Annotated in this window: 47 protein-coding genes and 8 pseudogenes (2 of these 55 only partly in view); 20 read left to right on the plus strand and 35 right to left on the minus strand. The window is 62.5% G+C overall.

Annotated features, from left to right (window positions below):
* On the minus strand, positions 1–655 hold the 5' portion of the coding sequence (locus HB778_RS32235; RefSeq protein ID WP_183459776.1) for a proline iminopeptidase-family hydrolase. The gene continues 248 nt to the left of window position 1, outside the view; only the first 655 of its 903 coding nucleotides appear in the window; it begins with the start codon at positions 653–655; its stop codon lies beyond the left edge, outside the window.
* Positions 656–711: 56 nt separating this feature from the next.
* Positions 712–2,237 (minus strand): annotated as a pseudogene (locus tag HB778_RS43565) (leucyl aminopeptidase).
* Positions 2,238–2,480: 243 nt separating this feature from the next.
* On the opposite strand from HB778_RS43565, the gene HB778_RS32245 reads away from it, so the two are divergent.
* Entirely contained in the window at positions 2,481–3,383 is a 903-nt protein-coding gene (locus HB778_RS32245) for a LysR substrate-binding domain-containing protein (RefSeq protein WP_183459778.1), read from the plus strand.
* Between the two features lie 273 nt (positions 3,384–3,656).
* A complete protein-coding gene (locus HB778_RS32250; protein WP_096446205.1) occupies positions 3,657–5,114 on the plus strand; it encodes an NCS1 family nucleobase:cation symporter-1 in 1,458 nt (485 codons plus the stop codon).
* Positions 5,115–5,274: 160 nt separating this feature from the next.
* Here the strand turns inward: HB778_RS32250 and HB778_RS32255 are convergent.
* The 5 genes and pseudogenes from HB778_RS32255 to tpiA all read right to left on the minus strand — a co-directional run bounded on the left by HB778_RS32255 (position 5,275) and on the right by tpiA (position 10,459).
* Positions 5,275–5,815 (minus strand): annotated as a pseudogene (locus HB778_RS32255) (DUF1697 domain-containing protein).
* A 27-nt stretch (positions 5,816–5,842) separates the two neighbouring features.
* The gene (locus HB778_RS32260) at positions 5,843–7,480 is read right to left on the minus strand and encodes a CTP synthase (protein WP_095200178.1); all 1,638 of its coding nucleotides are present in this window, start codon (positions 7,478–7,480) and stop codon (positions 5,843–5,845) included.
* A gap of 215 nt (positions 7,481–7,695) precedes the next feature.
* Entirely contained in the window at positions 7,696–8,832 is a 1,137-nt protein-coding gene (locus tag HB778_RS32265; RefSeq protein ID WP_183465301.1) for a L,D-transpeptidase, read from the minus strand.
* Between the two features lie 212 nt (positions 8,833–9,044).
* Entirely contained in the window at positions 9,045–9,521 is a 477-nt protein-coding gene (secG, locus tag HB778_RS32270; protein ID WP_183459781.1) for a preprotein translocase subunit SecG, read from the minus strand.
* Positions 9,522–9,688: 167 nt separating this feature from the next.
* Complete coding sequence (tpiA, locus tag HB778_RS32275) at positions 9,689–10,459, minus strand: triose-phosphate isomerase (RefSeq protein ID WP_183459783.1); 771 nt, start codon at positions 10,457–10,459, stop codon at positions 9,689–9,691.
* Positions 10,460–10,602: 143 nt separating this feature from the next.
* Between tpiA and HB778_RS32280 the strand changes: the two genes are divergently transcribed.
* Genes HB778_RS32280 through HB778_RS32300 form a run of 5 tightly spaced genes read left to right on the plus strand, consistent with a single transcriptional unit; the run spans position 10,603 to position 16,008 of the window.
* Positions 10,603–12,495: a SurA N-terminal domain-containing protein gene (locus HB778_RS32280; protein ID WP_183459786.1), complete on the plus strand. Its 1,893-nt coding sequence runs from the start codon at positions 10,603–10,605 to the stop codon at positions 12,493–12,495.
* A complete protein-coding gene (trpD, locus tag HB778_RS32285; RefSeq protein ID WP_183459788.1) occupies positions 12,492–13,502 on the plus strand; it encodes an anthranilate phosphoribosyltransferase in 1,011 nt (336 codons plus the stop codon). The genes HB778_RS32280 and trpD overlap by 4 nt, the downstream gene beginning before the upstream one ends.
* Positions 13,503–13,505: 3 nt before the next feature.
* On the plus strand, positions 13,506–14,318 hold the full coding sequence (trpC, locus tag HB778_RS32290; RefSeq protein ID WP_183459790.1) for an indole-3-glycerol phosphate synthase TrpC: 813 nt from the start codon (positions 13,506–13,508) through the stop codon (positions 14,316–14,318).
* A gap of 2 nt (positions 14,319–14,320) precedes the next feature.
* Positions 14,321–14,803 (plus strand): cyclic pyranopterin monophosphate synthase MoaC, encoded by a 483-nt coding sequence (gene moaC, locus HB778_RS32295; protein ID WP_183459792.1) that lies wholly within the window; start codon positions 14,321–14,323, stop codon positions 14,801–14,803.
* Positions 14,803–16,008, plus strand: a complete 1,206-nt coding sequence (locus HB778_RS32300; protein ID WP_183459794.1) for a molybdopterin molybdotransferase MoeA — start codon at positions 14,803–14,805, stop codon at positions 16,006–16,008. The genes moaC and HB778_RS32300 overlap by 1 nt, the downstream gene beginning before the upstream one ends.
* A gap of 45 nt (positions 16,009–16,053) precedes the next feature.
* Here the strand turns inward: HB778_RS32300 and HB778_RS32305 are convergent, their stop codons facing one another.
* Positions 16,054–16,884: an alpha/beta hydrolase gene (locus tag HB778_RS32305; protein WP_183459796.1), complete on the minus strand. Its 831-nt coding sequence runs from the start codon at positions 16,882–16,884 to the stop codon at positions 16,054–16,056.
* A 38-nt stretch (positions 16,885–16,922) separates the two neighbouring features.
* Here HB778_RS32305 and HB778_RS32310 point away from each other — a divergent pair, with 38 nt between their 5' ends.
* The 3 genes from HB778_RS32310 (at position 16,923) to kynA (ending at position 19,647) form a co-directional block, all read left to right on the plus strand.
* Positions 16,923–17,126, plus strand: coding sequence for a hypothetical protein (locus tag HB778_RS32310; RefSeq protein WP_183459798.1), 204 nt, complete (start codon positions 16,923–16,925; stop codon positions 17,124–17,126).
* Positions 17,127–17,188: 62 nt separating this feature from the next.
* Positions 17,189–18,814: an AMP-binding protein gene (locus HB778_RS32315; protein ID WP_183459800.1), complete on the plus strand. Its 1,626-nt coding sequence runs from the start codon at positions 17,189–17,191 to the stop codon at positions 18,812–18,814.
* Positions 18,811–19,647, plus strand: coding sequence for a tryptophan 2,3-dioxygenase (gene kynA, locus HB778_RS32320; RefSeq protein WP_244661720.1), 837 nt, complete (start codon positions 18,811–18,813; stop codon positions 19,645–19,647). Before HB778_RS32315 ends, kynA begins: the two co-directional genes overlap by 4 nt.
* A 4-nt stretch (positions 19,648–19,651) precedes the next feature.
* Here the strand turns inward: kynA and kynU are convergent.
* A pseudogene (gene kynU / locus HB778_RS32325) lies at positions 19,652–20,898 on the minus strand (kynureninase).
* 166 nt (positions 20,899–21,064) lie between these two features.
* Between kynU and HB778_RS32330 the strand changes: the two are divergent.
* Positions 21,065–21,799 carry a GntR family transcriptional regulator gene (locus HB778_RS32330; RefSeq protein WP_183459802.1) on the plus strand — a complete coding sequence of 245 codons (735 nt, stop codon included), beginning with the start codon at positions 21,065–21,067 and terminating at the stop codon, positions 21,797–21,799.
* A 381-nt stretch (positions 21,800–22,180) separates the two neighbouring features.
* Positions 22,181–22,919, plus strand: a pseudogene (lexA, locus tag HB778_RS32335) (transcriptional repressor LexA).
* Here the strand turns inward: lexA and HB778_RS32340 are convergent.
* Positions 22,913–25,368: pseudogene (locus HB778_RS32340) on the minus strand (ComEC/Rec2 family competence protein). The pseudogenes lexA and HB778_RS32340 sit on opposite strands and share 7 nt — an antisense overlap.
* A gap of 102 nt (positions 25,369–25,470) precedes the next feature.
* Here HB778_RS32340 and gltX point away from each other — a divergent pair.
* Entirely contained in the window at positions 25,471–26,895 is a 1,425-nt protein-coding gene (gene gltX, locus HB778_RS32345; protein WP_183459804.1) for a glutamate--tRNA ligase, read from the plus strand.
* Positions 26,896–27,078: 183 nt separating this feature from the next.
* The gene (gene gltA, locus HB778_RS32350; protein ID WP_183459806.1) at positions 27,079–28,407 is read left to right on the plus strand and encodes a citrate synthase; all 1,329 of its coding nucleotides are present in this window, start codon (positions 27,079–27,081) and stop codon (positions 28,405–28,407) included.
* Between the two features lie 31 nt (positions 28,408–28,438).
* Here the strand turns inward: gltA and lpxB are convergent, their stop codons facing one another.
* From lpxB to HB778_RS32420, 14 genes are all read right to left on the minus strand, one after another.
* Positions 28,439–29,611 (minus strand): lipid-A-disaccharide synthase, encoded by a 1,173-nt coding sequence (lpxB, locus tag HB778_RS32355; RefSeq protein ID WP_183459808.1) that lies wholly within the window; start codon positions 29,609–29,611, stop codon positions 28,439–28,441.
* Positions 29,604–30,518, minus strand: coding sequence for an LpxI family protein (locus HB778_RS32360; protein WP_183459810.1), 915 nt, complete (start codon positions 30,516–30,518; stop codon positions 29,604–29,606). The genes lpxB and HB778_RS32360 overlap by 8 nt, the downstream gene beginning before the upstream one ends.
* On the minus strand, positions 30,490–31,323 hold the full coding sequence (gene lpxA, locus HB778_RS32365) for an acyl-ACP--UDP-N-acetylglucosamine O-acyltransferase (protein ID WP_183459812.1): 834 nt from the start codon (positions 31,321–31,323) through the stop codon (positions 30,490–30,492). The genes HB778_RS32360 and lpxA overlap by 29 nt, the downstream gene beginning before the upstream one ends.
* Positions 31,324–31,336: 13 nt before the next feature.
* Complete coding sequence (gene fabZ / locus HB778_RS32370; protein WP_095200163.1) at positions 31,337–31,804, minus strand: 3-hydroxyacyl-ACP dehydratase FabZ; 468 nt, start codon at positions 31,802–31,804, stop codon at positions 31,337–31,339.
* Positions 31,797–32,852: a UDP-3-O-(3-hydroxymyristoyl)glucosamine N-acyltransferase gene (gene lpxD, locus HB778_RS32375; RefSeq protein WP_183459814.1), complete on the minus strand. Its 1,056-nt coding sequence runs from the start codon at positions 32,850–32,852 to the stop codon at positions 31,797–31,799. Before lpxD ends, fabZ begins: the two co-directional genes overlap by 8 nt.
* Positions 32,853–32,928: 76 nt before the next feature.
* Positions 32,929–35,304, minus strand: a complete 2,376-nt coding sequence (gene bamA / locus HB778_RS32380) for an outer membrane protein assembly factor BamA (protein ID WP_183459816.1) — start codon at positions 35,302–35,304, stop codon at positions 32,929–32,931.
* A 217-nt stretch (positions 35,305–35,521) separates the two neighbouring features.
* Complete coding sequence (gene rseP, locus HB778_RS32385; protein WP_183459818.1) at positions 35,522–36,664, minus strand: RIP metalloprotease RseP; 1,143 nt, start codon at positions 36,662–36,664, stop codon at positions 35,522–35,524.
* Positions 36,665–36,761: 97 nt separating this feature from the next.
* Positions 36,762–37,577, minus strand: a complete 816-nt coding sequence (locus HB778_RS32390; RefSeq protein ID WP_183459820.1) for a phosphatidate cytidylyltransferase — start codon at positions 37,575–37,577, stop codon at positions 36,762–36,764.
* On the minus strand, positions 37,574–38,308 hold the full coding sequence (locus tag HB778_RS32395; protein ID WP_183459822.1) for an isoprenyl transferase: 735 nt from the start codon (positions 38,306–38,308) through the stop codon (positions 37,574–37,576). Before HB778_RS32395 ends, HB778_RS32390 begins: the two co-directional genes overlap by 4 nt.
* Positions 38,309–38,340: 32 nt before the next feature.
* A complete protein-coding gene (frr, locus tag HB778_RS32400; protein ID WP_095200157.1) occupies positions 38,341–38,895 on the minus strand; it encodes a ribosome recycling factor in 555 nt (184 codons plus the stop codon).
* 105 nt (positions 38,896–39,000) lie between these two features.
* Positions 39,001–39,723, minus strand: coding sequence for a UMP kinase (pyrH, locus tag HB778_RS32405; RefSeq protein ID WP_172352971.1), 723 nt, complete (start codon positions 39,721–39,723; stop codon positions 39,001–39,003).
* 144 nt (positions 39,724–39,867) lie between these two features.
* Complete coding sequence (locus HB778_RS32410; RefSeq protein ID WP_183459824.1) at positions 39,868–40,977, minus strand: aldo/keto reductase; 1,110 nt, start codon at positions 40,975–40,977, stop codon at positions 39,868–39,870.
* Between the two features lie 36 nt (positions 40,978–41,013).
* Positions 41,014–41,541, minus strand: coding sequence for a nuclear transport factor 2 family protein (locus tag HB778_RS32415; protein ID WP_183459826.1), 528 nt, complete (start codon positions 41,539–41,541; stop codon positions 41,014–41,016).
* A gap of 70 nt (positions 41,542–41,611) precedes the next feature.
* Positions 41,612–42,040, minus strand: a complete 429-nt coding sequence (locus tag HB778_RS32420; RefSeq protein WP_183459828.1) for a nuclear transport factor 2 family protein — start codon at positions 42,038–42,040, stop codon at positions 41,612–41,614.
* Between the two features lie 114 nt (positions 42,041–42,154).
* On the opposite strand from HB778_RS32420, the pseudogene HB778_RS32425 reads away from it, so the two are divergent.
* Positions 42,155–43,089, plus strand: a pseudogene (locus tag HB778_RS32425) (LysR family transcriptional regulator).
* A 13-nt stretch (positions 43,090–43,102) separates the two neighbouring features.
* Here HB778_RS32425 and tsf read toward each other — a convergent pair.
* The 5 genes and pseudogenes from tsf to HB778_RS32450 all read right to left on the minus strand — a co-directional run bounded on the left by tsf (position 43,103) and on the right by HB778_RS32450 (position 46,840).
* Positions 43,103–44,023: a translation elongation factor Ts gene (gene tsf, locus HB778_RS32430; protein ID WP_095200153.1), complete on the minus strand. Its 921-nt coding sequence runs from the start codon at positions 44,021–44,023 to the stop codon at positions 43,103–43,105.
* A 110-nt stretch (positions 44,024–44,133) separates the two neighbouring features.
* Positions 44,134–44,915, minus strand: a pseudogene (gene rpsB, locus HB778_RS32435) (30S ribosomal protein S2).
* Positions 44,916–45,092: 177 nt separating this feature from the next.
* Complete coding sequence (locus tag HB778_RS32440) at positions 45,093–45,704, minus strand: LysE family translocator (protein WP_183459830.1); 612 nt, start codon at positions 45,702–45,704, stop codon at positions 45,093–45,095.
* Positions 45,701–45,979 carry a DUF4031 domain-containing protein gene (locus tag HB778_RS32445; protein WP_027044556.1) on the minus strand — a complete coding sequence of 93 codons (279 nt, stop codon included), beginning with the start codon at positions 45,977–45,979 and terminating at the stop codon, positions 45,701–45,703. The genes HB778_RS32440 and HB778_RS32445 overlap by 4 nt, the downstream gene beginning before the upstream one ends.
* Before the next feature lie 30 nt (positions 45,980–46,009).
* Complete coding sequence (locus HB778_RS32450; protein WP_183459832.1) at positions 46,010–46,840, minus strand: cell envelope integrity EipB family protein; 831 nt, start codon at positions 46,838–46,840, stop codon at positions 46,010–46,012.
* Positions 46,841–46,977: 137 nt separating this feature from the next.
* Between HB778_RS32450 and HB778_RS32455 the strand changes: the two genes are divergently transcribed.
* The 4 genes from HB778_RS32455 (at position 46,978) to HB778_RS32470 (ending at position 49,989) form a co-directional block, all read left to right on the plus strand.
* Positions 46,978–47,442, plus strand: coding sequence for a RidA family protein (locus HB778_RS32455; RefSeq protein ID WP_183459834.1), 465 nt, complete (start codon positions 46,978–46,980; stop codon positions 47,440–47,442).
* Positions 47,443–47,455: 13 nt separating this feature from the next.
* Positions 47,456–48,184: a glycerophosphodiester phosphodiesterase gene (locus HB778_RS32460; RefSeq protein WP_095200149.1), complete on the plus strand. Its 729-nt coding sequence runs from the start codon at positions 47,456–47,458 to the stop codon at positions 48,182–48,184.
* 55 nt (positions 48,185–48,239) lie between these two features.
* Positions 48,240–49,454 carry a GNAT family N-acetyltransferase gene (locus tag HB778_RS32465; RefSeq protein WP_183459836.1) on the plus strand — a complete coding sequence of 405 codons (1,215 nt, stop codon included), beginning with the start codon at positions 48,240–48,242 and terminating at the stop codon, positions 49,452–49,454.
* A gap of 106 nt (positions 49,455–49,560) precedes the next feature.
* Complete coding sequence (locus tag HB778_RS32470; RefSeq protein ID WP_095200147.1) at positions 49,561–49,989, plus strand: HIT family protein; 429 nt, start codon at positions 49,561–49,563, stop codon at positions 49,987–49,989.
* Between the two features lie 191 nt (positions 49,990–50,180).
* On the opposite strand, the gene clpA is transcribed toward HB778_RS32470, so the two are convergent.
* The 3 genes from clpA to HB778_RS32485 form a co-directional block, all read right to left on the minus strand.
* Entirely contained in the window at positions 50,181–52,649 is a 2,469-nt protein-coding gene (clpA, locus tag HB778_RS32475) for an ATP-dependent Clp protease ATP-binding subunit ClpA (protein ID WP_183459838.1), read from the minus strand.
* Between the two features lie 6 nt (positions 52,650–52,655).
* Complete coding sequence (gene clpS, locus HB778_RS32480; RefSeq protein ID WP_027051901.1) at positions 52,656–52,985, minus strand: ATP-dependent Clp protease adapter ClpS; 330 nt, start codon at positions 52,983–52,985, stop codon at positions 52,656–52,658.
* A 276-nt stretch (positions 52,986–53,261) separates the two neighbouring features.
* Complete coding sequence (locus HB778_RS32485; RefSeq protein WP_183459840.1) at positions 53,262–53,591, minus strand: phasin family protein; 330 nt, start codon at positions 53,589–53,591, stop codon at positions 53,262–53,264.
* A gap of 286 nt (positions 53,592–53,877) precedes the next feature.
* On the opposite strand from HB778_RS32485, the gene HB778_RS32490 reads away from it, so the two are divergent.
* Positions 53,878–55,317 (plus strand): D-alanyl-D-alanine carboxypeptidase, encoded by a 1,440-nt coding sequence (locus tag HB778_RS32490; protein WP_095200144.1) that lies wholly within the window; start codon positions 53,878–53,880, stop codon positions 55,315–55,317.
* Between the two features lie 46 nt (positions 55,318–55,363).
* Here the strand turns inward: HB778_RS32490 and HB778_RS32495 are convergent, their stop codons facing one another.
* The 3 genes and pseudogenes from HB778_RS32495 to HB778_RS32505 all read right to left on the minus strand — a co-directional run.
* Positions 55,364–56,065: a DnaJ domain-containing protein gene (locus HB778_RS32495; RefSeq protein ID WP_183459842.1), complete on the minus strand. Its 702-nt coding sequence runs from the start codon at positions 56,063–56,065 to the stop codon at positions 55,364–55,366.
* Positions 56,066–56,340: 275 nt separating this feature from the next.
* Positions 56,341–56,778 (minus strand): DUF1489 family protein, encoded by a 438-nt coding sequence (locus HB778_RS32500; RefSeq protein WP_095200142.1) that lies wholly within the window; start codon positions 56,776–56,778, stop codon positions 56,341–56,343.
* 70 nt (positions 56,779–56,848) lie between these two features.
* Positions 56,849–57,671 (minus strand): annotated as a pseudogene (locus tag HB778_RS32505) (L-serine ammonia-lyase) (it continues 520 nt past the right edge of the window).

Genomic DNA, 57,671 nt, shown 5'->3' on the forward strand with positions numbered 1-57,671 from the left:
CGTTCGGCCCGTTCATCACATGATAGACGGTCGGATTGCGTGCGATCTGGGCGAAGGTCTCCGTCACTTCGGGCGGGAAAGGCACGCGGCAGACATGCCGTTCGTAGAACCGCATCGTGGCTTCCTGGTAGGCCGGATCGTCCGTCGTGCCGGCCTGTTCGTGCCGGGTCAGTGTTTCCTGAACATCCCCGGGCAGGTCGGCGCGCAACCGGTTGGCTTCTTCGACCCACAGCTTCATGGAAGCCGGCGAGTTGGCGATTGTCAGCGACTTCAGGCCTTTCGGCTGCGTGACCCCATATTCGGCGCCCAGCATGCCGCCCCAGCTCTGACCGAGCACATGGAAGCCCGCGCGGATGCAGAGATGATCGACCAGGTTTTCAAGCTCGTCGATGAAAAGCCCGGGTGTCCAGAAGTCGGCACCTTTGTCTGGCAGCAGGGTGGAGTTGCCGCAGCCCAACTGGTCGTAATGGATGACGGCGCGGCCCCGTCGGGCGAGAAGCTTGTAGGCATCGACATAATTATGGGCTGCGCCCGGCCCACCATGCAGGATCACCACGGGGGCCTTGTCGGCGTCGAGATCGCCGGAGATGCGATACCAGGTTTCGTAACCGCGAAAGGTGGCCCGCCCTTCCCTGCCAATGATCTCAGACGACATCCCGATTTCCCATTCCGTTTAGACGCATCTCGTTATTGCCCCGAACAGCAGCGCGCCTAGTTCATCCTGGCCCGCACCCACTCTTCCAGCATCTGCACGCCGAAGGCCGTGGCGCCTTGCCTGCCGATCGGCCGATCGGCGTCGGCCAATTCCTTGCTGGCGATGTCGAGATGCACCCAGGGACGGTCTTCGGTGAAATGGCGAAGGAACGCCGCCGCATAGGGAGCGTCGCCATCTTCCATGTCTTTGGCATGGTGCCGCAGGTCCGCGAAAGGCGATTGCAGCCCCTCGTCATAGGCCCGGTCGAGCGGCAGCCGCCAGAAACGCTCGCCGACCGTTTCGCCGGCCGCGATCATCTGCGTCGCGATGGCATCGTCGGTGCTGAACAGGCCGGCGAATATCGATCCCAGCCCACGCGTCACCGAATAGGTCAGCGTCGCCAGATCGACGATCACCGACGGATTGAAGCGCGTCGCCGCGTAGTGGAGGCAATCGGCCAGAAGCAGGCGTCCTTCCGCGTCGGTGTCGAACACCTCCACGGTCTGGCCCGAGGCGGTCGTGATGATATCGCGCGGCTTGAGCGCTGTGCCGGACGGCATGTTCTCCGCAATGCCAAGCACGCCGATCGCATGCACCGGGCTGCCTTGCCGGGCGAGCGCGATCAGCAGGCCGACGACCGCGCCGCACCACCCATATCGGCCTTCATGTCGAACATCTGCTCGCCCCGCTTGATGCAGAGGCCGCCCGAATCGAAACACACGCCCTTGCCGACGAAGGCCAGCGGCTGGGAGGGAGCACCTTTGCCGCGATAGCGCAGGACAGCGACGCGTGGTGACCGCACCGAGCCAGCACCAACGGCCAGCAGCGCATTCATGCCGAGTTCCTTGAGCTGCGCGGCATCCAGTATTTCGATGTCGATGCCAGCTTCGCGCAGCGGCTCCAGATGATCGTGGAAATTGTCGGGATGGAGATGGTTCGGCGGCAGGTTGACCAGCGTGCGCGCATATTCGACGCCATCCGCAATGGCATTGATCCGCGCCAGCGCCGGGGTCAGGTCCGCACCGTTTGCTCCGACCAGTTGCACCCGCAAGGTCCGATCCGAGCCCGCACCCTGGCGCCGGTTGCGCATGTCGAAACGATAGCGCCGCAGCCGCATGCCAAGGGCGACGCGCGCCAGGATTTCCGCTCCCGGCAGGTCAACGCCGGCGATCGGGTCGAGGACGAGCGTCGCCGCGCATTCGCATTTGCTTTCCAGATGCGCGGCAAGCAAACCGCCGGCGCGCGCCAGTGACAGCGCGCTGACGGCTTCGGCTTTGCCCAGGGCCAGGACGATCACGCGCCGGGCCGATACGCCCTGGGGGGCGATGAGATCGATGCAGGTGCCGGATTCGGCCAGGGCGGTCGGATCGGAGCAGGCACGCGACAGAATGCCGCCCATTTCAGCGTCCAGTGCCGCTGCCCTGGGGCCAAAGCCTGCCTGGGCAGTTTGCAGGATAACGACTACAGAGGTTTCCGCGGAAATCTCGTCCGCCGTTTCAAAGACCGGCACTGGCGATTGAGGCATAGACTGGCATTCTCCCATATGCTGACGGCTCCGGCCTCGGCGAAGCGTGCATCACGCGCAAAGCTTCGCCCGCCAATGGCGGAAACCGGTCTGGCCAGTCTCTGCCGTTGGTGGAATGGTGCCGGAGGCCCCGAATAATTGTGTTCAGATGGCGACTTGGTCGCTCTTACCTTTGGGTATCCCCGAACAGGCCAGGCGATCAAACGCCAATTTTGCCCAAGTCGATTGACAAAAACTCAACCGACAATTCATGATCGGCCAATGGCCCTACCCTCACTCAACGGCATGCGCGCTTTCGAGGCCGCCGCACGTCTCGGCAGCGTCAAGGATGCAGCCGAGGAATTGCACCTGACGCCCTCTGCCATCAGCCGCCACATCCGTGCGCTTGAAAGGAATCTTGGCCAGGATCTGTTCGAGCGCGGCTTTCGCCAGATAACGCCGACCATCCGGGGCTCTTACTATGCGCGCAGCCTCTCCGAAGCGTTCGAGGCCATCTGGCGCGCCACCGACGATGTCAGCCTCGCCGATGGTCCGACCCACAGCAGAACCCAGCGTGTCCGGGTCCTGTGCGTCCCGGCGGTCCTCAACCTTTGGCTGGCGGACCGGCTGCCGAACTTTCGCAAACTGCATCCGGCGGTGGAGCTGGAGATCTCGACCTCGGGCAAGCGCGCCAACTTCGATTTGGCGATTGTCGACGAGTTCGTCTACAAGGCCGGCCCGGCCTTGACGCTGCTGATCCCGCTGGTCCTGACACCGGTCTGTGCGCCCTCGCTGCTCGAAGGGCCGGTGCCGCTGCGGTCACCCGCCGATCTGGTCAACCATCATCTGATCCATGAATGCGAGTCCATGAGATGGAGGCGTTGGCTGGAGCAGGAAGGCGTCTTGGACACGACGCCAAAATCCAGCACGACGCTGGATGACTGCACGCTGATCATGCGCGAGGCGATCAATGGCGCCGGAATTGCGCTTGCCGACACGATGATGGCGCAGGATTTTCTGCAGCAAGGCAAACTTGTCGCACCGTTTGACGCCCGTCACACCTACCCGGCCGGCATCTACCTGCACCAGCGCCGCAGCATCGGCAACAAGCCGGGCACCGGCCTGTTTCAGGATTGGCTGTTGTCCGAAGTAGAGGACCACAAGCGGGTGATGGCTATCACCTAAAGCAATTCCAGGAAAAGTGTGAGCGGTTTTCCGTCCGGAATTGCGCCAAACAAAGAGCCTCTAGGCATAGTCGCTATTACCGAAATTCGAATCACCCGACTGGCGGCATTCAACAGCGGCCCACCATTGCGCCCCCTCGATAATCGCGGTTCGCATTGAATATCTTTAAGGCCAAAGCCGGCAAATGGATCGGTTGCCGGTTCCCCAGCGTCAGGCTTAACCTGCACGGCCATCGCGTGGAGGCGCGTGGCCAATCAAGGGGAGGACATTGCAGTGACCATAGAAGGCGCATCGCCTGACCTGTACAACGAGGATCTCGCTCCGGCCAAGGTTCGAAACTGGGGACCGTTCTCGATCTTCAACGTCTGGACATCGGACGTCCATAGCCTGTGGGGCTACTATCTCGCCGCCAGCCTGTTCCTGTTCTGCGGCGGCTTCGTCAACTTCATCATCGCCATCGGCATCGGCTCGCTGATCATCTACGCGCTGATGAACATGGTCGGCTATGCCGGCGTGAAAACCGGCGTGCCCTACCCCGTGCTCGCCCGCGCCTCCTTCGGTATCTGGGGCGCCAACATACCGGCACTCGTGCGCGCCATCGTCGCCTGCTTCTGGTACGGCGCGCAAACGGCCGCCGCATCGGGCGCCATCGTGGCATTGCTCACTCGCCTGCAATGGTTCGACGAGTTCAACAAGACCTCGCATCTTCTCGGCCATTCCACCCTGGAAGTAATCTGCTTCGTCATCATCTGGGCGCTGCAGCTGCTGATCATCCAGAAAGGCATGGAAACAGTGCGTCGCTTCCAGGACTGGGCGGGGCCTGCCGTCTGGGTGATGATGCTGCTCCTGGCCATCTATCTCTGCGTCAAATCGGGGAGCTTCGCCTTTACCAGCGACATTCCGATGGATGTGCTGCGCGAAAAGACCGCCGATGCCGGCATTCCGGGCGATCCCGGCTCGTGGACGGCGCTCTTCGGCGTCGCGGCGATCTGGGTGACCTATTTCTCGGCGCTCTATCTCAATTTTTGCGACTTCGCCCGCTACGCGCCGGACAAGGCGGCGCTGCGCAAGGGCAACATCTGGGGCCTGCCGGTCAACCTCATCCTGTTCTCGCTGGTCGCCGGCGTCACCACCATTGCCGCCTATGACGTCTATCACGAAGTGCTGCTGCATCCCGACCAGATCTCGGCCAAGTTCGACAGCTGGTTCCTGGCGGCGCTCGCCGCCCTGACCTTCGCGGTTGCGACGCTCGGCATCAACGTCGTCGCCAACTTCGTCTCGCCGGCCTTCGACTTCTCCAACGTCTTTCCGCGTCAGATCGACTTCAAAAAGGGTGGCTATATCGCGGCGCTGATCGCACTTGTGCTCTATCCCTTCGCGCCGTGGGAAGGCAGTGCCGCGCATTTCGTCGGCATCATCGGCGCGACGATGGGGCCGATCTTCGGCGTCATGATGGTCGACTACTATCTGATCCGCAAAGGCGAGGTCGACGTCGAGGCGCTGTATCGCGAAAACGGCGAGTTCCGCTTCCAGGGCGGCTGGCACGTCAATGCTTTCATCGCCGCCGGCATCGGTGCTGTGTTCTCGTCGATCCTGCCGAACTTCACCAACTGGCTGCCGTCCTGGTGGGGTGTCTATGGCTGGTTCTTCGGCGTCGCCATCGCCGGCATCATCTACTACGTGCTGCGCACCGCCGCCGTGGGTGCGGGCGCCAAGACGGCAAAGGCCTAAAGCACTTTTTCCCTTCTCCCCTTGTGGGAGAAGGTGGATCGGCGCGCAGCGCCGAGACGGTTGAGGGGCGCGTGACGGATCACCGTCATTGCCAAGCTGGAGCACCCCTCATCCGTCGCCTTCGGCGACACCTTCTCCCACAAGGGGAGAAGGGAAGACGCTATCCGCCTACCATCTCAGCCAGCTTGCGCACGGTGTTCCAGTTGCGCGACGTGCCGATGCCGAGGCGTTTGTGGTTCATTGCCGCGAGCAGCCGTGACGTTGGCCTCTCGCGTGAAAAAGACGACCCAGATGTCGCCGGCGGAAGGCAATATCTTCTCGTCCTCGGCGGCATAGGCTTGCAGCGCCGCGACGCCCTCCACGGGCGCGGGTTTGCGCATCACCCGCACAGCCACCTGGTCGCCTGCTTCGGCTGAATCGGCCGGAAACGGATTGCCGGCGGCAAGTTTCAGCCATTCGTCGGCAGTGCGCACGATGATGTCTACATGGCGGCCGAAGGTTTTTTCGAAGGCCGTTTCCAGTCGCTGTTCGAGCTTGCCGATATCGGTCGCCCGTGCTTCGAAGACCAGATTGCCGGTTGCCACCAGCGTGCGCGGGTTCTTCAGGCCAAGGCCTTCCGCCATTGTTTTGAGGTCCGACATGACGACCCGGCGCCCCTCACCCAGGATGATGCTGTAGAGGAGCGCGACATAGGTCTGCATGGAGGTGAGGCTCCGCCCGGCGGGTGCCTAGACCAGGCGCGACTGCTCCACCGCCGCCTCGATGAAGCTGGCGAACAGCGGATGCGGCTCGAGCGGCCGGCTCTTCAGCTCGGGATGATACTGCACGCCGATGAACCAGGGGTGGTCGGGATATTCGACCGTTTCCGGCAGCACGCCGTCGGGCGACATGCCGGCGAACACCAGGCCGCAATCCTCGAGCCGTTCCTTGTAGTCGATATTGACCTCGTAGCGGTGGCGATGGCGCTCGGAAATCTGCGTGTCGCCATAGATGTCTGCGATCTTCGACCCCTTGGCGAGGTCGGCCTGATAGGCGCCGAGCCGCATCGTGCCGCCGAGATCGCCGGTCTCACGCCGCTTCTCCAGCATGTTGCCTTTCAGCCATTCGGTCATCAGGCCGACGACGGGCTCGTTGGTCGGACCGAACTCGGTCGAAGACGCGTGCTCGACGCCCGCCAGCGACCGCGCAGCCTCGATACAGGCCATCTGCATGCCGAAGCAGATGCCGAAATACGGCACCTTGCGTTCGCGCGCGAATTTCGCCGCCAGGATCTTGCCTTCGGAACCGCGCTCGCCAAAGCCGCCGGGAACCAGGATGCCATGCACCTTTTCCAGCCACGGCGTCGGATCCTCCTTTTCGAAGATCTCCGATTCGATCCAGTCGAGCTTGACCTTGACGTGGTTGGCCAGCCCGCCATGCGAGAGCGCCTCGATCAGCGATTTGTAGGCATCCTTGAGGCCGGTATATTTGCCGACGATGGCGATGGTCACCTCGCCTTCCGGATTGTGAATGCGATCGGAGACTTTCTGCCAGGGCTCCATGCGCGGCTTCGGCGCCGGGTCGATGCCGAAGGCGGCCAGCACTTCCGAATCGAGCCCTTCCTTGTGATAGGCCATCGGCACGTCGTAGATATGCGGCACGTCGAGCGCCTGGATGACGGCACTTTCGCGAACATTGCAGAACAGCGACAGCTTTCGGCGCTCTTCCTTGGGAATGGCGCGGTCTGCACGGACCAGCAGGATGTCGGGCGCGATGCCGATGCCGCGCAGTTCCTTGACCGAATGCTGAGTCGGTTTGGTCTTCAGTTCGCCCGCCGTCGGGATGTAGGGCATCAAGGTCAGATGCACATAGACGGCGTTGTTGCGCGGCAGATCGTTGCCGAGCTGGCGGATCGCCTCGAGGAACGGCATCGCCTCGATGTCGCCGACCGTGCCGCCGATTTCGCACAGCACGAAATCATAGTCGTCATTGCCGTTGAGGACGAAATTCTTGATCTCGTCGGTGACGTGCGGAATGACCTGCACCGTGGCGCCGAGATAGTCGCCGCGCCGCTCGCGCTCGATGATGTTCTTGTAGATGCGACCGGTGGTGATGTTGTCCTGCTGATTGGCCGAGCGGCCGGTGAAGCGCTCGTAGTGGCCAAGATCGAGGTCGGTTTCGGCACCATCATCGGTGACGAAGACCTCGCCATGCTGGTACGGCGACATCGTGCCGGGATCGACATTGAGGTAAGGGTCGAGTTTTTTGATGCGTGCGCGATAGCCTCGCGCCTGCAAGAGAGCCCCAAGGGCCGCTGCAGCAATGCCTTTTCCAAGTGAGGAAACCACGCCGCCTGTGATGAATACATATCGCGCCATGGGAGTCATCGCTTAACGCGGCCGGATTGATTCCGCCAGAGAAAAACCACCGCGAAGGCTTTTTCCCAAGAAGGCGCTCGGACCATGGTCCCGAAAATGGAACCCGGTGTTCTCGGACAAACGGTTTCCGTTTGTCAGCGATCATGGCCGAACAGGCTTGATCGTGAACGAGGCAAAACAAAAGGGCCGGCTGGGCCGGCCCTTTCGGCAGGATGGTGGAAACGTCAGATGATGACGACTTTGGTGCCGACTTTGACGCGGCTGTAGAGGTCCATGACGTGCTCGTTGATCATGCGGAAGCAGCCATTGGAGGCGCTGGTTCCGATCGACTGCGGCGCGATGGTGCCGTGAATGCGCAGATGCGTGTCCTTCTTGCCGTCATAGAGGTAGATGGCGCGGGCGCCGAGCGGGTTCTGGCCGCCTCCGGGCATGCCGTCCTTGTACTGGCCGTAATGCTTGGGCTCGCGCTTTTGCATGTCGAGCGTCGGGATCCAGCGCGGCCATTCCTGCTTGTCGCCGACCGCGACCGTGCCCTTGAACTGCAGGCCTTCACGACCGACCGCGATCGCGTAGCGACGCGCGGTCGAAAACGATTCGACGAGATAGAGCCGGCGCGCGCTGGTGTCGATGACGATGGTGCCCGGCTCATAGCCGGTGAACTCCACGTCCTGCGGCACAAACTCAGGCTTCACCTTGAACGGCTTCTTGGAGTCCTTCTTGGCGAGAGCCTGGTCGAGAGCCCGCGTCTCGGGCAGATAGCTGATCGACGACCGGGACGAGGTACCACCGAACAGGCCGGCGAACAGGCCGCCGCTTGGCTGATTCTGGCCGACGACCTCGCTACGCAGTTCGCCATTGTTGCCGGTCAAGGCGACATTCATCGCTTCGGCCGGAAGCGGCTCGGCCGACTGGATTGGTGTGATCGGTTCAATCGGCTCGATGACCTTGGTGGTCTTTTTCTTGGCCGGCTTGGCGTCAGCCACTTCGGTTGTTGCAGAAGCGCTCTGGCTCTTCTTGGCCAGGAAGGCCTGCCGTTCCGCTTCGGCCTTGGCCTTGGCCGCTTCACGCATCGCCAGCTTCCTGGCTTCGAGTGCCTTGGCTTTGGCGTCTTCCTTGTCGGCGACGATCTTGGCCTCGATCTTCTTGATCTGGGCGAGATCGTCCGGTGTCGGGTTTTTCTTCTTCTTGAGAAGCTTCAACTGCGTCGCATCGCTCTTGACTGCGGCGACGGTGATGGCGTCGGTTTTTTCTAACGAAACCGACTGTTGCGCGGCCATGTTTGCCGGCATTCCGGCGAAGGCCGGGGAATTCAGGCCGAATACGGCGCAAAGTCCCAGGAAAATGAAGCTGCGAAGCTGCATGGCGAAGATCCGATCGTTCAATGCTTGTTGCCCACGGCGTCGCCCGGCGTCCCCCAAGGACGCCGAAAATGCCGCGTGCAATCTATAGTCGAATAAGCGCGGGTGCCTCAAGCGCGAGACCCCGCCGCTGCCCGTCGAATCTTCGTGAACGCGCAGCATTTGCCGCGACTGTGTTCAAACGATCACAGGTCGCGGTTTGGACCAGATGGAGCTTACTGGTTCGGGACCTGCGGTGCCGCCGGCGCCGTGTTGGTGGCGCCGTTGCTTGCCGGCGGCGTCGAACCAGAGGCCGGCGCGGTGGCCGGAGCTGCCGGTGCAGGCGTCGTCGCGGCGCCATTGCCCGACGGCGGCGTCGGAGTCGTGCTGCCGGCGGGCGCCGGGGTCGTCGTGCCCGGCAATTGGTTGAGCACGCCCTTGCCGGCGCCGTCCGACGTCGCGGGAACGCGGTCGAGAATGTCGATCGGCTTCTCGCCATAGCGGGCAATGATCGACAAGGTCAGCGACGTCACAAAGAAAGCCGCCGCCAGGATCGCCGTCGCCCGGGTCAGCGCATTGGCGGCGCCACGCGCCGTCATGAAGCCCGATCCGCCACCAATGCCAAGCCCGCCGCCTTCGGAGCGTTGCAGCAGCACCACGCCGACGAGGGCGAGCACGACCATGAGATGGATGACGATCAGTACGGTTTGCATAGTTTATCCTGGCAAGGCCTTGCCCGGCCGCGGACACGACCGGTGAATTGGAGGCGGCTCAATACAATGCTTTCACGGCATTTCCAAGCCCGTGGCCGGAATATGGGAAGCAACGCGCCCTTTGCAACGAATTTGGACGGGATCCGACCCGTCCATCGTCGTGAATGTCAGCCTGAAATGCTGCGATAGGCTTCGGCGATACCCAGGAAATCAGCCGCTTTCAGGCTAGCGCCGCCCACCAGCGCGCCATCGACATTCCTGACGCCCAGCAGCTCCACTGCGTTGGACGGCTTAACCGAGCCACCATAGAGAATGCGCACTTTGGCAGCGATGGCGCCGAGCTTTTCCGCCAGCTTTTCGCGGATATGCGCATGCGCTTCGGCTACATCGACCGCGGTCGGCGTCAGGCCGGTGCCGATCGCCCATACCGGCTCATAGGCAATGATGGTGTTGGATGGCGTAGCACTCGGCGGCACCGAACCGTCGACCTGGCGCGCCAGCACGTCGAGTGTGGCGCCGGCCTCGCGCTGCTGCTGCGTCTCGCCGATACAGACGATGGCCACAAGCCCGGCGCGCCACGCGGCGGAGGCCTTGGCCTGGACCGTCGCATCGTCTTCGCCGCGTTGTTCGCGGCATTCGGAATGGCCGACAATGACATGGCTCGCGCCGGCGTCCTTCAGCATCTCGGCCGAGATGCAGCCGGTGTAGGCGCCGCTTTCCTTGGTGTGGCAATCCTCGCCACCGGCATGGACCGGCGTGCGCGACAGAATCTCCGCCGCATGCGAAAGCAGCGTGGCGGGAACGCAGACCAGGGCTTCGGTTTCCGCATCGAGCCCGCTCATGAACCCGTTGCCGATCATCCTCAGCTCATTGAGCGAGGCACTGGTGCCGTTCATTTTCCAGTTGCCGGCGACAAGTGGGCGAATTCCTGGCGTCATGGTCTGCTTCTCCGGGCAATATCAAGCTCTGGCCCTCACTACCAAAATCAGACCACAAAGCAATCGACAGTGGACCGGAAGGGCGCTATTGCGCTTGTTTCAAACTCGGCGCATGCGAAAATGCGCATAAATCGGAAGTAACGATGCTTGGTATATTGAGAAGCGCGGCGGGTACCTGGGTCGCGAAGACATTGCTTTCGCTGCTGGTGGTCAGTTTTGCCGCCTGGGGCATCTCCGGGAAGCTGATGGGCGGCTTTGCCGGCCACGATTCGGTGATAACGGCCGGTGGCACCAAGGTATCGATCAACGAATATCGCCTCGCCTATGATCGCCAGCTCGCCGTCATGTCGCAGCAGTTCGGTCAGCGCCTCACCCACGAACAGGCAAAGGCGCTCGGCATCGACAACCAGGTGCTGGCACAGCTTGTTTCCGGCGCCGTTCTCGATGAACAGGCGCGCAAGCTGGGGCTCGGCTTCTCCAAGGATCGCCTGGCCGAACTAACGCGCGAGGAGCCCGCCTTCCAGGGCCCGGGCGGCCAATTCGACCGCAGAGTGTTCGAATCGCGGCTTCGCGACCTCGGCATGCGGCCGGAGGACTACCTGAAGAACCGCGCCCAGGTGGCGGTGCGCCAGCAAATCGTCGAGGCGGTCTCGGACGGCCTCAAGGCGCCGGACACTTTCTTCAAGGCTGTGGCGCTCTATCGCGGTGAGGACCGCACCGTCGACTATCTGGCCTTGCCAAAGACGCTCGTCCAGCCGATCGAGGCGCCGAGCGACAGCGTGCTTCAGGCCTATTTCGAGGCCAACAAGAAAACCTATGCGGCACCTGAATACCGAAAATTCTCCTATGTCCGCCTCGAGCCGGTGGACATCATGGATCCGACAGCCGTCACCGACCAACAGGTCAGCGACGACTACAACAAGAACAAGGGGCGCTACACCACGCCCGAAATGCGCACCATAGAGCAGCTTGTGTTCAAGACGCCGGATGCGGCCAAGGCAGCGTTCGATTCACTCAAGGCCGGAGCCACCTTCGAAAAGCTCGTTACCGCCGAAGGCAAGACCCCCGCCGACACGCTGCTTGGCACACTCGCCAAGGACAAGATCGCCGACAAGGCGGTTGCCGATGCCGCTTTCGCGCTCAACGCCAATGAAGTCAGCCAGGTCGTTCAGGGCGCCTTCGGTCCGGTGCTGCTGCGCGTCACCGAGATCAAGCCCGAGGTGGTGAAGCCGCTCGCCGAAGTCTCCGACCAGATCCGCAAGGACCTGGCGCTGGGTGAGGCTAGCCGCATCTTGCTGGACGTGCACGACAATTACGAAGACACCCGGGCTTCCGGCAGTTCGCTGGCCAATGCGGCCGCCAAGCTGAAGCTGAAGGACATCACCATCGACGCCATCGACCGCAGTGGCCTCCGGCCGGACGGCTCCATCGTCAAGGACCTGCCGGAATCGCCGGAACTGATCAAGGCGGTCTTCGACGCCGAACCCAACACCGAAAACGAAGCACTGACCACGGCCGACAACGGCTTCATCTTCTACGAAGTTGCTTCGATCACGCCGGCTCGCGACCGCACGCTGGACGAGGTCCGCAAGAAAGCTGTCGCCGACTGGACGGCGGCGGAGACCACCAAGCGGCTCGCCGCCAAGGCGGGCGAGCTCGACAAGCGGCTCAAGGCCGGCGCCACGCTCGACGTCATCGCCGGTGATCTCAAGCTGGAGAAGCAGACCAAGCGCGGCCTGAAGCGCGAAGCCGACGATGCCGATTTCGGCAAGGAGGGCGCTGCCGTTATGTTCGGCGTCGGCGAAGGCGGCACCGGGTTGATCCCCTCGCCCACCGGTGACGGACAGATCCTGTTCAAGGTCGCCGAAGTGTTCGAGCCCGCCGGGGCCGATGCCAGTTCGGTGCCGGAGGATGCACAGAAATCCTTCACCTCCGGCATGTCGGACGATCTGCTCGACCAATTGGTGGCGCAGTTGCAGACGCAGTACGACGTCCGCATCGACCAGGCCGCCGTCGCCCAAGCCGCGACAAGATGAGCGCGCTGAAAACCTATATCGCCAAGGTGGCGGCCGGCACCGCGCTTTCCTTCGAGGAAGCGCGCGAGGCCTTCGACATCATCATGTCCGGCGACGCGACCCCTGGGCAGATCGGCGGCTTCCTGATGGCGTTGCGCGTACGCGGCGAGACGGTGAGCGAGATTTCCGGCGCTGTCGCCACGATGCGGGCCAAGATGCTCCGCGTCGAGGCGCCCGCGGGTGCTATCGATATCGTCGGCACGGGCGGCGACAATTCCCATAGCGTCAACATTTCGACGGGGTCGGCCTTCGTCATCGCCGCCGCCGGTGTGCCGGTCGCCAAGCACGGCAATCGCGGCCTGTCCTCGCTGACCGGTGCCGCCGATGTGCTGATCGCGCTCGGCGTCAAGATCGATCTCTCGCCCGAGTTCATCGGCCGTTGCATCCATGAGGCGGGCGTCGGCTTCATGTTCGCGCCCGCGCATCACCCGGCGATGAAGCATGTCGGCCCGACCCGCGTCGAGCTCGGCACCCGCACCATCTTCAACCTGCTCGGCCCCCTCTCCAATCCGGCTGGGGTAAAGCGGCAGATGGTCGGCGTGTTCCTGCCAGAATGGATCATGCCGGTTGCCGAGACGCTGAAGGCGCTGGGCACTGAGCATGCCTGGGTCGCCCATGGTGACGGCTATGACGAGATCACCACCACCGGCGAGACCCATGTCGCCGAACTGGTCGGCGGTGAGATCCGCAGCTTCACGCTGACCCCGGAAGAATTTGGGCTGAAGCGCCACACCAAGGACGAGCTGCGCGGCGGCGACGCCGCCTACAATGCCAAGGCATTGCGCGATATGCTGGGCGGGGCTGCCGGTGCCTATCGCGACACCGTGCTGATGAATGCCGGCGCCGGACTGGTGATCGCGGGCAAGGCAACGACGCTTGGCGACGGCATCGCGCTCGCCGCGCAAGCCATCGACAGTGGCCGCGCGCTGCAGGTGCTCGACCGCCTGGTCGAAATTTCGAACGGGTGAACCGTGTCTGACATTCTGCGCAAGATCGAGGCCTACAAGCGCGATGAGATCGCGGCGGCCAAGGCACGCGTGCCGCTGGCCGAGATCAAGGCGCGCGCGAAAGATGCCGACGCACCGCGCGGCTTTCTCGCCGCACTCGAGGCGAAGCACAGATCGGGCGGATTCGCCCTGATCGCCGAAATCAAGAAGGCCAGCCCCTCCAAAGGGCTGATCCGGGCCGACTTCGATCCACCGGCCTTGGCGCAGGCCTATGAAAAGGGCGGCGCCGCCTGCCTTTCGGTGTTGACCGACGCACCGTCCTTCCAGGGTGCGCCGGAATTTCTCACCAAGGCACGGGCAGCCGTTGCCCTGCCCGCGCTGCGCAAGGATTTCCTGTTCGATCCCTATCAGGTCTATGAGGCCCGCGCCTGGGGCGCGGACGCCATCCTGATCATCATGGCCAGCGTCGACGATGCTTTGGCGAGCGAACTGGAGGCGACCGCATTCGAACTTGGCATGGATGCGCTGATCGAGGTGCATGACGAGGCCGAGACGCTGCGCGCGGTAAAACTGTCGTCGCGGCTGATCGGCATCAACAACCGCAATCTGAGAACGTTCGAAACCAGCCTCAAAACCTCGGAGCAGCTGGCGCCGATGGTGCCGAGCGGACGCCTGCTGGTCAGTGAGAGCGGCATCTTCACCCATGACGACTGCCTCAGGATGCAGAAGACCGGCATCGGCACCTTCCTCGTCGGCGAGAGCCTGATGCGGCAACAGGATGTCACCGCGGCCACGCGCCTGCTTTTGACGGGCAAGGCGCCGGCCGAGGCTATCTGACAATGACATCAGCCCTCACCCATCTCGGTAAGCAGGGCGAGGCCAACATGGTCGATGTCGGCGACAAGGAAGAGACGACACGCACCGCGATCGCCGAGGGGTTCGTCTCGATGCAGCCCGAGACGCTGAAGACCATCCTCGCCGGCAACGCCAAGAAGGGCGATGTGCTCGGCACCGCGCGCATCGCCGGCATCATGGCCGCGAAGAAGACGCATGAACTGATCCCGCTCTGCCATCCACTGCTGCTCACCAAGGTTTCCGTCGACATCGAGCCCGACCATGCGCTGCCCGGCCTGAAGGTCACCGCGCTGGCGCGCGTCACCGGCAAGACCGGCGTCGAGATGGAGGCGCTGACCGCAGCGTCGGTCGCCTGCCTGACCATTTACGACATGGCCAAGGCCGTGGACCGCGCCATGGTCATCTCCGGCATCCGCCTGGTGGAAAAGACCGGCGGCAAGTCCGGCGACTACAAGGCGGGCGCCTGATGGCGCTGGTTCCCGTCGCCGAGGCGCTCGAACGCCTGCTGGATGGCGCAGCACCCCTGGCCGGCGAAAGTGTTTCTCTCTTCGAGGCGGTCGATCGTGTGTTGGCGGAGCCTGTCGTGGCCCTGCGCACCCAGCCGCCCTTCAATGCCTCGGCCATGGATGGTTACGCGGTCCGCACTGCCGATGTCGCGTTCGTGCCGTCGAAACTCTCGGTGATCGGCATGGCACCGGCCGGGCGCGGCTTTGACGGCTCGGTCGGCGAGCGCCAGGCGGTGCGCATCTTCACCGGCGCGCCGCTGCCTGAAGGCGCCGACACCATCGTCATCCAGGAAAACGTCCGGGATCTCGGTGGCGGCAATATCGAAGTGATTGAGCCCACCGGTGAGTGGCGCAACATCAGACGTGTCGGCCTCGACTTTTCCAAAGGCGACGTGCTGCTGGAAAGCGGCCGCTTGCTCGACCCGGCAGCGCTTTCGCTGGCGGCATCAGCCAACCGTCCAGCAGTCACAGTGGTCAAACGGCCGCTGGTCGCCATAATCGCCACTGGCGACGAGTTGTTGCCGCCCGGCAGCGAACTCGGGCCGGACCAGATCATCTCGTCCAACGCCTATGGCGTCGCCGCTGTCGCGCAGTCGGTCGGCGCCCGCGCGCTCGATCTCGGCATTGCCGCCGATCGCAAGGAGGCCATTGCCGCGCTGGTGCAAAAAGCGGTCGCGGCTGGTGCGGATGTCATCGTTACCCTTGGCGGCGCCTCGGTCGGCGATCACGATCTCATCCATGACGTGCTGACCGGTGAAGGCATGACGCTCGGCTTCTGGAAGATCGCCATGCGCCCCGGCAAGCCGCTGATGTTTGGGCGCCTCGGCGCTATCAGGTGCATCGGCCTGCCCGGCAACCCGGTGGCAAGCCTGGTCTGCTCGCAATTGTTCCTGAAGCCGCTTCTGGCAAAGCTCGGCGGCCGCAATCATCGCCAGGACATGCGTCCGGCGCGGCTTGGCGCCGCAATGCCAGCCAATGATCTGCGCCAGGATTATGTGCGGGCGGTGGTCAGGGACGACGAGGACGGGCTGGTGGCGACGCCGTTCAGCATCCAGGATTCTTCGATGCTGCGGATGCTGGCCGACGCCAACGGGCTGATCGTGCGGGCACCGTATGCCCCCGCATCCGCTGCCGGCGACACTTGCAGCGTGCTGATGCTGCGCTGAAGAATTGCCACGTAAACCGCTGATAATGTGTAAAAATGGTCTCTGTCATTCCGAGATCAACGTTCGCGTCAGCGCATGCGTCGGATCGGCAAGTCCATCGACAATGTCGTAGTGATGCCGGTCGGGCTCGACCACTGCGCTGGTGGTGGCGCCAAGGCCGGTCCAGATGTTGGCCAGCAACGCAGTCTGGCGCAGGAACTCCGAGCGCTCGCCGCCGCCGGCCCAGCAGGTGATGCGGGTGCCATCCAGGGGGCGCAGCAGCGCCGGGCTTTCCACCAAGGCTTCGGCCTCATCGATTGCCAGTGCCGCATTGTGCCCGGTGAGCATGAGTGGACGCAGGTCATGCAGGCCTGAGATCGAGACGACGTGGCGTATGCGCTTTGCCACGTCGGCGGCGAGCGGCGTTGATGTGGTCACCATGCGGCTGGCGAGATGACCGCCGGCCGAATGTCCTGTCAGCATCAGCGGTCCTCCGACCATTGCCGCCGCCTTGTCGATCGCCGCGCCAATTTCGCGGACGATGCCGGCGATGCGTATGTCCGGACACAGCGTGTAGGACGGCATCGCCACGGCAAAGCCGTTGCCGACCGCGCCCTTGGCGAGGTGCGACCAGTCGCTCTTGTCGGACTCCAGCCAGTAACCGCCATGGATGAACACGACGAGCCCCTTAGGAGCCGCCGTGGGCAGGAAAAGATCGAACCGATTGCGCGGTCGCTCGCCATAGGCGACATCGATGCGTGCCCGGCCCTCAGCCAATAGCCCGTCCCGAAACGCTTGCGCCGGTTCGGTCCACGCGGCCGGCCAACGGTCGCTGCCGGCGATGTTCGCGCCATTGGCGTAGGCATTGTCCCAATCGGCAATGCGGTGTTCGAGCATCGGCACCCTCCCCAAAGCGCATCCGTTTGGCGCTAGCAATGGCCGTCACCATGCCATGCGTCAATGCCTCGTGGCAAAACATTTTAGGCTTGAAACAAATTTCGACTGGTGCGATCCTGCCCGGAGAACAGCCGACAATGGGAGGTCTGCTGTGCTGTCCAAACCTGCGGATGTTCACCCTTCCCGGTGGCGTCGTCGAACAGCTGGCTGCACGAAACCTCTCGCGAAAGATGGGAACTTAAGATCCACCACCTCGGACAGTGCTTCGCGCATCTGACCAGGTAGCAAATGGGATGGCGGCGACATGCTTGGGCCTTCAGCGCATATCGACACGTTCACGCGCGATCATCTGCCGCCGCCGGATCAATGGCCGGATTTCCTGCTCGACGGTTTCGACTATCCCGAGCATCTCAACGCCGGCGTCGAATTGACCGACAGGCTGGTCGAGAAGGGCCTCGGCGACCACACCGCCCTGATCGGCAATGGCCGCCGCCGCACCTACAAGGAACTGTCCGACTGGACGAACAGGCTGGCCCACGCGCTGGTCGAGAATTACGGCGTCAAGCCGGGCAACCGGGTGTTGATCCGCTCCGCCAACAACCCTGCAATGGTCGCCTGCTGGCTGGCCGCCACCAAGGTCGGAGCCGTCGTCGTCAACACCATGCCGATGCTGCGCGCCGGCGAACTCACCAAGATCGTCGACAAGGCGGAGATAACCATCGCGCTCTGCGACACCAGGCTGATGGACGAGATGACCGCCTGTGCCAAGGACAGCGCCTTCCTGAAGCAGGTGATCGGCTTCGACGGCACCGCCAACCATGACGCCGAACTCGACCGCATCGCGCTCGACAAGCCGGTCACATTCACCGCCGTCAACACCGGCCGCGACGACGTCGCCCTGCTCGGCTTCACTTCGGGCACGACAGGCGTGCCGAAGGCGACCATGCATTTCCACCGCGATCTTCTGATCATCGCCGACGCCTACGCCCGCGAGATCCTCCAGGTGACGCCGGACGATATCTTCGTCGGCTCGCCGCCGCTGGCCTTCACCTTCGGCCTTGGCGGGCTCGCCATCTTTCCCCTGCGCTTCGGTGCCGCGGCAACGTTGCTGGAACAGGCGACGCCGCCCAACATGATCCACATCATCGAAACCTACAAAGCGACCATTTCCTTCACCGCGCCGACCGCTTACCGCGCGATGCTGAAAGCCATGGATGAAGGCGCCGACCTGTCGTCACTGCGCGTCGCCGTTTCGGCCGGCGAGACATTGCCTGCTCCGGTCTTCGAAGAATGGACTGAGAAGACCGGCAAGCCGATCCTCGACGGCATCGGCGCCACCGAAATGCTGCACATCTTCATCTCCAACCGCTTTGACGACAGGAAGCCGGCGTCGACCGGCAAGCCGGTCGGCGGCTACGAGGCGCGCATCGTCGACGACGCAATGCGCGAGGTGCCGCGCGGCGAGACCGGACGGCTGGCGGTGCGCGGCCCGACCGGCTGCCGCTACATGGCTGACGACCGGCAGAAGGAGTATGTCCGCGACGGCTGGAACCTCACCGGCGACACGTTCACACAGGACGAGGACGGCTTCTTCCATTTCGCCGCGCGTTCTGACGACATGATCGTCAGCGCCGGCTACAACATTGCCGGCCCCGAGGTCGAGGCAGCGCTGCTGTCGCATCCCGATGTCGCCGAATGCGCTGTCATCGGTGCCGAGGATGGCGAACGCGGCCAGATCGTCGAGGCGCATGTCGTGCTTGTGCAAGGCGTCTCGCCGGACGCGTTGACCATCAAGCGCCTGCAGGACCACGTCAAGGCAACGATCGCGCCTTACAAATATCCGCGCTCGGTCAAATTCATCGCCGCCCTGCCCAAGACCCAGACCGGCAAGATCCAGCGGTTCCGGCTGCGCACGGAGAAAATCAATTGAGCGAGCCCTACGATCCGGCGTCGGAAGGCGCACAGATGTCCTTCAAGGAGCGTATGTCCTACAGCGACTATCTGCACCTGGAAAAAGTGCTGGAGGCACAGACGCCGCAATCGTCGGCGCATGACGAGATGCTGTTCATCATCCAGCACCAGACCTCGGAACTCTGGATGAAGCTCGCTCTGCACGAGATCGGCGCCGCGATCCGCTCCATCCGTGCCGACCGGCTTGAGCCGAGCTTCAAGATGCTGTCACGCGTCGCCCGCATTTTCGAGCAGCTCAACAATGCCTGGGACGTGCTGCGCACGATGACGCCAAGCGAATACACCGAGTTCCGCGACGCGCTCGGCCAGTCCTCCGGCTTCCAGTCCTGGCAATACCGCGCCATCGAATTCATGGCTGGCAACCGCAACCTTGCCATGCTCGGGCCGCACAAGCACCGGCCGGACCTCACCGGCAAGCTGGAGGCGATCCTGGCCCAGCCGTCCCTCTACGATGAAGCGCTGCTGCTTCTGGCGCGCAACGGGTTCGACATCGGCGCCGATGCCAGGCGCACGGACTGGCGGGAGACGCGCACCGAAAATGAAGAAGTCCTGGTCGCCTGGCAGACCGTCTACCGCGACCCGCAGCGCTACTGGATGTTCTATGAGCTGGCCGAAAAGCTGGTCGATTTCGAGGACTATTTCCGCCGCTGGCGCTTCAACCATGTCACCACGGTCGAGCGCATCATCGGCCTGAAGCGCGGCACCGGCGGCACATCAGGGGCGTCGTACCTGAAGAAGATGCTCGAGGTCGTCCTGTTTCCCGAATTGTGGACAGTCCGGACCCGGCTTTGACGTCTTATGTCACTGCCGTCTTGACCGCAAAACGCGCTTCCTGCCAGGCGCTGCTGCGCAGGATGTCCTCAAGCACCTCGACCGCCTGCCAGACGTCCTTGTAGCCGACATAGAGCGGCGTGAAGCCGAAGCGGATGGTTGACGGCGCGCGGAAATCGCCGATCACGCCGCGCTCGATCAGGGCCCGCATCACCTGGTAGCCATGCGGATGGAGGAACGACACCTGGCTGCCGCGCGCATTGCCGTCGCGCGGACCTTCGAGTTCGAGGCCGTAGGCGCCGCATCTGGCTTCGACGAGCTGGATGAACAGGTCGGTGAGCGCGATGCTCTTCTTGCGCACCGCCGCCATGTCGACATCGTCCCAGATATCCAGCGCCCCTTTCAGCGCCCGCATCGACAGCACTGGCTGCGTGCCGCACAGGAATCGGCGGATGCCGCTGCCGGCCGTATAGCTTTGCTCAAAAGCGAAGGGCCGCGCATGGCCCCACCAGCCGCTCAACGGCTGGTGGACATCGTCGTGATGGCGTTTCGCGGCATAGATGAAGGCCGGCGCGCCTGGACCGCCATTGAGATATTTGTAGGTGCAGCCGATGGCGAAATCGGCATTCGCGGCATCGAGCTCGACCGGCAAGGCGCCGGCGGTGTGGCAGAGATCCCAGACGATCAGAGCGCCGACCTGGTGAGCCTTGCACGTCAGCGCGGCCATGTCGCGCAATTGTCCGGTTTTGTAATTGACGTGGTTGACCAGGATGACCGCGACGCGCTCATCGATCAGTTCCTCAATGGTGGGCGCATCGACGCCTTCGAGCCGCAGCACCGTGCCCGGCCGCGTCGAGGCCACGCCTTCGGCCATGTAGAGGTCGGTTGGGAAACTGTCGCCCTCGGCGACGATGACCGATCGGTTCGGCCGCATGCCAAGGGCCGCATGCAGCACCTTGTAGATGTTGATCGAAGTTGTATCGCAGACCACCGTCTGGCCGAAAGCGGCGCCGATCAGCCGTCCGAGCTGGTCGCCGAGCGCAACCGGCATATCGAACCAGCCGGCAGTGTTCCAGGCACGAATGAGGTCCTGCGCCCACTCCTGCGTCGCCGCCTTCTGCAGCTCGTTGAAGACGGCGGGCGCCGCGCACCCAGCGAATTGCCGTCGAGGTAGATCACACCTTCCGGCAGAATGAAGCGGTCGCGCATGGCACGCAGCGGATCCGCCGCATCCATGGCTTCGACTGCTGCGAGATCGAGTGTTGCATTCATGATCGATTGTCCTTCGCGCATGGGCGCGCCCAGATGAACACGTCAGGTGAAATCGGCTGGGCAATCATGAGCAGTCTGCCAAACCCTGTCAAACATTATATATAATTTACGCCATGGAAGGCTTTCATATATAATCGTGACGTGACAGCCTAAGGATGGGACAACGATGTTGGACGAAGGACTCTCGAAGACGGAAGCGGCCTACCGGCTGGTGCGTCGCGATATCCTCGCGACCCGTCTGCGGCCCGGCGCGCCGCTCAAGCTCAGCGCGTTGCGCAACAGTTATGGCATTGGCTGGACGCCGTTGCGCGAAGCGCTGTCGCGACTGGAGGCGGAGCGCCTGGTGACTTCCATCAGCAATCGCGGCTTTGCCGTTGCTCCGGTTTCGCGCACCGAATTGGAAGACCTGTCGCGCGCCAGGTGTGTCGTCGAACTGCCACTGCTTCAGGAATCGATCGAGAAAGGTGGCCACGATTGGGAAAACGCGGTCGTCGCCGCCCATTACCGGCTGTCGCGTTGCAAGACCGCTGTCGACGATCCATCCGACGAAGTGGTCGACGAATGGGATGAAAAGCACGAGGCTTTCCACGCGGCACTGCTCAGTGCGGCAGCATCCCCCTGGCTGCTGACCTTTCATTCCACGATCGCGGATCAATTGCGTCGCCATCACCGTTTTCTCGGCTTGGCGCCAACGCTGCGGGCGGCGGCCGGCCTGCAGCATGGTTACGAGGAGGCCGTGGAGGCGTTGCGCCAGGCGGTCGCAATCGAACATCACACCGCGCTCATGGAGGCGGCGCTGGATCGTAATATCGAGCGCGCGAAAACCCTGATGATCGCCCATATCGGCTATACGCTGCATGTCTATGTCCATGCCGGCGACGGCAGCATAAATAAGCGGTAGCGCAACGGGATCACGGACCGAAGCCGGTATGGCAATTTCGTGGCAAAGTTGGCATTTTGGCTTCGTTTCGTTCACGGCAGGCCAAGGATTGGTGAAAGGAGAAAAATCTCTCATCGAGCTTTGTCGGCTACTGATGCCAGACCTCGGAGCAGGATAGGCCACAGGCCATTAACCAAAACAATTTCAAAGCCGGCAAGCGCACCGCGCGGCGGCAGGCAGGCATCGAACACCGCCTGTTGCCGGGCCAAATAATTTCAGACGCCTTAACGAATTCACTAAACTTTAAACAGTTGCAGAACACAACTGGAACAGATAGGGTTTGTTCTGGGTTTGTTTTTCGATTCTGGTTCACACCCTTCGTTCAATGCCTTGGGGGCCGCCATGCTGACACGCAAGCAACATGAACTGCTGATGTTCATTCATGAACGGCTGAAGGAAAGCGGCATTCCGCCTTCCTTCGACGAGATGAAGGAAGCGCTCGATCTCGCCTCCAAGTCAGGGATCCATCGCCTGATCACGGCACTGGAGGAACGCGGCTTCATTCGCCGGCTGCCCAATCGGGCGCGAGCGCTGGAAGTGCTGCGGTTGCCGGATTCTGATCGCGCCGGGCCTCAACGCGGCAAAGAAATTCTCGCCAAGCGTCATTCAGGGCAGTCTCGGTCAGGGCGGCCTTGGCCGCCAGATCAAGCCGGCGCCATCACGCTTGCCCGCGGCCGGCAATGATGACGACGCGGTTTCCGCCGTGTCGATTCCGGTGATGGGCCGCATCGCCGCCGGTGTGCCGATCGATGCCATCCAGCATCAGACTCATTCCATCTCGGTGCCGCCGGACATGATCATGGGCGGCGAGCACTATGCGCTGGAGGTCAAGGGCGACTCGATGATCGAGGCCGGCATCTTCGATGGCGACACGGTCATTATCCGCAACGCCGATACGGCGAGCCCGGGCGAGATCGTCGTGGCGCTGGTCGACGACGAGGAAGCGACATTGAAGCGGTTCCGCCGCAAAGGCGCCTCGATCGCGCTTGAAGCCGCCAACCCGGCCTACGAGACGCGTATTTTCGGGCCGGACAGGGTCAAGGTGCAAGGCAAGCTCGTCGGGCTGATCCGGCGCTACTGAGCAGGGACGGCAGCCGGTTTTTCGGCTTTTTGATAGGGCAGCAGCCCCCTCGCCTCGCGTGAATATTTTCGCTGTGCATGCCAGGGCCGATACGGCCCGTCCACCGCGAAGTTGACGGTTGGCGGACCGGTCGCCGATTGGCGGTCGAAGAAGACGGCGGCACTGCCTTTGCGGGCAAGTTGCCGTTTGGTGACGACAAGAACCAGCGGATTGTGGCAGGCATCATAGCCGGTTGCATCATTGACGACGATCAAATCGGCGAAACCGCAGGCCTTCCAGGTGTCCTTGCGGTCTTCGACATGTGCGATGATCGCACCGGACGGGTGCCGGGCAACACAGACGCCATCCGTGCAGTAGAACGGAGCTCCCGGCGGGAGGTTGACGGCATCGGCAATGTCGAATTGCCCATCTGCCTTGCTGAACATCTCCGGCACGACGATGGTTTCGGACACCAGCGCGCGTTTCCAATTGTCGATGGTGAATTCGTTCGGGCGAGCCCGGCTGACCGCGAGTTCGCCGCCGCCGATCGGCAGCGCGACCAGCCGCGCATCTTCCGAGATCAGTACGTCCGGCGTGCGCGTATCCGACACCGTCAACAAGCCGGCAAGCGCGAATGGCACTGCCGCGAGCCGCAACCAGGTCGTCGCCATCGTGGCGATGACCAAGGCGACGGTCACCAGCAGCACCGAGTGCTGCGAAATCAACCCGACCGCATCGATTGGGGAGCGTTCCGAAATCCACGCGGATATGGCGATCATCGCCGTCAGGCCTTTGCCCATTAGGTAGAGGGATGGCGCATCCAATCCAAACGGCATTAGCAATGCACTGGCAACGGCCAGGAACATCACGACTGACACGATCGGCATGACGGCCAGATTGGCGAACAGGCTGAGCGGCGACACACGCTGGAAATGCCAGATGGCGAACAGCGCCGTGGCGCAGCCGGCTATGATGGAGGTCATCGCCAACCCGCCCGTCGCCAGCAGGAATTTTCGCGTCAAGAATCCGGGCAAGGATCGCTTTGGCGGTGGCGGTCTTACCTTTCCCGCGTGGTGGTCCGCCCAGCCGGCATAGGCACCGACCAGCGCGGCCGTCGCGGCGAACGACATCTGGAAACTCGGGCCGACGACTTCGTGCGGCGACACCACGATGACGGCGATCGCCGAGATCGCCAGATTGCGCATCGTCAGCGCCGCGCGATCAAACAGCACGGCAATCAGCATCACCGCCAGCATTATGAAGCTGCGTTCGGCGGCGACGACGACACCCGAAATCACGAGATAGGCGGCGATCGAGAACAGGGCGCGGCGGCCGCGTATTTCTTCACCGGCCGACGCGCGGAAAAATCCGGAAACAGCGCGAAGGCGCCGCGCAGCAGACCCATGATGGTGCCGGCGACCAGCGCCATATGCAGTCCGGAAATCGAGATGATGTGATAGATGCCGGTACGCCGCATCGCTTCGTTGATTTCATCGGGAATGCCCGCGCGGACACCAACGATGAGCGCCGCCGCGATCTCACCTTCAGCACCACCGACGGTGGCCCGGATATGGTCGGCGATGGCTTCACGGGCATTTTCTACCCCAGAGAAAAGCCGGGCCGACAACGGCATCTCACCGTCGTCGGCTGCGACAAGCTTCGGATTGCCGAGAAAGAAGCCGCTGCCGCCAATGCCGGCGAAGTAGCTGTCGAAGGAGAAATCGTAGCTGTCCGGTCGCACCGGGCCGGTCGGCGGCAACAGTTTGGCATAGCCGGTGACCAGGGAGCCGGCAGTCATTTCCGCAGGGACATTGCGCGCCGAAAGCCGGACCCTTTCCGGCGCATAGCGCAGTGTCGGCCGGGCGGTCGACGTCACGTCGATGGTCAGCCGGATGCGGCCGGTCTCCATCCGGTCGAGCGAAACGACGCGGCCGGTCACCTGCGTCGAGATTTCCGAACCCAGCATCTGGGTATCCGCCCGCCATGTCTCGGCCTTGGCGGCAAGCAGGCCAAGCGCGCACAACAATGCCGCCGTGAAGCCCAGATGGGTTTTCGGCCAGGAACGCGAGATAAGCGCGCAGATCGCCAACAGCACGACGACCGCGACAGGCTTCGCAAAATCAGGCTCCGCCGCCAGCGAATAATAGCCGATCGCACCAGTGGCCAGACAAACCGGCACCAGCAGGAAGGCGATGCCCCGGTCAAGCTCGAGCTCGGCTGCGGTCGCCACACTGTAGCGCAGGCGGGGCCAGGAAATCTGGCCGAGTTGCCGCCGGACACGCACAATCCGGCCCGAGGCAGGGGACGGAAGTGGCGCCGGGATATCCGCCTGCGGCAGCTGGCTGCCGAAGCCTGGCACAAGAGGCGATGGTGGCAGCGAGGCTGGCGGCGGGATTGCAAACAGGGACCGTTCGCTGACGCCAACACTAGCGTCGTCGCCCTGTTCCGAGCCCCGGCCTCGTCCAGCCATCGGGTCTGCCCCTTGCACCCCTGACGCCCTATGCTACATGAACGCGCGACGCGCGAAAGTCCGCGCAGCCGCACCCCGCTTCAGATGGTTTCCGAGAGTTTCATGTCCGACAAGGTCGTCACCCGTTTTGCCCCCTCGCCCACCGGCTATCTGCATATCGGTGGCGCGCGCACGGCGCTGTTCAACTGGCTCTACGCCAAACACACCGGCGGCACGATGGTGCTGCGCATCGAGGATACCGACCGCGAACGTTTCAACGAGGCGGCTACCCAGGCCATTCTGGATGGGCTGACCTGGCTTGGACTTTCCTGGGACGGCGAGGCCATCTCGCAGTTTGAGCGTGCGCCGCGCCATCGCGAGGTGGCTGAGGAACTCGTGCGTCTGGGCAAGGCCTATTACAGCTACGAGACGCCGGCCGAGCTGGAGGCGATGCGTGAGGCCGCGCGGGCCAAGGGCCTGCCGCCGCGCTACAACGGCCAGTGGCGCGATCGCGACCCATCCGAGGCACCTGCCGGTGTCAAGGGCGCCATCCGCATCAAGGCACCGACCGAGGGCGAGACGATCGTCCACGACCGCGTCCAGGGCGAGGTGCGCTTCCCCAACAAGGACCTCGACGACTTCATCATCCTGCGTTCGGACGGCAACCCGACCTACATGCATGCCGTCGTCGTCGACGACCATGACATGGGCGTCACCCACATCATCCGCGGTGACGACCATCTGACCAACGCCGCCCGCCAGACCGTGATCTACAACGCCATGGGCTGGGACGTGCCGTCGATGTCGCACATCCCGCTGATCCATGGCGCCGACGGTGCCAAGCTGTCGAAGCGCCACGGCGCACTCGGTGTCGAGGCCTATCGCGCCATGGGCTACCTGCCGGAGGCACTGCTCAACTATCTGGCGCGCCTGGGCTGGAGCCATGGCGACGACGAGATCATGTCGATCAAGGATATGATTTCCTGGTTCGATATCGGCGACGTCAACAAGGGCGCGGCCCGCTTCGACTTCGCCAAGCTGGAGGCGATCAACGGCGCGCATATGCGCCGCATGGCCGATGCCGAGCTGTTCGACATCTTCATCGCCACTCTGCCCTATCTCGAGGGTGGCCCGGCAATCGCCGCGCGCCTCGACGACAGGAACAAGGCGCAGTTGCTGGCGGCCCTCCCGGGCCTGAAGGAGCGCGCCAAGACGCTGGTCGAGCTCGTCGATGGCGCCGCCTTCCTGTTTGCCACGCGGCCGCTGCCGATCGACGACAAGGCGGCCCTCCTGCTCAATGACGATGCCCGCAAGATCCTGCGTGGCGCTCACGAAGCTTTGAACGCGCTTACAAGTGACTGGACGGCTGCGGCGGCGGAAGCCGCGATCCGCGACTATGCGCTGGCTGGTGGCCACAAGCTTGGCGCCGTGGCCCAGCCGTTGCGGGCCGCGCTGACCGGCAAAAGCACGTCGCCGGGCGTGTTCGACGTGCTTGCCGTGCTTGGGCGCGAGGAAAGCCTGGCGCGCATAGCGGATCAAATCGATTAGGAGCAAACTGGCCCAAGAAGATTGGCATTGAAAGGCGCGTTTCGCAGTGCAACATTAGGCCTTGGCCCAATCTGGCACGCACCTCCTAAAATGCGGTGGCGAATACGCGCATTGCGGTGATTTCGACGTGTCGCTCTGCAGAATTTGCCTTTGCCGGCATGAGGAAACAAGAAGGAGTTTGCAATGACCGAAGCTGCGAAAAAACTGGATGTGGGCGGCGCGAACGAAGAGGCTATCGCAACACTTGAATTCGCCGGCAAGACCCATGAATTCAAGGTGCGAAGCGGCTCCGTCGGGCCCGACGTCATCGACATCGCCTCGCTCTACAGCACGACCGGCGCCTTCACCTACGATCCCGGCTTCACCTCGACCGCGAGCTGCGAGTCCGAGATCACCTTCATCGACGGCGATGCGGGTATTCTTCTCCACCGAGGCTATCCGATCGACCAGCTGGCCGAACACGGCGACTTCCTCGAAGTCTGCTATCTCCTGCTCTACGGCGAACTGCCGACCAAGGCGCAGAAGGACGATTTCGATTACCGCGTGACGCGCCACACAATGGTGCACGAGCAGATGTCGCGCTTCTTCACCGGCTTCCGTCGCGATGCGCACCCGATGGCTGTGATGTGCGGCGTGGTCGGCGCGCTGTCGGCCTTTTATCACGACTCCACCGACATCTCCGACCCGTACCAGCGCATGGTCGCTTCCATGCGGCTGATCGCCAAGATGCCGACGATCGCGGCCATGGCCTACAAGTACCACATCGGCCAGCCCTTCATTTACCCCAAGAACGATCTCGGTTTCGCGGCAAACTTCCTGCATATGTGCTTTGCCGTGCCGTGCGAGGAGTACAAGATCAATCCGGTGCTGGCGCGCGCCATGGAGCGCATCTTCATCCTGCACGCCGATCACGAGCAGAATGCCTCGACCTCGACGGTTCGCCTCGCCGGCTCGTCGGGCGCCAACCCGTTCGCCTGTATCGCCGCCGGCATCGCTTGCCTGTGGGGCCCGGCGCATGGCGGCGCCAATGAAGCGGCGCTCAACATGCTGGGCGAGATCGGCCATGTCGATCACATCCCGGAATTCATCGCCCGCGCCAAGGACAAAAACGATCCGTTCCGGCTGATGGGCTTTGGCCACCGCGTCTACAAGAACTACGATCCTCGTGCGAAAATCATGCAGAAGACGGCGCACGAGGTTCTGGGCGAACTCGGCATCAAGGACGATCCGCTGCTCGACATCGCCATGGAACTGGAAAAGATCGCGCTGACCGATCCTTACTTCATCGAGAAGAAGCTCTACCCGAATGTCGACTTCTACTCCGGCATCACGCTGAAGGCGCTGGGCTTCCCCACCACCATGTTCACCGTGTTGTTTGCGGTCGCCCGCACCGTCGGCTGGATCGCGCAGTGGAAGGAGATGATCGAGGATCCGCGCCAGAAGATCGGCCGCCCACGCCAGCTCTACACCGGCGCGCCGGAGCGCGACTACGTGCCGATCGCCAAGCGCTGACCGAAGCTTCTTGAATCGAAAGAGGCGCCTCTCAGGGCGCCTTTTTCATGTGACGAAGCACAACGCTCGCCGCGATCTCGCCCGACGGCTTGTCCGTCGCCATGCGCCGCGCGATCTCGGCAAAGCCGTCCCTCTGCCAGGCGCGCATGCCGCTGTCGGCAAACAATGCTTCCAGTTGGCGCGCCAGATTGTTCGCCTTGACGTACTCGTTGTAGAACTCCGGAATGAGCGCACGATCCGCGATCAGATTGGGAAGCAGCGCCGACCAGACGGAAACGAAATAGGGCGCTACGGCACGTGCTATGGGATCGAGCCTGTAGGACGAGACCATCGGCACACCGGCCAACGCCAGTTCCAGCGACACGGTTCCCGATGCGATCAGCGCGGCATCGGCCTTGCCGAAAGTCTGCCACTTGCGTTGCGGATCCATGATGATTTCAGGTTTTTCATCCCAACGATTGACCGAGGCTTTGACGAGGTCGGCGACATGCGGAACCGTCGGCAGCAGCAGCCGCAGACGATGTCCGCGTCCGCGCAGCATCGATACGGTCTCACCGAACGTGTCGATCAGCCGCCGCACCTCGCCGCGCCGCGAGCCGGGCAGGACGAGCAAGGTCTTGATGCGGTCCTGGGCAAGATCGCGCGGCAAGGCCTGCGCCTTCTGGGCGGCGAGCACACCCGCATCATGCGTCAGGCGATGCCCGACATAGGTGCCGGGCGGGCCGCCCAGCCGTTCCAGTTCCTTCACCTCGAACGGCAGGATGCAGAGGATATGGTCGACATAAGGCTTCATCGCCACCGCCCTGCCCGGCCGCCAGGCCCAGACGCTCGGGCAGACGTAGTGGATGATCGGTATCGACGGATTGGCCGCGCGCACCTTCCTGGCGACGCGCAAGGAAAAGTCGGGGCTGTCGATGGTGACCAGGCAATCCGGCTTTTCCTCAGCGATGGTTTTGGCCAGTTGGCCGATCCGCCTGAAAAGGCGCGGCAGATCGCGCAGGACGGCACTGAAACCCATCAGCGCGATCTCGCCGGCGTCGAAGGGCGACACCAGGCCCAATTCCCCGAGATGGCGGCCGCCGAGGCCGACGAGTTGCACCTGGCGGCCTGTTGCCTGGCGAAGCGAACGCACAATATCGGCGCCAAGCAGATCGCCCGATTCTTCACCCGCAACGATCGCGATCTTCAGCGCCTTGTCAGCCATGCGCCGGCTCCGCTGCGGCCAGGCCAACGATGAACAGGCCGAGCTCATTGGCGCGCGACAGGGTTGCGGGACCTTCGAGGATCAGCGAGCGCCCTGCCTCGACGGCAATGCCGGCGAGCCTGGCCGCATGCGCTGCTTCGACCGTCTGTGGTCCTATGGACGGAAGATCAGCGCGCAGTTCCTGACCTGGCTTGGCGCATTTGACCAGCACACCGCGCGTCTTGCCGGCGATGCGGCCGTGGCCTCGCAAGAGTTTTGCGCGGTCGAGCAATCCGGCCGTGCCCTCGATACCCTCGAGCGCGATGGTCCGGCCGCCGACCGCGACCGCCGCCTGGCCGATATCCAGCGCGCCGATGGCCTTTGCCGCGGCAAAGCCCGCCTCAATGTCGCGCCAGTCGGACTTCTGAGGCTCCACCTTGGTCAAGGTCCCTTCGGCTGCGACAAGGTTCGGCACGATTTCGTGGGCACCCACGACCTTTATCCCCCGTGCCTCGAGGCCTCGCGCCACCACTTTCAACAGCCCATCGTCGCCGCGCGCCAGTGCCATCACGACAACCGGTATCACTGCCAGCAGGCTGAGGCTTGGGCGCAGATGCGTCAGCCTTGGCCGGCGCTTGATCTCGCCGGCAAGCACAAGATGGGTAATCCGATGTCGTTTGAGCAAGGGAACAAGCGAGCCGATCGCCTCCAGGGCAAGGGTTTCATGCTCATACTGGCGCAATTCCGGCAGACGATCGGCCTCGCCTTCCATGAGGACGATGAAGGGTGGATAGCCCTGCCCGGCCGAGCCGGCCGCAACTTCGACCGGAAGACTGCCTCCGCCGGCAATGATGCCTACCCTGGCATCTGGCGGGAGACCAAGACCAGCAGCCGCCGTCTCAGTCTTCATCATCGGCATCGTCGCCATCGCTGCCCTTGAGCGACGGCACCGCATAATGGCGCTTGCCGCGGCTGGTGATGAAATCGATGATCTTCATGGCGGTCGGCGAAGAGGCGAACTCGGCCTTGGCGAATTCGATGTTTTCGCCGACGGTGCGGGAGCGGTCGAAAATCGTCCTGTAGGCTTTGCGCAACAGATAGATTTCCGAACGCGGCAGACCGGCGCGCTTTAGGCCGATGATGTTCAAGCCGCGCAAGCTGGCGCGGTTGCCGACGGCAATGGCATAGGGAATGACATCGCCAACAAAGGCCGAGCATCCGCCGAGAAAGGCGTTGTCGCCGACACGCACGAATTGATGAACGGCGCTGAGGCCGCCGATATAGACGTTGTTGCCGATCTCGCAGTGTCCGCCCAGCGTCGCGCCATTGGCGAAGGTGGCGTTCTTGCCGACAACGCAATCATGGGCGATGTGGGCATAGGCAAGGAAATTGCCATTGTCGCCCACTGTCGTTTCGCCGCGGCTGGTGTCGGTGCCGACATGCATGGTCACACCTTCGCGGATGGTGCAGTTGGCGCCGATGACCAGCGTCGTGCGACCGCCCTTGTGCTTGGTGTTCTGCGGCGGCGCGCCCAGTGTCGCCATCGGATAGACCTTGGTCGAGGCGCCGATGGTGGTCGCACCCATGACCGAGACATGGCTGACCAGTTCGACACCATCGCCGATCACGGCCTCGGCGCTGATATGGCAGAACGGCCCTATACGCACGCCCTGGCCGATTTGAGCGCCTTCTTCCACGATGGAGGAAGGATGGATTGAAGTCTTGATTTTCATAGGCACTCGATCGTCAGTCGCCGGTGACCATCATGGCTGAAATCTCGGCCTCGGCCGCCTTGGTGCCATCGACCAGGGCTTCGCAGGCGAATTTGAGCAGGTTGCCGCGCTTCTTGATTTTCTTGACGTGAATCTTCAACTGGTCGCCGGGAACGACCGGCTTGCGGAATTTGGCGTTGTCGATGGTCAGGAAATAGACCAGCGACGGCTTCGATGCCCCAAGGCTGCGGATGCAGATGGCGCCTGCCGTCTGCGCCATGGCCTCGACGATCAGCACGCCCGGCATCACCGGCTGCTCCGGGAAATGCCCCTGAAAATGCGGCTCATTGATGGTGACGTTCTTGATGCCTACGGCGGAATCGTCACCATCGATATCGACGATGCGGTCGATCATCAGGAAGGGATAGCGGTGCGGCAGGAGCTTCATCAGCCCCATTATGTCAACCGCTTCCAGCGTCGCCGCCGCCACCATATCAGCCATTGTCCTTGCCCTGCTTGCGTGCCCTGGCCATCGTGCGCAACATGGCTATCTCTCGCATGGCTTCCGCCATCGGCTGTGCCGGATAACCGCCCCAGATCTCGCCGGCGGGAACATTGCTCATAAACCCACTTCTGGCGGCAAGCTTTGCTCCTGAGCCTATGGTCAAGTGATCGGCAAGCCCGACACCGCCGCCCATGGTGACATTGTCGCCGACGACCACGGAACCGGAAATACCCGAAAGCCCGGCTACTATGCAATTGCGACCGATGCGGACGTTATGGGCGATCTGCACGAGGTTGTCGATCTTGGTGCCCTGACCGATGATCGTATCCGACATGGCGCCGCGATCGACGGTGGAATTCGACCCGATCTCGACATCGTCCTGGATGACGACCCGTCCGATCTGGGGAACGCGTTCCGGCCCTTTGGCGCCGCCCACAAAGCCGAAGCCGTCCTGGCCGATCCTGGCGCCACCATGGATGATGACCCGATTGCCGATCAGCGCGTACTGGATACTGGCGCCCGGGCCGACATAGCCGTCACGGCCGATCTGGCAGGACTGTCCAATGACCGCGTTGGGCGCGATGACGGTGCCACTGCCGATCGAGACGCCGGGCCCGATGACCACGCCGGCCTCGATGACAGCGCCGGCTTCGACACGCGCGGTCGGATCGACATGGGCATGCGGCGAAACACCGGTTTCACCCGTCATTGGTCCCGGCGTAGCGGCTGTGGGGAACAGCAGCCGACCAACCAGTGCGAATGCCTGTTGCGGACGCGGATGAATCAAAACGGCGATGTCGGCCGGTGCCTTGTTGGCGAATTCCGCCGGGCACAGGACCGCGGCCGCCCGCAGCGACGGCATAAGCGCGGAATTGCGCCTGCCGTCGACGAAGACGAGCGCATTGGCGCCGCCTTCGTTGGCCGGTGCCAGCGCATCGATCGAAACGTCGGATTGGCCGGAATCGACAAGCACCGAGCCGGTCAGATTCGCGACTTCGGCCGCCGTATACCGGCGTGATGGCGCGAAGAACACCGGATCGGTCATTCCAGAAGCTATATCCAGCTAAGTCGGAACATTTTCTCCCGGACCCAACAGATCCGGGAGCATCGTTGGCCGCTGATCAGAAGCGGGTCGAAATGCCGAAGTTGAATTCCTGTACCTTGTCGGTCGCTTCCTTCCTGACCGGGATCGCATAGTCGATACGGATCGGGCCGAACGGCGAGGCCCACATCAAGCCCAGACCGACCGAGGCGCGCAATTTCATGTCAAGCGAACTCTGGTTGACGCTCGTGTCGATCTTGCTGCCGTATAGCGTTGCAGCGTCCGCAAACACAGCGCCACGCAGACCGAAGCTCTCCGGAATAACCGGCAGCGGGAACTGGGCTTCGGCCGAGGCATTGAAATAGGTCGTACCACCGAGATGGTCACCGGTTGTCGGATCCACGGGGCCAATGCCACCATAGGCAAAGCCGCGGATCATGCGGTCAGTGCTCTGGAACTGATCGAAGATACGGAGACTGCCATCGCCGCTATAAGCTTCCACGTGACCTGCACCGCCCGAAATCAGCCCGACCAGATCAAGCTGTTCCGACAACGTTTGGTAGATGCTACCGCGTCCGGTGACCTTAACGAACTTTGCATCGCCGCCGAGACCAGCCACTTCGACCGTGGTGTTGGCATAGATACCCTCATGCGGGTTCTTCATGTCGTCGATCGTGTTGTAGACCAGCCCCAGGCTGACCGACGATTTGATCCACGGACTTTGGGCAATGCCATCCAAGATGGCCGGCGAAATCGTGCAGTTGGGTCCATCGGGATCTGCCGTGGTGGTCGTACCGCAACTGGAATCCACCGAATATTTCTCTTGTGAGATATTGTACGCCAGTTGGGTCGTGATGCTGTTGGTTATCGGCAGTCCGAAGCGGACCGTCGCACCAACGGTGTCGCTATCGTAGTTGTTGTCGTATTGCCTCGTCGACTTGTAGACGTCGAAGCCGGCGGCGATGCGCCGACCGAGGAAATACGGCTCAGTGAACGAAATGCTGTAGTCGCGCGAATTCTTGCCGCCACCGGCCGACAGCTTGATGAACTGGCCGCGGCCGAGGAAGTTGCGCTCGGTGATCGAGCCCTCGACGGACGGGCCTGCCGAGTCGCCGCCGGTCGAATAACCGGCTCCAATAGAGAATTCACCCGTCGACTTCTCAACCACATCGACCACCAGAACGACCTGGTCCGGCTGCGAGCCTGGTACAGTCGAGATATCGACTTTGTCAAAATAATTCAGGTCTTCCAGACGCTTCTTCGCGCGCTGGATCAGCACCTGGTTGAACGCATCGCCTTCGCTGACGTCGAATTCGCGCCGGATGACATAGTCGCGCGTGCGATCGTTGCCGCGGATCTCGATGCGCTCGATATAGGCCTTGGTACCCTGGTCGACCGTATAGACCACCGAAATCGTATGATTCTCGAAGTTGCGGTCGCCGCGCGGCGTCACCTGCGCGAAGGCATAGCCAGAACCGGCCACTTTCTCGGTCAGCGCGATGATCGTGTTTTCGACGTCCTTGGCGTTGTAGACATCGCCCTTGTGGGTCTCGACCACCGAATCCAGCGACTTCGAATCGATTTCCGGGATCGTGCTTTCGACGCTGATGTCGCCGAAATTGTAGCGCTCACCTTCCTGGACGGTGATGGTGACCGTGTACTTGTTCGTCGCATTGTCGAGTTCGCCGACGGCCGACACGACCTGGAAATCGGCATAGCCGTGATTATAGTAGAACCGGCGCAGCAGCTCCTGGTCGGCGCGCAGCTTGTCCTCGTCATAGACGTCATCACGCAGAACGAACGAAATCCAGGACGAGCGCTTGGTGTTGATCACATCCGACAGACGACGGCTCGAATAAGCGCTGTTGCCGACGAAATTGATTGCCGCGATCTGCGTGCGGTCGCCTTCGGTAATCTTGAAAACCACGTTCACGCGGTTGTCACCGAGGTCCATGACCTGCGCGGTCACGCCGGCATCGTCGCGGCCGATACGCCTGTAGGCAGACTTGATTGCTTCGACGTCGGAATCGAGGGTCGCTTGCGAGAACGTGCCGCGCGGCTTCAGTTGAAGCCCCATCTGCAACGCATTGTCCTTGATCTTCTTGTTACCCTGGAACAGCACCTGGTTGACGACTTTGTATTCGGCAACCTTGACCACCAGCGTCGAGCCAACCTGGTTGATCTGGACATCCGAGAACAGGCCGGTGCCGAACAGCGCCTTGACCGCGGCGTCGATATCGGAACTGGAGAAGGCCTTGCCCGGCTTGATGGTGATGTAGTTGCGGATGGTGTCGGCGTCGACGCGCTGGTTACCGCTCACCTCCACCCTGCTGACGACAGCGGCTTCGGCCGCCGATGTGGCAACGAACTGCACTGCGAGCGCACCTGGCACGACCAGAGCGGCGGACAGTGCCGCCGCGGACGCGGCGCTCAGAAACTTGGATGCTGCCTTCATCGGGCTTAATAACCTTTTCTCGTAGTCCCCACGGCGAGAAAACCGGACGTGCGGTAATTTCCCCTACCGTATTAACCGGATTTTCCCTACACGCAAGGCTTCTGGTTAATTTGTATTTACTTAACCCTGGTGCGTGGCTTTCGCGTCACTCATATCCCCGTGCATGGTAAACGGCGTCTCAACATCGACCATGCCAAAGCCAAATTTCTTCATGATTTCAGCACCCAAACAGATCGTTCCAGAATACGAAACCCATGAAGCACAAGACCAGAAGCAGACCGGCCCGATAGGCCATTTCCATCATCCGTTCCGACACCGGCCGGCGAATGAGGGCCTCCACCCCGTAGAACAAGAGATGGCCGCCGTCGAGGGGGGGAATCGGCAAAAGGTTTAGAATACCTATGCCAACAGACAGCAGCGCGACGAGCTGCACCAGCCATTCGAAACCCAGTTTGGCCGCCTTGCCGGCCATGTCGGCGATCTTGACGGGGCCGCCCAACTGACACTTGTCTTCGCGTCCGACGGCGAAACGCTGCAAGAACTGGCCAGTGCGCTCGATGACGTGGCCTGTTTCCTCAACTGCCGCCGCGACCGCCCCTATCGGGGTGTAGCTGATGAGACGGGGCTGGCCGAGTTCCTTGTTGTTGACGACACCGATGACGGCGACCTTGACCTTGTTGCCGAGCGCGTCTTCCTGCTCCATCGGCTGCGGAGTCGCGGTCACCGTGACTTCCTTGCCATTGCGCAGCATGACGAAGGTAATGGTATCGCCAGCGCGGCCCGAGACCAGCCGCTGCACATCGCCAAAGGTTTCGACCTTGCTGCCGTCGACGCTGACGAATCGGTCACCTGGCTGGATGCCCGCCTTCGCCGCCGGACTGTCCGCCGTAACCTCCGCCACCATGGGCTCCGCGACATAACGCCCGTAGGAGGCAAACAGCACCGAAAAGACGACGATCGTCAGCAGGAAATTGAACAGAGGCCCGGCCGCCACCGTCGCCGCGCGCTTCCAGATCGCCTGGGTGTGGAAGGCAACCTTGCGTTCCGCGTCGGTCAGCGTTTCGAGCTCGTCCGAGGAGGGCTGGCTGGAGGTGGCGTTCATATCGCCGACAAATTTGACATAGCCGCCAAGCGGTATGGCGCAAAGCTTCCAGCGCGTGCCATGGCTATCGTTGAAGCCGATGAGTTCGGGACCGAAGCCGATCGAGAAGGCCTTGACCCCGATGCCGCACCAGCGGCCGACGAGGTAGTGGCCCATCTCGTGGACAAACACCACCACGGTCAGCACGAACAGAAAAGGCACGAGCGTGCCGAGAAACAAGCCGTCGGTGCTGAAAATCGCGTGAAGAATCCCGTTCAACTCATGCCCTCAAATTCTTCCGCAGCCGCGCCGTGACTGTGACATCAATCCAGGCGAATCCAAGGCGCACCCGCACCAGATCGTGGAACGACATCCTTCAAATCGAAAACAGCCCCTGCGCCGGATGATCGGCGCCCGCCGAAATCCAGCCAATCACGTATAGGGCGAGGGCCGCCGCGACAAGCCCATCGACACGGTCCATCACGCCGCCATGCCCCGGAATGAGCACGCCCGAATCCTTGCGTCCGTGCCGCCGTTTGACCCAGGATTCGAAAAGGTCGCCGGCCTGGGCGACAATCGAAAGCACGAGCGCCACAAGGCCAAGCAGAGCCAGGTTGCCGGCACCGGCTGCTGCTGCCAGCACGACCCCGGCGACAACGCCACCGACGGCGCCGCCGAGCGCGCCGCTACGCGTCTTGCCGGGCGAGATCGACGGCGCCAGTTTGGGACCGCCGACGGCGCGCCCGACGAAATAGGCAAAAATGTCGGTCGCCCAGACGACGGCGAACAAGAACAGGATGGCGACGAGGCCGGAATTGTCGCCATCGCGCAGCAGAGCAAGCGACAGGCCGGACACGGTGGCATAGGCAAGACCGCTCGCCTCCCACTGCCCGGTCTTGCGAACCAAGGCGGCGATCGCGGTTGCGGCAATCAGAATCACCACAAGCAGCAGCAGCCAGGATGCGGCAAGCCCGGCAATCAAGGCGCCGATGAAAACGACGACCAGCGCCTCGGGCAGGAAGCCCAGCCCATTGGCCGCGGCTGGCCGCGACATGCGTGTCCACTCGTAAAAGATCATCGCCGACATGGCCGCGCACAGCAGTCGGAAAGGCAGGCCGCCAAGCCAGGTCAGGCCAAGGGCGATGATGGCAAGCACGACCGCTGAAATGACGCGGAGCTGAAGGTTGCTCATCCCGCGGCCGGTCGCGAAGCGACGTCTTGCGGGCCCAATCCGCCGAAACGGCGCTCGCGGCTGGCAAATTCGCGCAACGCCTCGGCGAGGTGCTCGCGGCTGAAGTCGGGCCAGTAGCAAGGCAGGAAGACGAGCTCGCTGTAGGCGGCCTGCCACAACAGGAAGTTGGACAGCCGAAGCTCGCCGCTGGTGCGTATGACCAGTTCCGGATCGGGAATGCCTTGCGTGTCGAGAGCGCCGGCAAAGCTTTCGGCTGATATCGCTTCGGCGTCGATTTCGCCGCGCGCCACGGCCAAGGCAAGCTTGCGCGCCGTGCGAACGATCTCGTCGCGCCCACCATAGTTGAAGGCGATCACCAGCGTCAGCGCTTCGTTGCCGGCGGTCAGCGATTCGGCCTCGTCGAGCAGCCCTCTGATGTCGGGCTGCAGCCCTGCCCTATCGCCGATGATCCTGACCCGCACGCCGCTCTGGTGCAGTTCGGCGAGGTCGCGGCGGATGAACAGCTTCAACAGCCCCATCAGGTCGCTGACTTCGGACTTCGGCCGCGACCAGTTCTCCGACGAGAAAGCATAGACCGTCAGGAAGGAGATGCCGAGATCAGGCGCCGCGCGCACCGCCTTGCGCAGTGCCTCGACGCCGGCGCGATGACCGGCGAGCCTCGGCATACCGCGCGCCTTGGCCCAGCGTCCATTTCCATCCATGATGATCGCGACATGCGCGGGCGTAGTCATGATCTCGCTTTCGGGTCAGCCGGCGGCCAACCCTAAACCTGCATGATTTCAGCTTCCTTGTCGGAAAGCAGATGATCGATGGTGCTGATCGTTTCGTCGGTAAGCTTCTGGACCTGGTCGGAACGCTTGCGCTGATCGTCCTCGCTGATCGCGCCGTCCTTCTCCGCCTTCTTCAGGAAGTCCATGCCGTCGCGGCGCACATGGCGCGCGGCGACGCGGGCGTTCTCGGCATAGCCATGCGAGATCTTGACCAGTTCCTTGCGGCGCTGTTCGTTGAGCTCCGGCAGCGGAATCCTGAGATTGGTGCCGTCGACGATCGGGTTGAAGCCGAGATTGGATTCGCGGATGGCGCGGTCGACCGCGCCGACCATCGACTTGTCCCAGATCGACACCGAGATCATGCGCGGCTCCGGCACAGTGACGTTGGCAACCTGATTGATCGGCATGGTGGTGCCATAGGCCTGCACCTGGATGGCATCGAGCAGATTGCTGGACGCGCGACCGGTCCGCAGCGAAGCCAGGTCATGCTTGAACGCGGCGATTGCCCCATCCATGCGCCGCTTGAGATCGTCGTACTCACCACTCATCTTAGTCTCCTCGACCCGTCTGCCGCGGGTTCACTGCTTCGGGGCATGCCCGTTCGAGCCTCATTTCGAAAAGCCGGTTTCCCTTTTCGAGGGATCAGGCCCCGATCAATCGTCCGCGACGACCGTGCAGCGGCCGCCGCCCCTCAGAATATCGCCGAAACCACCTTTTTCGTGGATCGAATAGACGATTATCGGAATGTTGTTTTCGCGCGCAAGTGCAATCGCAGCCGTATCCATGATGGAAAGGCCACGGTTTATGACTTCGGCATGGCTGATGCGCTCGAAACGGGTCGCGTTCGGGTCCTTTTTCGGGTCGGCCGAGTAGACACCGTCGACCTGCGTGCCCTTGAACAGCGCATCCGCGCCGATTTCAGCCGCGCGAAGCGCTGCGGCCGAATCAGTGGTGAAGAACGGATTGCCGGTGCCGCCGGCAAAGATCACCACCCTGCCCTGGTTCATGTAAGCATCCGCCTGGCGTTGCGAAAAACTCTCGCAGAGTTCGGGCATGGCGATCGCTGACAGCACCACGGCATCGACGCCGATTTTGTGCAGCGAGGTGCGCAGCGCCAGTGAGTTGATGACCGTGGCAAGCATGCCCATGTGGTCGCCGGTGACGCGGTCCCCGCCCTTGGAGGCGACGGCCACGCCGCGGAAGATATTGCCGCCGCCGATGACGACGCCGACCTCGATGCCCAGCGCGCGGGCCTCGGCGATGTCGGCGGCGATGCGATCCACAACCGAGACATCGATGCCGAAATGCTGTTCGCCCATCAACGCTTCGCCCGACGCTTTCAGCAAGACACGTCGGTAGAGGGGCTTCACCGTCATCTGGTCCTCATCATTTTGCATGTGGTATCCGGGGCGGGCATTCGCGCAGGCGCCATCCCAAAACACTGGGTTCCGATACACGAAGGGCGCCGCGATGTCACGCGGCGCCCGACCAGCAAATTTGTTGCAATCATGCCTGATGGATCAGTTGGTGGACACGCTGGCCGGCAGGCCCTCGATAAGCACCGGCGACGCATAGCCGGAGGGCTTGTCGCCGGTTGCAGCACCACCGGTGACGCGCGCCTGTATCAGCGACCCGAAATAGGAATAGGGGAATGGCGCAGGGGTTCCACTGACCAGATCCAGCCGGGAGCGAAGCCCTGCCGGAATCTCGAAGTCCAGCGCGCCAAGATTGTCCTTGATCTGGCTGAGCGTCGTTGCACCGAGGATGACGGCGGCAATCCCCGGCTGCGTCGCCACCCAGTTGAGTGCGACCTGCGGCATGCTGCGGCCGAGTTCGGACGCAACCTTCTCGAGCTCGGCCACGATGGCCCAGTTGCGCTCGGTGAATTTCTGGAAGCCCGGATGCGTCGAGTTGCGGAATCCGTCGAGCCGGCCCGCATTTCCGGCCTGAGCCGGCCGGTACTTGCCGCTGAGCAGCCCGCTGGCCAGCGGGCTCCAGACCATGATGCCGGCGCCATGGCGCGTGCCGAACGGCACGAACTCGTTCTCGATCGCGCGTTCGGCCAGGGAATATTCGAGCTGCAAGGCCGAGACCGGCTCATATCCACGCAGCTCGGCGATCGCCTGTGCCCGCCCCGCATACCAGGCCGGCACATCGGACAGGCCGACATGGCGCACCTTGCCCATCCGCACCAGGTCATCCAGCGTGCGCATGACCTCTTCGGCTGGCGTCAGCCTGTCCCATATATGCATGAGATAGAGATCGATATAGTCGGTGCCCAACCGCTTCAGCGAGGCATCGACAGCTCGCATGATGTTCTTGCGGCCGTTGCCGCCCGCATTCGGATTGCCGGGCTGCATGTTCATGGCGAATTTGGTGGCGATCACCGCGCTATCGCGCAAACCGCGCTCGGCGATGAATTCGCCAAGCCAGGCTTCTGCGGTGCCACCGGTATAGAGATCCGCCGTGTCGAAGAAATTGCCGCCTGCCTCGACATAGGCGTCGAACATGGCGCGGGCTGTATCCCTGTCGGCTCCCCAACCCCATTCCTTGCCAAAGGTCATCGTGCCCAGCGCCAGCCGGCTCACCCTGAGGCCGCTGTTGCCGAGAGTGTAATAGGTCATGGTCATAATCGTCTTCCAATGCTGTTGATGGACGCCGTGGCGTCACTGGCCCGGCGTCGTCTTGACCCAAAAATTGCCGCGCTCATGCGTCATGCGAAACGCGAAGCCGTCGACCTTCCAGCCGGCAGCGGAGCGCGTCAGGTGGTGCTCATAGGTGCCCCAGACTTCCCAAAGCGGATCGCCATTGCCTTCCATCCGGTTCCAGGCATAGCCGTTGGACAGGACAGTCGCCGTGTCCGCCTCGAGAACGACCTGATGATTTGTGCGCAGATGCAGGCTTGTCTTGCTGCCCTTGAGGTTGCCGGCCCAGGCGCCGATCAGATCGTCGGAGGCAATGTTGGCCGCCGGCTGCCCGGACAGGCTGCTGAAATCGGCGGTCACCCGATCCGCGAAATAGCTGCGCGCCAGTTTCCAGTCCTGTGCGTCGACAGCGCGGTCGATGGCATCGGCAATACGGATGACCGCGCGTTCGTCCGCGAGCGCCTGCCAGCCGGATGGCTCCGCCCCGCCGGCATCGACCGGGGCCAGCGCCATGCCTGCCGCGAATGTCACATGTCTCAATGCGTTCATTTTGGTTCTCCTTGGGTGGGTAAGTTCGCAAACGGAGGGGATGATTGGTCGGCTTGGGAAACGTTTGCCCTCAGACCTTCGACAGCGCGTCGACCACCACCTGGAACCGACGCGGATCGAAATAGTCGTGGTAGGCGCTGATCAGGCCGTCCTCGAACCGGAAGACGGCGATGTTGCTGTTGGTGTATTCGGTGCCGCCCACAATGACGGCTCGATTTTTGTATTCGACGACCACGGCGTCTGAATCCGCCACCGGATAGACAGCCGCGATTTCGGACTCAAAGGATCTGAAATTGCCGAAAAGTCCCTTGAAGGCAGCCACGATCGCGGCCTTGCCGTCGATGCTGTTTCCAAAACCTGCTGGTGGATAGAAAACCAGGATGCGGCCATTCTCGGCCCAAAGTTCGCCCCAGCTGTCGATGTCCTTGCGGTGCATCAGGTTGAAGAAACTCTGCACAGCCTCGAGATTGCGCGCTTGCCTGGAATGAAAGTCGGTCATCGGAAGGCCTCTCTTGCTGGCTGATGTCAGCTGTTTGGTGCCCCTTAGATGCGCCTTCTTTGCTGCCCCGATAAGATTGCATGATCTGCATGGACTATGCGATATCATGCATGAATGGACCGGGATCTGCTTGCCCATCTGCCTGTTGTCGTAGCCGTTGCCCGGCGCGGCGGCTTTGCGCTTGCTGCGGCCGAACTTGGTATGAGTCCGTCCGCCGTCAGCCATGCGGTGCGCCTTGTCGAAGAGCGCATTGGTCAGCCGCTGTTTGCGCGCACCACGCGCAGCGTTTCGCTGACAGAAGCCGGTAAGGCGCTGGTAGAGACGGCGGCCCCTGCTCTTCAGGACATCGGCGAACGGATGGATCGCATCCGCGCCATCCAAGGCCGGCCATCGGGCCTGCTCAGGCTTAACGTTCCCAACATCGCCATTCCTCTCAGCGTGACGGCCGTGGTTGCGGCGATGGCCGAGCGTTATCCGGATGTGACCGTCGAATTGCTCACGGACCAGGGGCTGGTCGACATTGTCGGCGAGGGATTCGACGCCGGCATCCGGTTGGGCGAGATGATCGCTCAGGACATGATCACGGTCCGGCTGACGCCGCCCTTCCGCGCCGTGATCGTCGCCTCCCCGCCTATATCGGACGACATGGCCGTCCGCGCAGCGTGGCCGATCTCGCCAACCACAATTGCATCGGTTACCGGCTGGTTCGCTCCGGTGCGCTCTACCGCTGGGATCTGACCGAAGACGGCAAGGACGTCGTTGTGGAGACGACGGGCACGGTCATCGTCACGGATTCGCTGGCCGCGATTGACCTGGCGCTTGCAGGCGTCGGTCTTGCCTATGTCTTCGAACCGCTGGTGCACGCGGATCTTGCCGCTGGCCGGCTGGTGCAGGTTCTGCCGCAAACAGCGATCGAGGAGCCTGGCCTGTTCCTCTACTTCCCACGCCGGGCGGCGATGGCGCCGAAGCTGCGGGCGTTTATCGACACCGCACAAGAAATCGGCCGGACATCCCTGCGGACATCCGGCCGAAAAACACTGTCGGAATAAAGCGGTAGGAAGCTTACTTCTTGACCGCGGCCGCGACTTCCGCCGCGAAATCGGTCTCTTCCTTCTCGATGCCTTCGCCGAGCGCGAAGCGCAGGTAGGCGGTGATCTTGGCCGGTGCGCCGATGTCCTTCTCGGCATCCTTCAGCGCCTTCTCGACGGTGATGTCGGGATTGAGCACGAAGGCCTGCTTCAAGAGCACGACTTCCTCGTAGAACTTGCGCAGGCGCCCTTCGACCATCTTTTCGATGATCGCTTCCGGCTTGCCCGACTGACGTGCCTGATCGGAGAAGATCGCCTTCTCGCGCTCGACCGCCGCCGGATCGATCTGCTCCGCGGTCAGCGCCATCGGGTTGGTGGCGGCGACATGCATGGCGACCTGGCGGCCAAAGGCGTTGGCGGCATGTTCATTGCCCGTGGTCTCGATCGCGACCAGCACGCCGAGCTTGCCAAGACCGTCGGCAACCGCGTTGTGGACGTAGGTCGCCACCGCACCATGCGGAACGGTCAGCTTGGCCGAGCGGCGGAAGCCCAAATTCTCGCCGATGGTGCCGACAGCGTCCTTGATGGTGTCGGTGACCGACTTGTCCGAACCCGGATACTTCGCGGCAGCCACAGCTTCCGTCGTGCCATAGGCAAGAGCAACCTTGGCAACGTTGGCGACGATTTCCTGGAACGCGGCATTGCGGGCGACGAAGTCGGTCTCGGAATTGACCTCGACGACAGCCGCCTCGCGCACGCCGGCATCGACGCCGATCAGGCCTTCCGCCGCGGTGCGGCCGGCCTTCTTGTCAGCCTTGGAGATGCCCTTCTTGCGCAGCCAGTCGACGGCCTCTTCCATGTTGCCGTTGGTCTCGTTCAACGCCGCCTTGCAGTCCATCATGCCCGCGCCGGTCAAGTCGCGGAGTTCTTTGACCTGTGCAGCCGAAATGCTCATTGTCGCCTCTTTGTTTTAAATGCACCGACGCACCATCGAATCTCGACAGTGCGTCTGTTTAGCGTGCCAAAATATGAGAAAGATGAAGGCCGTGAACCGGCCTTCGATTATCAAGCCTCGGGGGCTTCCGAAGCCGGAGCCGGATCGAGCGCCGGTTCGATCGGAGCTTCGACCGAAGCGCCGATATCGACGCCGAGCGCGCCCTGCTGACGGGCGATGCCGTCGATCGCAGCCTTGGCGATCAGGTCGCAATAGAGCTGGATGGCGCGGGCCGCGTCGTCATTGCCGGGGATCGGGAAATCGATCTTGTCCGGGTCGCAGTTCGAATCGATGATGGCAACGACCGGGATGCCGAGACGCTTGGCCTCGAGAATGGCAATCGCTTCCTTGTTGGTGTCGATCACGAACATCAGGTCCGGGGTCGAGCCCATGTCCTTGATGCCGCCGAGCGCCTTGTCGAGCTTCTCGCGCTCGCGGTCGAGGTTCAGGCGTTCCTTCTTGGTGAGGCCCTGGGCCTCGCCGGCCAGCATCTCGTCGAGCTTGCGCAGGCGCTGGATCGAATTCGAGATCGTCTTCCAGTTGGTCAGCATGCCGCCGAGCCAACGCGAATTGACATAATACTGGGCCGAACGCTGCGCTGCATCAGCGACGATGTCGGACGCCTGGCGCTTGGTGCCGACGAACAGCACGCGGCCGCCCTTGGCGACGGTGTCGGAAACCTGCTTCAGCGCCTGGTGCAGCAAAGGCACCGTCTGCGAGAGGTCGATGATGTGGATGTTGTTGCGGGCGCCATAGATGTAGGGCGCCATCTTCGGGTTCCAGCGGTGGGTCTGGTGGCCGAAGTGAATGCCAGCTTCCAAAGCTGGCGCATGCTGAAATCAGGCAGAGCCATTCTCATTTTCCTTTCCGGTTAGCCTCCACGGACACAGGCATTTTTGGACGAAGTCCTCGAACGCCACCGGAGGTTTCAGCCGGATTTCTCCCGGGCAGACACCAAAGTCCGTGTGTGGAATGAGCGCGCATATAGAGGGGAAGTGCGACAAACGCAAGCGGGGCGGCGTTTTACCGCTCAGCGTGCGGCAATCAGCGCTCCGGTGCCGATCATCGCGCTGCCGGCGAACCGGTTCATCAGTCGCATGCGCTTGGGAGTCCTGAACCAGCCCGACGCCCGGCCGGCAAGGGCTGCATAGACACCCATGGTGAGGATATTGACGCTGATGACGGTGGCCACCACCAGCAGGCCGTCGACAAATGTCAGCGTGTCGAGATTGAGGATCAGCGGCATGATCGAGGCGTGGAACAGGATCGCCTTCGGGTTGCCCAGCGCAATCGACGCACCAAGGAAGAAGGACCGGGACAATCTCGCCTCAGCCGTCCGCGACTCATTCGATTGCGCGGTCGAGGCGCGCCACATCCTGATGCCGAGAAAGATCAGATATGCGGCGCCGGCATATTTCAGCAGTAGAAAGATCCATTCGAAGGTTTGGGCCAAGGCCACCAGCCCGAGCAGTGCCAGCGTGACCAGCACGGCATCGCCCGCGGCGACCCCGACGCCGGCCATGAAGGCACGAAGGAAACCGCGCGACACGCCATTGGTGATGACCGCGAACATCGCTGGCCCCGGTGTGGCGGCAGCAAGCGTGACGGCGACGCAATAGGCGAGAAATGCCGTTGGTGTCATCGCTTGGCCTTTCCATTGGGCACCCGCACGCGCCGGAAGATCGCGACGATCTCCTCGCGGCTGCATTCGATGGCGCCGAGCCGCACCGCGCGGTCGCGCTCGAAGCCGGTTATGTCATAATGTGGAGCGGATGTCTTGGGCGGTCCCTGGTAGGATGAACGCTTGACGCCAAGTGCTGCGGCGAAACGATGCAACTCGTCGGTGTCGTCGGCCATCAGATGGCACCAGCGATGGCCGGCCCACTTCCAGATCGCCGCATCGACGTAGACTGCCATCAAGCCCGCCGCGGCAATTGCACAACCCTGCTATTTCGATACCGGGCAAGGCTTTGTCTGGTCGAACAGCGACAGGTTGACCAGCTTGCCGGTCATCGAGAAGTCGCCATAGTCCATGACCAGATCGCGGGTGATGCCGTTCTCGTGCAACTTGAAGCTGATCCGGTATTCCGGCACTTCTTCTCCGTTCTTGGCGCTGTCGTCGAAATAGGCGATTTCGACCGGCCAGTATTTGTCGGTGGCGAGCTTGGCCAGCGCCGGAGCCTCCGGGTCGGCCTTGTCGGCTTCGGTCTTCTTGCCGACGACGACGGTGGTCGCCATCACCTTGTTGGCATCCTCCGAGCCGTCGAACAGGTTCGTCTGGTAGAAATTTTCGCCCTTCTCGGCCTTGCCGATCAGCTCGACCAGATGCTGGGTCGGAAATTGAGTGGCGGCGAGTTCCAGGCTGTTCTTCTCGGGCTTGTCGATATCGACCTTGAGCCCTTTCGCGTCTTTCGTGGCCATACCCTTGACCTCCTTGTCGAGGTTCTGGTCGACAAAGGATTTGGTTACGAACGAAAACGTCTTACCTTCGGCGTCCTCGAAAGTCGTCGTCTGCTGGTCGGTCAGCCGCGTATTGTCGTTGGTGACGATCTGGGTCACGAAACGGAATTTCACCGTGTAGCCTTCGCAGGCCGAGCCGTTGAATTCGTAGACCATGCGACCGGATATGCCTGTTATGCCGGAGCGGTCGGAGGCCTTGTTGAGGGTGAGGTCATACACGGCGCGATGCGCCTGCAGCGCCGGCACGGCGAAAGCGGGTACTATCGGGAACACGGCCGACAACAGAACGGCGTGGAATGCAAGGCGCGCTGCGCGCATGAGGTACTCCGATCGTCGCGGCTGATGGCAGGCCGCAGGGAAAGATGGTCCAGCTTAAAAAAGTCGTGGCGGAAGCGAGGCAAAAATAGCAATTTCGGCCCCGCCAGCGCGGCGCCTTCCAGCAATAGGGAAAAGCAATGAGTGAAACAATCGAAAAGCGGCTAAGTGATCTCGGCGTGACGCTTCCCGTCGCCGCCGCACCCGCCGCCAATTACGTGCCCTATTGCAGGACCGGCAATTTGCTGTTCACCGCCGGGCAATTGCCGCTCAAGGACGGCAAACTGCAGGCGAGCGGCCTGCTTGGCCGCGACGTCGACACGGCAAGCGGCAAGGAGGCGGCAAGATACTGCGCGATCAACATTCTGGCGCAGGCCAAGGCGGCACTGGGCGACCTCGAGAAGATTAGCAGGCTTGTGAAGATCACCGTCTTCGTCGCCTCCGCGGCCGACTTTGTCGAGCAGCATCTCGTTGCCAACGGCGCCTCGGATTTCCTGGTCGCTGCCCTCGGCGAGCGCGGCAAGCACGCCCGCTCCGCCGTCGGCACCGCCTCGCTGCCGCTTAATGCCGCAGTGGAAATCGAAGCGATCTTCGAAGTCGAATGAGCGAAGGCCTGACATGACCGACCTCTCCTGGCTGACCGCCCGGCCCGTTGCCCATCGCGGCTTCCACGACATGAACAAGACGCGCTGGGAAAACACGCTTTCCGCCTTCGCTGCGGCGGCCGAACGCGGCTACGCCATCGAATGCGACGTGCATCTGTCGTCGGATGGCGTTCCCATAATCATCCATGATGACGACCTGAAACGGCTGACCGGACAGGACGGTTTCGTCTGGCAGCGCAGCGCGGCCGAATTGACCGCACTCAAGGTTGGCGGCACATCCGACCAGCTGCCGACGCTGCAGGAAGCGCTCGATCTCGTCGATGGCCGCGTGCCCATGGTTGTCGAATTGAAAGGGATTCCCGGCCGTGACGAAGGCCTGGTGGCGCGCGTCGGCAAGATGCTCAAGCGCTACAAGGGCAAAGCGGCGATCATGTCGTTCGATCACTGGCTCATCCGCGATTTCCCGAAACATGCGCCCGGCATTCCCGCTGGCTTGACCGCCTACGGCAAGGACCTCAAGCTGATCGAAGCGCATTTTTCCATGCTGGCGCACGAACTCTCCTTCACCTCCTACGCGGCCGGCGACTTGCCGAACCCGTTCGTCAGCTTCGTGCGTGAAAAGCTCAAAATGCCTGTCATCACCTGGACGGTGCATGATCAGCCGGCGATCGACCTGACCATCAAATATGCCGATCAGATGACATTCGAGGGCTTCGAACCCGACTTGGTCAAAGTCGCCTGAGCGGAGTGTCTGAAACGTGACTTGTAGCGGCCCGGATGGAGCTTAAATAAGCCTCATGGATCAGGGCGACGATGGCGACGGGCAAACAGCAAATGCGGACTATTCGATCCGCATCGCCGCGGGCATCGGCGCGTTCACCTGCGATGAATGGAACGGCTTTGCCGGCACCACGCGCGGCGATGCGGAAAATGGCTATAACCCGCTCGTTTCATTCGCTTTTTTGAGTGCCTTGGAAGATTCCGGATGCGCCGTGCGACGCACCGGCTGGCAGGGACATCATTTGCGGCTGGAGACCGCGGACGGCAGGCTTCTGGGTGCCGTCCCCTGCTATCTCAAGTCGCACAGCCAGGGCGAATATGTGTTCGACCACGGCTGGTCGGATGCCTTCGAGCGCGCCGGCGGTCGCTATTACCCGAAACTGCAATGCGCCGTGCCGTTCACGCCCGTCACCGGCCCTCGCCTGCTGGTCGGCAAGGGCGAGGATCCGGATGCGGTGAAAGCCGGGCTTGCTGCCGGCCTCAAAATGGTGACCGACAAGCTTGGCGTGTCCTCGGCGCATGTCACCTTCGCCAGGGAAAGCGACGTTGCGACGCTGGAGGCCGCGGGCTTCCTGCATCGCACTGACCAGCAATTCCACTTCTTCAACGAAGGCTTTTCAACCTATGACGACTTCCTCGCCACGCTTGCCTCGCGCAAGCGCAAGGCGATGAAGAAGGAACGGCGCGAGGCGCTTGCCGATGGCATCACCATCGATTGGCTGACCGGCAACGACCTGACCGAAAAGGCCTGGGACGACTTCTTCGCCTTCTACATGGACACCGGCAGCCGCAAATGGGGCCGCCCCTATCTGAACCGCAAGTTCTTCTCGCTGATCGGCGAGCGCATGGCGGACGATATCCTGCTGGTGATGGCCAAACGCAACGGGCGCTACATTGCCGGTGCCATCAATTTCATCGGCTCCGACGCGCTCTACGGCCGCAACTGGGGCTGCATCGAGGATCACCCCTTCCTGCATTTCGAGGTCTGCTACCATCAGGCCATCGACTTCGCCATCGAACGTAAGCTGAAGGTGGTCGAGGCGGGCGCGCAGGGCGAGCACAAGCTGGCACGCGGCTACCGGCCGGTGACCATGCATTCCGCCCACTACATTTCGCACCCCGGCCTGCGCAATGCCGTGGCCGATTACCTCAAGCGCGAGCGGCACGAGGTAGAGCGAATGGGGGAATATCTGGAAGAACATACCCCGTTTCGCAAGGATCTCGAGGAATAGCAGGTCTTTGGCATGGCCGATCTCGCCAGATCGCCCGCCACATCGTCTTGCCGCTCCGGAAGAGCTTCGCTACACGAGACGCGAGGCACAATCCGGAGCGTTCGCCATGACTGCCGCCTATGACACCGACAACATCTTCGCGAAAATCCTGCGTGGAGAAATTCCTTCGCACCGCGTTTATGAAGACGACGCCGTCGTGGCTTTCATGGATGTGATGCCGCAAGGGCCGGGCCATACGCTGGTGGTGCCTAAAGCCCCGTCGCGCAATCTGCTCGACGCCAACCCGTCGACCTTCGGCCCGCTTTTCACGGTTGTCCAGAAAGTGGCTCTGGCAGTGAAGAAGGCGCTCAATGCCGACGGCGTCACCGTCCTGCAGTTCAACGAGCCGGCCTCCGGGCAGACGGTCTATCACCTGCATGTCCATGTCATCCCACGCTTCGACGGCATTCCGTTGAAGCCACACACGGGCGCGATGGAAAAGCCTGAAGTGTTGACCGAGAACGCCGGGAAAATTCGGGCAGCACTCGGAAGCTGACCCGCACCTCGTTTCGCGGACTGGAAGAAAGGCTGCGCCTTGAGCAAGCAGCTCTGCTGGGTGCCACCTCGCATCAGCCGCTGGCGGATCACATGCGCGCACTGTTCAGGGCTGAGGATCGACTGGCCATAGCCACCCTGTTGCCCAAATGAAAAAGCCCCGTTTCCGGGGCTTTTTCGAGTGAGTGCCGATCAGCCCTTGCGGGGCAGTTGCGGGACCAGGCTGCGCTTGCCGCCGTCCTTGCCCTTGGGCTCGGGCTTCTGCGCCACGATCTTCTTCGCGGCAGGCTTCTTGGCCACGGCCTTGGGCGGCTTCGGCGCGTCTTCCGGCTCTTCCTTCTTCGGCTTCACCGGCGCCTCGTCGGCCAGCGATCTGAGTTTCAGGCCGGTCTCGCCGGTTTCCTTCTTCTCGACGGTGACGCGCACCGTGCCGCCCTTCTTGAGCTTGCCGAACAGCACCTCGTCGGCCAACGGCTTCTTGATGTGCTCCTGGATCACACGGCCGAGCGGCCGCGCGCCCATGCGCTCGTCATAGCCCTTGTCGGCGAGCCAAGCGATCGCATCCGGCGACAGGTCGAAGGTGACGCCACGCTCGGAGAGCTGCGCCTCGAGCTGCATGACGAACTTCTGCACCACCTGATGGATGACCGGCACCGGCAGCGAGCCGAACGGGATGATCGCATCGAGACGGTTGCGGAACTCCGGCGTGAACAGCCGGTTGATCGCCTCGACATCGTCGCCTTCGCGCTTGGTCGAACCGAAACCGATCGCCGCGCGCTGCGCATCGGATGCGCCCGCATTGGTGGTCATGATCAGGATGACATTGCGGAAGTCGATCTGCTTGCCGTTGTGGTCGGTCAGCTTGCCGTGGTCCATCACCTGCAACAGGATGTTGAACAGGTCCGGATGTGCCTTCTCGACCTCGTCCAGCAACAGCACGCAGTGCGGATGCTGGTCGACACCGTCGGTCAACAGGCCGCCCTGGTCGAATCCGACATAGCCGGGAGGCGCGCCGATCAGCCGCGAAACGGTGTGGCGTTCCATATACTCCGACATGTCGAAGCGGATCAGCTCGACGCCAAGCGAGGCGGCGAGTTGCTTGGCGACTTCGGTCTTGCCGACGCCGGTCGGACCCGAGAACAGATACGAGCCGATCGGCTTTTCCGGTTCGCGCAGGCCGGCACGGGCCAGCTTGATCGCCGAGGTCAGCGCGGTGATCGCGGTGTCCTGACCATAGACGACGCGCTTCAGCTCGATGTCGAGGCCCTGCAGCACCTTCTCGTCATCGGCCGAAACCGTCTTCGGCGGAATGCGCGCCATGGTGGCGATCGTTGCCTCGATCTCCTTGATACCAATGGTCTTCTTGCGCTTGGCTTCCGGCACGAGCATCTGCGAGGCGCCGGTCTCGTCGATCACGTCGATCGCCTTGTCCGGCAGCTTGCGGTCGTTGATGTAGCGCGCCGACAGTTCCACCGAAGCCTTGATCGCCTCGTTGGTGAACTTCACCTTGTGGAATTCCTCATAATAGGGCTTGAGGCCCTTCATGATCTCGATGGCGTCCTCGATGGTCGGCTCGTTGACGTCGATCTTCTGGAAGCGCCGCACCAGAGCGCGATCCTTCTCGAAGAACTGGCGGAATTCCTTGTAGGTGGTCGAGCCGATGCAGCGGATCGCACCCGACGACAAGGCCGGCTTCAACAGGTTCGACGCGTCCATGGCGCCGCCTGATGTCGCACCCGCACCGATCACCGTGTGGATCTCATCGATGAACAGAACCGCGCCGGGATAGTCCTCGAGTTCCTTGACGACCTGCTTCAGCCGTTCCTCGAAATCGCCGCGGTAGCGCGTGCCGGCCAGCAACGTGCCCATGTCGAGCGCGAAGATGGTGGCGTTGTGCAGCACCTCGGGAACGTCGCCCTCGACAATGCGCTTGGCCAAGCCTTCAGCGATCGCCGTCTTGCCGACGCCGGGATCACCCACATAGAGCGGGTTGTTCTTGGAGCGGCGACACAGCACCTGGATGGTGCGGTTGATCTCCGACTCGCGGCCGATCAGCGGATCGATCTTGCCGGCCTTGGCCTTGTTGTTGAGGTTGACGCAATAAGCCGTCAGCGCATCCTGCTGCTGCTTTTTCTTGCCGCCTTCCTCTTGCGGCTCGGCGCCGTTCTGGCCGCCCTGCTCGTCATCGGCGCCGCGCGGCGAACGCGTCTCCGACGCACCGGGGCGCTTGGCGATGCCGTGCGAGATGTAGTTGACCGCGTCGTAGCGGGTCATCTGCTGTTCCTGCAGGAAATAGGCGGCGTGGCTCTCGCGCTCGGCGAAGATCGCGACGAGCACATTGGCGCCCGAGACTTCCTCACGGCCAGACGACTGCACATGGATCACCGCGCGCTGGATGACGCGCTGGAAGCCGGCGGTCGGCTTGGAATCCTCATCGTAGCCGGTGACGAGATTGTCGAGCTCGGTGTCGATATAGGTGAGAACAGTGTGCTTGAGCTCATCGAGATCGACATTGCAGGCGCGCATGACGGCGGCCGCCTCAGTGTCGTCGATCAACGCGAGCAGCAGGTGTTCAAGGGTTGCGTATTCGTGGTGCCGCTCATTGGCGAGCGTCAGCGCCTGGTGAAGCGCCTTTTCCAGGCCTTGGGAGAAAGCCGGCATGTTACCTCACTTCTTCTCCATCACGCATTGCAGCGGATGCTGATTCTGTCGGGCGAAATCCATGACCTGAGACACTTTGGTCTCGGCCACCTCGAATGTATAGACCCCGCACTCGCCCACTCCATGATTGTGAACATGAAGCATGATGCGTGTGGCGGCTTCGCGGTCCTTCTGGAAAAAACGCTCCAGCACGTGAACCACGAACTCCATCGGAGTGTAGTCGTCGTTGAGGATGAGGACCCGGTAAAGGCTGGGCTTCTTGGTTTTGGTTTTGGTGCGCGTGATGACGGCCGTCCCGCGGCCGGCTTCATTGCCGTCGCCGCTGCCGTTTTGCATCCGCGCCACTTGTCTCGTGGCAGTCAAACCGATCGTCACGTAATCCTGCCTCTTTCGAATCCTCATGCGAGTTCGACATGTAGGTGTTCGATGGACGATTTTAAGCCCTTCTGGTTAGCTGACAATATGGCTAGGTGACCAACTTGGCGGATTTTCGCAATCGTGAAGCGCAACGCGGCTCCAGATCGGAAATTGGCATGAAAAAACCCGGCCGCGTTTCCGCGACCGGGTTCTGTCCCGGGCCCAAAGGGCCGAATCTGAAACTGTCGGGCGAAATTACTTCGCCTTGGCAACGATCGATCCGAACGGCTTATAGGCTTCCTTGGCGAGTTCGGCATAGAGGTCGCCGATCTTGGTGGCCTCGGCGACGAACGCCTCGTAGGACTGCTTGGCATAATCGGACTGAATCTCGATCGCCTTGTCCAGCGACTTGGCCGAAAACAGCTTCTCGACGGCGGCGCTGCCAGCCTCAAAGCTCTTCTTGGTGTATTCACCGGCCTCAGTGGCGATCGCCTGGGCGCCCTTGGAGAGCGAAGCGAAGCTCTTCAATCCGGTGTCGGCGAATTCCTTGCCGTATTTGCTGAAGTCCTCATAGGTCTGGGTCATTTCGCGATTCCCTTGACGGTTGAGGCGTCCTTCTTCGGGGCGCCCTTGTGCAATGCACTAGAGTATATTGTGCGCCGCACAAAAGTCAACATTTCGCCGGCGTGCGGAGCCCCGCCTGCGCAGGCAATGGCTAAAAATCAAATAAAGTGCGTTTCAAGCCCGAAGAAAATGGTGAACGCGGCGGTTACCATAAACGGATTGGTAACGCTGCCCCGCTAGTTTGGCTGGAAGTGAGGCAGGACCCTTTGCCGCCTCCAACGCAACGAAGAATTCAAGGGAAATATCAGTGCGTAAGGCGTTGTTGGGCATCGTTTCCAAATCCACCTCCCCTCTCAAAGCGATCATGGTCTTCGCCCTGGCGTTGACGTTCGTTTGCGCCGACGTTGCCTCCTCACTGGCAGCGCGGCAGGCAGCTATTGTCGTGGACGCCAAGACGGGCAAGGTGCTGTATTCCGTGGATGCCAATGGCAGGCGCTATCCGGCGTCGCTGACCAAGATGATGACGCTTTATCTGACCTTCGAAGCCATGGCGAAGGGCAAGATCAGCAGGAATTCGCCGGTCGTGTTTTCGGCTCACGCCTCCGCCGAGGCGCCGACGAAACTCGGCGTGAAGCCGGGCGGTTCGGTCACGGTCGAAACCGCGATCCTGTCGATCGTCACCAAGTCTGCGAACGACTCGGCCACCGCGCTCGGCGAAATGCTTGGCGGCGATGAAACGACTTTTGCCCGCATGATGACCGCCAAGGCGCGGCAGCTCGGCATGAACGGCACCGTCTTCCGCAATGCCAACGGCCTGCCCGACCCCGGCCAGTTCACCACCGCGCGCGATATGGCGACGCTCGGCATCGCGCTCAGAGAGCATTTTCCCCAGTACTATGGTTATTTCTCGCAGCGCTCCTTTCTCTACGGACGCCAGCGCATCAACGGCCACAACCGTCTGCTCGGCCGCATCAAGGGCGTCGACGGCATCAAGACCGGCTATACCCGCGCCTCCGGCTTCAACCTTGTTTCGTCCGTATCCGACGGCAACCGCCGCCTTGTTGCCGTTGTCATGGGCGGCACGTCGGGTGGCAGCCGCGACAACCAGATGGCATCGCTGATCAACACCTACATGCCGAGGGCCTCGACCCGCGGCGGCGGCGATCTGGTTGCCAAGGCCGACAGCAGCAACCCGATCAAGGCCCTTGCCAAGGTTCTCCTGCCCAAGCACGACGCGCCGACCCCGGACGACAAGCCGGTGGCGGTGGCCAGCGCCGACGACACATCCGTTGCCGAAGACGCGACTGTTGCGCAGGGTGATGACGAAGAGAGCGCCGAGGCCGAAGCACCCAAACTGGTTGTCCCGGCAAAGAAGGTGAAGACGGTCATTGTCGCCGCGCCCAAGGTCGCCACGGCACAGGTCGTGGCCGCCTATGCCGAGCCGGCACCGGCTGCCGAGCCGACGCCGACCGTCGATCCGGTCAACACCGCTTCGGTGCCGTCGGGCTGGGCGATCCAGGTTGCGTCCTCGCCAAAACAGTCGGAAGCCCAGGCATTCCTCGACAAGACCACCAAGCAGGCGCCGAAGGTGCTGGCGGCTGCCGCCGGCTTCACCGTCGCCTTCGACAAGGACGGCGTCACCTATTACCGCGCCCGCTTCGGCGGCTTTGGTTCGAAGGACGCCGCCTGGAAGGCCTGCACCGCTTTGAAGAAGAAGAAAATCGAGTGCTTCGCCGTCCAGCAGTAGGACGGCGTGGAAGCGATCTCCCGGAAAAATTCTGCGTCGAAGGAGACTAGTTGTGATTGGAGAGCAAGACGTCCTTGGCTTCGTTGATTCGCGCCGCCAGGAAAGACGTGCCGCCGATATCGGGGTGCAGGCGCTGCATCAAGCGGCGGTGCGCCTTGCGGACATCCGCCGCGGCGGCCCCCGCTTCAAGACCAAGGACCTTGTAGGCCTCCTCCTTAGTCATGGCGCCCGAACCTGGCGCAACACCCAGCCCTTCGCCACCGTTCGTCTCAGTGTTTTTGCGCCAGACGGGAAATCTGCCGTCAAGATACGTCTCTAGCAACTGGCGGCTCTCCGCGTCGCCGGAGAGTTCGCGGTAGAGATGCTGCAGCTCCGCAAGGCCCATCGCGCCAAGCATCTTGCCATCATGGCGACCGGCCAGGACCAGTCCTTCGAGGCCGCCCGTATTGTGATCCAGCTCCATTTCGAGCGCTGCCGTCCGCACCGTTGAGCGTTTTCCCGACGCCGGCCTGACATCGGGCCGGTTCGCGCGCGTTGCGGCGTACCAGCCGATCGCCACGAACAGCATGATGCCGCCGATTCCGCTTCGACCAACCAGAAGCACGGCGCCGCCCACCAGCGCCAGCAAGATCGGCCCGAGTGTTCTCATCCCGCTTGCAAGCCGGGCCGGATCAGCCCGCAAAAAGGCCGAGGCTACGCCCATGAGCACCAGCAGCAATGCGACCAGACCGATAATTGCGCCTAACATTTCCCACCGCCCCGCAGATACCCTGTCCGTTTGGACAGCCGCGTGATGCCAACAAACACTTTTTCTGCGCCGGAATGATGGCCTTCACCCGGACAGGAAGAGGATCGCCGTGGGGGATGGCTCTCCAACCCCGCTGTCCTTGTCGGCTTCGACAGCTTTTCATTGCGCATGGATTTCAAGATGTGGCGTTGTCGAGCCGCTTGCAAGTCCAGCGCGGAGCAAGATGGAGGGCCAGAAAGCCCACGTCAAAACAGGCAACGCGTCCGCGCGATGGCCTACAGCAAGCCGAGATCGGCAAGCTCGCGCCTGAGTTTCGGCGGCATCTCGACCAGCCCGGCCTTGCCCTTGCCGAGATCGGTCGGCGCATCCGACGGTTTCAGATAGCGCCAGCCCTGGAAAGCCCGGCGCGGCTGCCAGTCGGTGCGCACGACTTGCGGATCGAGCATCAGGTGGCAGCGGCCGATGCCCTCGTCGTCGGTGAACGGCCGGATCTCGGTGATCAGCTGGCGGCATTGCACATTGCCCTTGATCACCCAGTAGAGCGACCCGCCATCGGTGATTTCGGCACCGCGCGTCGGCACCATGCGGGTGGTGTGCCAGTGTTCGGCAGGTTCCCCGGCGCGGCGCCGTTCGTCGAGACGGAACTCGATCCATTCCTCGAGATCCTCGACGCTGTCGCAGCCGACGCACAGTTTTAGGAGATTGAGAGCCATTCGCTAAGGTTAGTCCGGAGCGCCGGGACGTCAACGGCCTGAAGGACTTCTCCACAGTGCCAAGCGTTGCTCAGCACTCCACGACATTGACGGCGAGCCCACCAAGGCTGGTTTCCTTGTACTTCTCGTTCATATCGAGGCCGGTCTGGCGCATGGTCTCGATCGCCGCGTCGAGAGGCACGAAGTGGACGCCGTCGCCCTTGATTGCCAGTGAGGCGGCCGTTACCGCCTTGACCGCGCCGAGTGCATTGCGCTCGATGCACGGCACCTGGACCAGCCCGCCCACCGGATCGCAGGTCATGCCGAGATGGTGTTCGAGGGCGATCTCGGCGGCATTCTCGACCTGCATGGGCGTGCCGCCCATAACGGCGCACAGGCCGGCCGCGCCATCGCCGAGGCGGAACCGACCTCGCCCTGGCAGCCGACCTCGGCGCCCGAAATCGAGGCATTGGTCTTGATGATGCCGCCGACGGCGGCCGCCGTCAGCAGGAAGTCGCGGATGCTGGGCTGATCAGCCTCGGGGTGGAAATGCAGCCAGTAGCGCAGCACCGCAGGCAGCGTGCCGGCGGCCCCATTGGTCGGCGCGGTGACAACGCGGCCGCCGGCGGCATTCTCCTCATTGACCGCCATGGCATAGATCGACAGCCAGTCATTGGCGAGCAGCGGATTTGGCCGGTTCTGCTGCCACTGTTCCTGCAGCTTGTCGTGGAGTTGCCGTGCCCGGCGGCGCACCTTCAACCCGCCCGGCATGATGCCGTCCTGCGACAGGCCGCGGTCGATGCAGCTCTTCATGGCACCCCAGATGGCGTCAAGGCCGGCGTCGAGCTCCTCGCGCGACATCTGGGTTTCCTCGTTGACGCGCTTCATCTCGGCAATGGAAAGGCCGCTCTTGT

The sequence above is a fragment of the Mesorhizobium huakuii genome (assembly GCF_014189455.1).
Taxonomy (GTDB): domain Bacteria; phylum Pseudomonadota; class Alphaproteobacteria; order Rhizobiales; family Rhizobiaceae; genus Mesorhizobium; species Mesorhizobium huakuii_A.

Coding starts and splice junctions, on each gene's coding strand:
- HB778_RS32245 (WP_183459778.1), top strand. CDS start 2,481: ATGGCCCTACCCTCACTCAACGGCATGCGCGCTTTCGAGGCCGCCGCA.
- HB778_RS32260 (WP_095200178.1), bottom strand. CDS start 7,480: ATGACTCCCATGGCGCGATATGTATTCATCACAGGCGGCGTGGTTTCC.
- HB778_RS32265 (WP_183465301.1), bottom strand. CDS start 8,832: ATGCAGCTTCGCAGCTTCATTTTCCTGGGACTTTGCGCCGTATTCGGC.
- secG (WP_183459781.1), bottom strand. CDS start 9,521: ATGCAAACCGTACTGATCGTCATCCATCTCATGGTCGTGCTCGCCCTC.
- tpiA (WP_183459783.1), bottom strand. CDS start 10,459: ATGACGCCAGGAATTCGCCCACTTGTCGCCGGCAACTGGAAAATGAAC.
- HB778_RS32280 (WP_183459786.1), top strand. CDS start 10,603: ATGCTTGGTATATTGAGAAGCGCGGCGGGTACCTGGGTCGCGAAGACA.
- trpD (WP_183459788.1), top strand. CDS start 12,492: ATGAGCGCGCTGAAAACCTATATCGCCAAGGTGGCGGCCGGCACCGCG.
- moaC (WP_183459792.1), top strand. CDS start 14,321: ATGACATCAGCCCTCACCCATCTCGGTAAGCAGGGCGAGGCCAACATG.
- HB778_RS32300 (WP_183459794.1), top strand. CDS start 14,803: ATGGCGCTGGTTCCCGTCGCCGAGGCGCTCGAACGCCTGCTGGATGGC.
- HB778_RS32305 (WP_183459796.1), bottom strand. CDS start 16,884: ATGCTCGAACACCGCATTGCCGATTGGGACAATGCCTACGCCAATGGC.
- HB778_RS32310 (WP_183459798.1), top strand. CDS start 16,923: ATGGCCGTCACCATGCCATGCGTCAATGCCTCGTGGCAAAACATTTTA.
- HB778_RS32315 (WP_183459800.1), top strand. CDS start 17,189: ATGCTTGGGCCTTCAGCGCATATCGACACGTTCACGCGCGATCATCTG.
- HB778_RS32330 (WP_183459802.1), top strand. CDS start 21,065: ATGTTGGACGAAGGACTCTCGAAGACGGAAGCGGCCTACCGGCTGGTG.
- gltX (WP_183459804.1), top strand. CDS start 25,471: ATGTCCGACAAGGTCGTCACCCGTTTTGCCCCCTCGCCCACCGGCTAT.
- gltA (WP_183459806.1), top strand. CDS start 27,079: ATGACCGAAGCTGCGAAAAAACTGGATGTGGGCGGCGCGAACGAAGAG.
- lpxB (WP_183459808.1), bottom strand. CDS start 29,611: ATGGCTGACAAGGCGCTGAAGATCGCGATCGTTGCGGGTGAAGAATCG.
- HB778_RS32360 (WP_183459810.1), bottom strand. CDS start 30,518: ATGGCGACGATGCCGATGATGAAGACTGAGACGGCGGCTGCTGGTCTT.
- lpxA (WP_183459812.1), bottom strand. CDS start 31,323: ATGAAAATCAAGACTTCAATCCATCCTTCCTCCATCGTGGAAGAAGGC.
- fabZ (WP_095200163.1), bottom strand. CDS start 31,804: ATGGCTGATATGGTGGCGGCGGCGACGCTGGAAGCGGTTGACATAATG.
- lpxD (WP_183459814.1), bottom strand. CDS start 32,852: ATGACCGATCCGGTGTTCTTCGCGCCATCACGCCGGTATACGGCGGCC.
- bamA (WP_183459816.1), bottom strand. CDS start 35,304: ATGAAGGCAGCATCCAAGTTTCTGAGCGCCGCGTCCGCGGCGGCACTG.
- HB778_RS32390 (WP_183459820.1), bottom strand. CDS start 37,577: ATGAGCAACCTTCAGCTCCGCGTCATTTCAGCGGTCGTGCTTGCCATC.
- HB778_RS32395 (WP_183459822.1), bottom strand. CDS start 38,308: ATGACTACGCCCGCGCATGTCGCGATCATCATGGATGGAAATGGACGC.
- frr (WP_095200157.1), bottom strand. CDS start 38,895: ATGAGTGGTGAGTACGACGATCTCAAGCGGCGCATGGATGGGGCAATC.
- pyrH (WP_172352971.1), bottom strand. CDS start 39,723: ATGACGGTGAAGCCCCTCTACCGACGTGTCTTGCTGAAAGCGTCGGGC.
- HB778_RS32410 (WP_183459824.1), bottom strand. CDS start 40,977: ATGACCATGACCTATTACACTCTCGGCAACAGCGGCCTCAGGGTGAGC.
- HB778_RS32415 (WP_183459826.1), bottom strand. CDS start 41,541: ATGAACGCATTGAGACATGTGACATTCGCGGCAGGCATGGCGCTGGCC.
- HB778_RS32420 (WP_183459828.1), bottom strand. CDS start 42,040: ATGACCGACTTTCATTCCAGGCAAGCGCGCAATCTCGAGGCTGTGCAG.
- tsf (WP_095200153.1), bottom strand. CDS start 44,023: ATGAGCATTTCGGCTGCACAGGTCAAAGAACTCCGCGACTTGACCGGC.
- HB778_RS32440 (WP_183459830.1), bottom strand. CDS start 45,704: ATGACACCAACGGCATTTCTCGCCTATTGCGTCGCCGTCACGCTTGCT.
- HB778_RS32445 (WP_027044556.1), bottom strand. CDS start 45,979: ATGGCAGTCTACGTCGATGCGGCGATCTGGAAGTGGGCCGGCCATCGC.
- HB778_RS32450 (WP_183459832.1), bottom strand. CDS start 46,840: ATGCGCGCAGCGCGCCTTGCATTCCACGCCGTTCTGTTGTCGGCCGTG.
- HB778_RS32455 (WP_183459834.1), top strand. CDS start 46,978: ATGAGTGAAACAATCGAAAAGCGGCTAAGTGATCTCGGCGTGACGCTT.
- HB778_RS32460 (WP_095200149.1), top strand. CDS start 47,456: ATGACCGACCTCTCCTGGCTGACCGCCCGGCCCGTTGCCCATCGCGGC.
- HB778_RS32465 (WP_183459836.1), top strand. CDS start 48,240: ATGGATCAGGGCGACGATGGCGACGGGCAAACAGCAAATGCGGACTAT.
- HB778_RS32470 (WP_095200147.1), top strand. CDS start 49,561: ATGACTGCCGCCTATGACACCGACAACATCTTCGCGAAAATCCTGCGT.
- clpA (WP_183459838.1), bottom strand. CDS start 52,649: ATGCCGGCTTTCTCCCAAGGCCTGGAAAAGGCGCTTCACCAGGCGCTG.
- clpS (WP_027051901.1), bottom strand. CDS start 52,985: ATGCAAAACGGCAGCGGCGACGGCAATGAAGCCGGCCGCGGGACGGCC.
- HB778_RS32485 (WP_183459840.1), bottom strand. CDS start 53,591: ATGACCCAGACCTATGAGGACTTCAGCAAATACGGCAAGGAATTCGCC.
- HB778_RS32495 (WP_183459842.1), bottom strand. CDS start 56,065: ATGTTAGGCGCAATTATCGGTCTGGTCGCATTGCTGCTGGTGCTCATG.
- HB778_RS32500 (WP_095200142.1), bottom strand. CDS start 56,778: ATGGCTCTCAATCTCCTAAAACTGTGCGTCGGCTGCGACAGCGTCGAG.